The organism is Stenotrophomonas cyclobalanopsidis (genome assembly GCF_008710035.1).
Lineage (GTDB): Bacteria > Pseudomonadota > Gammaproteobacteria > Xanthomonadales > Xanthomonadaceae > Stenotrophomonas > Stenotrophomonas cyclobalanopsidis.
In genome coordinates, this window is sequence record NZ_VYKI01000011.1 from 34059 (window position 1) to 91573 (window position 57515).

General features: G+C 68.9%; 46 protein-coding genes (1 of these 46 only partly in view). 24 read left to right on the forward strand and 22 right to left on the reverse strand.

Going from position 1 to position 57515, the window contains the following annotated elements:
• Window positions 1-76: 76 nt before the first annotated feature.
• The 8 genes from FJU31_RS10330 to FJU31_RS10365 are packed head-to-tail and all read right to left on the reverse strand — an operon-like array spanning window position 77 to window position 7259.
• Window positions 77-919, reverse strand: a complete 843-nt coding sequence (locus tag FJU31_RS10330) for an MBL fold metallo-hydrolase (protein WP_150454671.1) — start codon at window positions 917-919, stop codon at window positions 77-79.
• On the reverse strand, window positions 906-1928 hold the full coding sequence (locus tag FJU31_RS10335; protein ID WP_150454672.1) for an NAD-dependent epimerase/dehydratase family protein: 1023 nt from the start codon (window positions 1926-1928) through the stop codon (window positions 906-908). The genes FJU31_RS10330 and FJU31_RS10335 overlap by 14 nt, the downstream gene beginning before the upstream one ends.
• Window positions 1928-2947 (reverse strand): 3-oxoacyl-[acyl-carrier-protein] synthase III C-terminal domain-containing protein, encoded by a 1020-nt coding sequence (locus tag FJU31_RS10340; RefSeq protein ID WP_150454673.1) that lies wholly within the window; start codon window positions 2945-2947, stop codon window positions 1928-1930. Before FJU31_RS10340 ends, FJU31_RS10335 begins: the two co-directional genes overlap by 1 nt.
• Before the next feature lie 5 nt (window positions 2948-2952).
• Entirely contained in the window at window positions 2953-3387 is a 435-nt protein-coding gene (locus FJU31_RS10345) for a hotdog fold thioesterase (protein ID WP_108767261.1), read from the reverse strand.
• A gap of 10 nt (window positions 3388-3397) precedes the next feature.
• Window positions 3398-5479, reverse strand: coding sequence for a phospholipase D family protein (locus tag FJU31_RS10350; RefSeq protein WP_150454674.1), 2082 nt, complete (start codon window positions 5477-5479; stop codon window positions 3398-3400).
• Window positions 5476-6099, reverse strand: coding sequence for a YceI family protein (locus FJU31_RS10355; protein WP_150454675.1), 624 nt, complete (start codon window positions 6097-6099; stop codon window positions 5476-5478). The genes FJU31_RS10350 and FJU31_RS10355 overlap by 4 nt, the downstream gene beginning before the upstream one ends.
• 4 nt (window positions 6100-6103) lie before the next feature.
• A complete protein-coding gene (locus tag FJU31_RS10360) occupies window positions 6104-6580 on the reverse strand; it encodes a SixA phosphatase family protein (protein ID WP_108767258.1) in 477 nt (158 codons plus the stop codon).
• A 49-nt stretch (window positions 6581-6629) separates the two neighbouring features.
• On the reverse strand, window positions 6630-7259 hold the full coding sequence (locus FJU31_RS10365; RefSeq protein ID WP_108767257.1) for a ParA family protein: 630 nt from the start codon (window positions 7257-7259) through the stop codon (window positions 6630-6632).
• A 123-nt stretch (window positions 7260-7382) separates the two neighbouring features.
• On the opposite strand from FJU31_RS10365, the gene FJU31_RS10370 reads away from it, so the two are divergent.
• A complete protein-coding gene (locus tag FJU31_RS10370) occupies window positions 7383-8867 on the forward strand; it encodes an AAA family ATPase (protein ID WP_150454676.1) in 1485 nt (494 codons plus the stop codon).
• Window positions 8868-9372: 505 nt separating this feature from the next.
• On the opposite strand, the gene FJU31_RS10375 is transcribed toward FJU31_RS10370, so the two are convergent.
• Both FJU31_RS10375 and FJU31_RS10380 read right to left on the reverse strand, forming a co-directional pair.
• Entirely contained in the window at window positions 9373-10278 is a 906-nt protein-coding gene (locus tag FJU31_RS10375) for an AEC family transporter (protein ID WP_150454677.1), read from the reverse strand.
• Window positions 10279-10363: 85 nt separating this feature from the next.
• Window positions 10364-10999, reverse strand: coding sequence for a tetratricopeptide repeat protein (locus tag FJU31_RS10380; RefSeq protein ID WP_150454678.1), 636 nt, complete (start codon window positions 10997-10999; stop codon window positions 10364-10366).
• A 168-nt stretch (window positions 11000-11167) separates the two neighbouring features.
• Here FJU31_RS10380 and FJU31_RS10385 point away from each other — a divergent pair, with 168 nt between their 5' ends.
• The 3 genes from FJU31_RS10385 (at window position 11168) to FJU31_RS10395 (ending at window position 16713) form a co-directional block, all read left to right on the forward strand.
• Entirely contained in the window at window positions 11168-14854 is a 3687-nt protein-coding gene (locus FJU31_RS10385; protein WP_150454679.1) for an indolepyruvate ferredoxin oxidoreductase family protein, read from the forward strand.
• Between the two features lie 213 nt (window positions 14855-15067).
• Window positions 15068-15358, forward strand: a complete 291-nt coding sequence (locus tag FJU31_RS10390; protein ID WP_246161285.1) for a helix-turn-helix domain-containing protein — start codon at window positions 15068-15070, stop codon at window positions 15356-15358.
• 68 nt (window positions 15359-15426) lie between these two features.
• The gene (locus FJU31_RS10395) at window positions 15427-16713 is read left to right on the forward strand and encodes a type II toxin-antitoxin system HipA family toxin (RefSeq protein ID WP_150454681.1); all 1287 of its coding nucleotides are present in this window, start codon (window positions 15427-15429) and stop codon (window positions 16711-16713) included.
• Here the strand turns inward: FJU31_RS10395 and FJU31_RS10400 are convergent, their stop codons facing one another.
• Window positions 16714-17328, reverse strand: a complete 615-nt coding sequence (locus FJU31_RS10400) for a DUF938 domain-containing protein (protein WP_150454682.1) — start codon at window positions 17326-17328, stop codon at window positions 16714-16716.
• Between the two features lie 643 nt (window positions 17329-17971).
• On the opposite strand from FJU31_RS10400, the gene FJU31_RS10405 reads away from it, so the two are divergent.
• From FJU31_RS10405 to FJU31_RS10445, 9 genes are read left to right on the forward strand one after another with little or no spacing between them, the layout of a single operon-like run.
• Complete coding sequence (locus FJU31_RS10405; RefSeq protein ID WP_188115483.1) at window positions 17972-19603, forward strand: TldD/PmbA family protein; 1632 nt, start codon at window positions 17972-17974, stop codon at window positions 19601-19603.
• 31 nt (window positions 19604-19634) lie between these two features.
• Window positions 19635-21269 carry a TldD/PmbA family protein gene (locus FJU31_RS10410; RefSeq protein ID WP_188115484.1) on the forward strand — a complete coding sequence of 545 codons (1635 nt, stop codon included), beginning with the start codon at window positions 19635-19637 and terminating at the stop codon, window positions 21267-21269.
• A 21-nt stretch (window positions 21270-21290) separates the two neighbouring features.
• A complete protein-coding gene (locus FJU31_RS10415; RefSeq protein WP_150454683.1) occupies window positions 21291-22625 on the forward strand; it encodes a TldD/PmbA family protein in 1335 nt (444 codons plus the stop codon).
• Window positions 22625-23332 (forward strand): DUF4159 domain-containing protein, encoded by a 708-nt coding sequence (locus FJU31_RS10420; RefSeq protein ID WP_150454684.1) that lies wholly within the window; start codon window positions 22625-22627, stop codon window positions 23330-23332. Before FJU31_RS10415 ends, FJU31_RS10420 begins: the two co-directional genes overlap by 1 nt.
• A 13-nt stretch (window positions 23333-23345) precedes the next feature.
• The gene (locus tag FJU31_RS10425) at window positions 23346-24329 is read left to right on the forward strand and encodes an AAA family ATPase (protein ID WP_150454685.1); all 984 of its coding nucleotides are present in this window, start codon (window positions 23346-23348) and stop codon (window positions 24327-24329) included.
• Window positions 24330-24336: 7 nt separating this feature from the next.
• Window positions 24337-25233: a DUF58 domain-containing protein gene (locus FJU31_RS10430; protein ID WP_150454686.1), complete on the forward strand. Its 897-nt coding sequence runs from the start codon at window positions 24337-24339 to the stop codon at window positions 25231-25233.
• Window positions 25230-26348: a BatA domain-containing protein gene (locus FJU31_RS10435; RefSeq protein ID WP_150454687.1), complete on the forward strand. Its 1119-nt coding sequence runs from the start codon at window positions 25230-25232 to the stop codon at window positions 26346-26348. The genes FJU31_RS10430 and FJU31_RS10435 overlap by 4 nt, the downstream gene beginning before the upstream one ends.
• Window positions 26345-28477: a hypothetical protein gene (locus FJU31_RS10440; RefSeq protein WP_150454688.1), complete on the forward strand. Its 2133-nt coding sequence runs from the start codon at window positions 26345-26347 to the stop codon at window positions 28475-28477. Before FJU31_RS10435 ends, FJU31_RS10440 begins: the two co-directional genes overlap by 4 nt.
• Window positions 28474-30282, forward strand: coding sequence for a hypothetical protein (locus FJU31_RS10445; protein ID WP_150454689.1), 1809 nt, complete (start codon window positions 28474-28476; stop codon window positions 30280-30282). Before FJU31_RS10440 ends, FJU31_RS10445 begins: the two co-directional genes overlap by 4 nt.
• Before the next feature lie 125 nt (window positions 30283-30407).
• Here the strand turns inward: FJU31_RS10445 and FJU31_RS10450 are convergent, their stop codons facing one another.
• The gene (locus tag FJU31_RS10450) at window positions 30408-31157 is read right to left on the reverse strand and encodes a hypothetical protein (RefSeq protein ID WP_246161286.1); all 750 of its coding nucleotides are present in this window, start codon (window positions 31155-31157) and stop codon (window positions 30408-30410) included.
• Window positions 31158-31224: 67 nt separating this feature from the next.
• Here FJU31_RS10450 and FJU31_RS10455 point away from each other — a divergent pair, with 67 nt between their 5' ends.
• Window positions 31225-33129, forward strand: a complete 1905-nt coding sequence (locus FJU31_RS10455; RefSeq protein ID WP_150454690.1) for a hypothetical protein — start codon at window positions 31225-31227, stop codon at window positions 33127-33129.
• Between the two features lie 15 nt (window positions 33130-33144).
• Here the strand turns inward: FJU31_RS10455 and FJU31_RS10460 are convergent, their stop codons facing one another.
• Window positions 33145-33639 carry a hypothetical protein gene (locus tag FJU31_RS10460; RefSeq protein WP_150454691.1) on the reverse strand — a complete coding sequence of 165 codons (495 nt, stop codon included), beginning with the start codon at window positions 33637-33639 and terminating at the stop codon, window positions 33145-33147.
• A 197-nt stretch (window positions 33640-33836) separates the two neighbouring features.
• Between FJU31_RS10460 and FJU31_RS10465 the strand changes: the two genes are divergently transcribed.
• From FJU31_RS10465 to FJU31_RS10475, 3 genes are all read left to right on the forward strand, one after another.
• Window positions 33837-36326: a DEAD/DEAH box helicase gene (locus FJU31_RS10465; protein ID WP_150454692.1), complete on the forward strand. Its 2490-nt coding sequence runs from the start codon at window positions 33837-33839 to the stop codon at window positions 36324-36326.
• Window positions 36323-37345, forward strand: a complete 1023-nt coding sequence (locus FJU31_RS10470) for a ribonuclease H-like domain-containing protein (RefSeq protein WP_150454693.1) — start codon at window positions 36323-36325, stop codon at window positions 37343-37345. The genes FJU31_RS10465 and FJU31_RS10470 overlap by 4 nt, the downstream gene beginning before the upstream one ends.
• Window positions 37346-37429: 84 nt before the next feature.
• Window positions 37430-37753 carry an I78 family peptidase inhibitor gene (locus FJU31_RS10475; protein WP_150454694.1) on the forward strand — a complete coding sequence of 108 codons (324 nt, stop codon included), beginning with the start codon at window positions 37430-37432 and terminating at the stop codon, window positions 37751-37753.
• A 71-nt stretch (window positions 37754-37824) separates the two neighbouring features.
• Here the strand turns inward: FJU31_RS10475 and FJU31_RS10480 are convergent, their stop codons facing one another.
• From FJU31_RS10480 to FJU31_RS10490, 3 genes are all read right to left on the reverse strand, one after another.
• Window positions 37825-39723 (reverse strand): M56 family metallopeptidase, encoded by a 1899-nt coding sequence (locus FJU31_RS10480; protein WP_150454695.1) that lies wholly within the window; start codon window positions 39721-39723, stop codon window positions 37825-37827.
• 3 nt (window positions 39724-39726) lie between these two features.
• On the reverse strand, window positions 39727-40113 hold the full coding sequence (locus tag FJU31_RS10485; protein WP_079224605.1) for a BlaI/MecI/CopY family transcriptional regulator: 387 nt from the start codon (window positions 40111-40113) through the stop codon (window positions 39727-39729).
• Window positions 40114-40283: 170 nt separating this feature from the next.
• Window positions 40284-41390 (reverse strand): SDR family oxidoreductase, encoded by a 1107-nt coding sequence (locus FJU31_RS10490; protein ID WP_150454696.1) that lies wholly within the window; start codon window positions 41388-41390, stop codon window positions 40284-40286.
• A 194-nt stretch (window positions 41391-41584) separates the two neighbouring features.
• On the opposite strand from FJU31_RS10490, the gene FJU31_RS10495 reads away from it, so the two are divergent.
• Window positions 41585-41929 (forward strand): hypothetical protein, encoded by a 345-nt coding sequence (locus FJU31_RS10495; protein ID WP_150454697.1) that lies wholly within the window; start codon window positions 41585-41587, stop codon window positions 41927-41929.
• 33 nt (window positions 41930-41962) lie between these two features.
• Here FJU31_RS10495 and FJU31_RS10500 read toward each other — a convergent pair whose 3' ends face one another.
• Window positions 41963-43015 carry a DNA topoisomerase IB gene (locus FJU31_RS10500; protein ID WP_150454698.1) on the reverse strand — a complete coding sequence of 351 codons (1053 nt, stop codon included), beginning with the start codon at window positions 43013-43015 and terminating at the stop codon, window positions 41963-41965.
• Between the two features lie 117 nt (window positions 43016-43132).
• On the opposite strand from FJU31_RS10500, the gene FJU31_RS10505 reads away from it, so the two are divergent.
• The 3 genes from FJU31_RS10505 (at window position 43133) to FJU31_RS10515 (ending at window position 49646) form a co-directional block, all read left to right on the forward strand.
• A complete protein-coding gene (locus FJU31_RS10505) occupies window positions 43133-43522 on the forward strand; it encodes an I78 family peptidase inhibitor (RefSeq protein ID WP_150454699.1) in 390 nt (129 codons plus the stop codon).
• A 173-nt stretch (window positions 43523-43695) separates the two neighbouring features.
• Complete coding sequence (gltB, locus tag FJU31_RS10510; protein ID WP_150454700.1) at window positions 43696-48150, forward strand: glutamate synthase large subunit; 4455 nt, start codon at window positions 43696-43698, stop codon at window positions 48148-48150.
• 50 nt (window positions 48151-48200) lie between these two features.
• The gene (locus tag FJU31_RS10515) at window positions 48201-49646 is read left to right on the forward strand and encodes an FAD-dependent oxidoreductase (protein WP_150454701.1); all 1446 of its coding nucleotides are present in this window, start codon (window positions 48201-48203) and stop codon (window positions 49644-49646) included.
• On the opposite strand, the gene FJU31_RS10520 is transcribed toward FJU31_RS10515, so the two are convergent.
• A complete protein-coding gene (locus FJU31_RS10520) occupies window positions 49632-51716 on the reverse strand; it encodes an ATP-binding protein (protein WP_246161288.1) in 2085 nt (694 codons plus the stop codon). The two genes, FJU31_RS10515 and FJU31_RS10520, sit on opposite strands and share 15 nt — an antisense overlap.
• A 161-nt stretch (window positions 51717-51877) precedes the next feature.
• Between FJU31_RS10520 and FJU31_RS10525 the strand changes: the two genes are divergently transcribed.
• Window positions 51878-52747, forward strand: coding sequence for a methylglyoxal synthase (locus FJU31_RS10525; RefSeq protein ID WP_150454702.1), 870 nt, complete (start codon window positions 51878-51880; stop codon window positions 52745-52747).
• A 538-nt stretch (window positions 52748-53285) separates the two neighbouring features.
• On the forward strand, window positions 53286-53687 hold the full coding sequence (locus tag FJU31_RS10530) for a hypothetical protein (RefSeq protein ID WP_150454703.1): 402 nt from the start codon (window positions 53286-53288) through the stop codon (window positions 53685-53687).
• A gap of 485 nt (window positions 53688-54172) precedes the next feature.
• Here FJU31_RS10530 and FJU31_RS10535 read toward each other — a convergent pair whose 3' ends face one another.
• From FJU31_RS10535 to ttcA, 3 genes are read right to left on the reverse strand one after another with little or no spacing between them, the layout of a single operon-like run.
• Entirely contained in the window at window positions 54173-54952 is a 780-nt protein-coding gene (locus tag FJU31_RS10535) for a M48 family metallopeptidase (protein WP_150454704.1), read from the reverse strand.
• Window positions 54953-55011: 59 nt separating this feature from the next.
• Window positions 55012-55917: a recombination-associated protein RdgC gene (locus FJU31_RS10540; RefSeq protein WP_005411825.1), complete on the reverse strand. Its 906-nt coding sequence runs from the start codon at window positions 55915-55917 to the stop codon at window positions 55012-55014.
• Between the two features lie 36 nt (window positions 55918-55953).
• Window positions 55954-56898, reverse strand: a complete 945-nt coding sequence (ttcA, locus tag FJU31_RS10545) for a tRNA 2-thiocytidine(32) synthetase TtcA (protein WP_150454705.1) — start codon at window positions 56896-56898, stop codon at window positions 55954-55956.
• An 83-nt stretch (window positions 56899-56981) separates the two neighbouring features.
• Between ttcA and FJU31_RS10550 the strand changes: the two genes are divergently transcribed.
• Window positions 56982-57185 (forward strand): YdcH family protein, encoded by a 204-nt coding sequence (locus FJU31_RS10550; RefSeq protein WP_079224582.1) that lies wholly within the window; start codon window positions 56982-56984, stop codon window positions 57183-57185.
• 113 nt (window positions 57186-57298) lie between these two features.
• On the opposite strand, the gene FJU31_RS10555 is transcribed toward FJU31_RS10550, so the two are convergent.
• Window positions 57299-57515, reverse strand: the 3' portion of a protein-coding gene (locus FJU31_RS10555; protein WP_150454706.1) for a hypothetical protein. Its footprint extends 149 nt past the window's final position; only the last 217 of its 366 coding nucleotides appear in the window; its start codon lies beyond the right edge, outside the window — the gene reads right to left on this strand; it ends in the stop codon at window positions 57299-57301.

Below are 57515 nucleotides of genomic sequence, written 5' to 3' on the forward strand. Positions count from 1 at the left end.
GGGGGGGGTCTGTCCGCCGGCGCGGGCCTCCCGGGCGGCCGGCCGCGCCCCCCCCCCCCCCCCCCCCCCCTCGACTCTACGGAGAGCAGGCGGGCGCGGCCGGCCGCCATTGCCCGCAATGGGCCGGCACCAGCTGCAGGTGGCTGACCTGGCGCTGGGTGTGCTGCAGCCGCTGCAGGGTCTGCCGGTAGGTGCCGGTGTGGCCGAGCAGCGCGGTGACCAGCCGCGGTGGCGGCACGCCATCGGTGATGGCGGCGCTGGACCAGGCGGCGTCGGCCACCAGGAACACCGGGCGGCCATCGGCCCCTTCGAACAGCAGCCCGTGCTGGCCCACCGCATGGCCGGGCAGCGGCACCGCCAGCAGGCTGCGGTCGCCCAGCACGTCGCGGCCACGGCCGAAGGCATCGAAGGGACGCGGCAGGTCCACCTCCGACAGGCTCTCCAGCCAGCCCATGCGCGGCGCCGCATCGCGGGTCAACGCGGGCAGCAGGCCCACGCTGAGCGCACGCAGGCGCCCGCGCGCGGCCTGGTCCTGCCACGCGGCGCGCGAACACAGCAGCGGCACGCCGGGGAAATCGAGCACGCCACCGACATGGTCACCGTGCAGGTGCGAGAGCACCAGCAGGCCGATGTCGGCCGCGCCGATGCCACGCTGCTGCAGCTGCGCGCGCACGCTCTGGCCCGGGCCCAGGTGCACCGGCGTGACCCAGCGGTACAGGCGCTCGGGGAAGCGCGCGGTGGCCTGCAGGAAGGCGTCCGAATAGCCGGTGTCGAACAGGATGAGGCCGCGCTGCGGATGCCGCAGCAACGCCACCAGCGCCGGGAATTCGCAGCGGTGCCAGCTGGCCCCCTGGCGCACGGCACGCTGCGGGTGCACGCAGTGGCCGGCCTCGATCAGTTCCCACTCAAGCCGTGCCATCGCTGCCCCCCTGCTGCGTCCAGTCGTGTTGTTTCCAGTGCGCGGCGAAGGCCTGCAATGCGGCCTGCACGCCGGTACGCGGGTCGTAGCCGAGGTCGCGCCGCGCCGCGCTGATATCCAAGGTCTGCGAGTAGCCCAGCACGCCCACGCCATAGCGGGTCAGGCGCGGCTCGGGGCGCCCGGGCCGCAGGCGGGCCACGGTCTCGGCCATCCCCGCCGCTGCCAGTGCCAGCGTGCGCGGCACCGTGCGCAGGCGCACCTGCAGGTCCATCGCCTCGAACAGGCCGTTGACCAGCGCATGCACGTGCAGCGGCGTGCCGGCACTGATGTTGTAGGCGCGCCCGCTGCAGCGCGCATCGGCCTGCAGCGCCAAGCCCACCGCCTGCGCTACATCGTCGATGGGGGTGACGTCGATCAGCGCGCGGCCGCCGTGGATCAGCGGGAAACGGCCGCTGGCGGCCACCGCCAGCAGGCGCGGCAGGATCGCGCGGTCGCCCGGCCCGAACACCGCGCGCGGGCGCAGCACCACGGTGTGCAGCCCCTGCCGTGCGGCAGCCGCCACGGCCAGTTCCGATTCCCATTTGCTGCGGGCGTAGTCGGTGATCCAGCGCCGTGGCGGCTGGAAGCGTTCATCCAGACCGTACTGGTCGGCGAAGCGGAAATAGATGCTGGGCGAGCCCAGGTGGACCAGGCGGGCAACACCGGCCGCCTGCGCGGCCTGCAACAGGCGCGTGGTGGCCAGCACGTTCGCCCGCTGGAATGCGGCTGCCGTTCCCCAGGGTTGCGACATCGCCGCACAGTGCACCACCGCATCGCAGTCCTGCAGCAGCGGCACCAGGGCATCCTCGGCAAGATCGGCAGCAGCCACGTCGATACCGCGCGCGGCCAGCGCCTGCAGCCGAAGCGCATCGCGCCCGCTGCCGCGCACCTGCCAGCCCTGTGCCGCCAGCGCCAGCGCGACATGCTGGCCAATGAAGCCGCTGGCGCCGGTGACCAGGACCCTGGCCATCAGTAGCGCAGCACCGCGCCACCCAGCGCCAGGCCGGCGCCGGTACCGATCAGCAGGGCCTGTCCGCCACGCGGCAGGCGGCCGTCGATCAGTGCGTGATGCAGGGCCATCGGCAGCGACGCCGCCAGCTGGTTGCCGTGCTCGCGCAGGATGCGCACCAGCCGCTGCGGCGGCAGGCCCAGCACGCGTTGCAGATGATCCAGCGCCTGGCCGCTTGCCTGGTGCGGCACGATCACATCGCACACGGCCAGGCTGGTGCCGGCGCTGTCCAGCAGATCCTGCAGGAAGCCGGGCAGGCGCCGCGCGGCTTCGCGGTACAAGGCCTTGCCCTGCATCTGGAAATGATGGGCTGCGCGGTAGGCATCCACATCGTCGAACAGGCGCATGCCGGTGCCGCAGGTCGGCACCTGGCACAGTTCGGCACCGTCGCCATAGGTGCGCAGGCGGGTGGCCAGCAGCGCCGAGGCCTGGCCGTCGCCGGCCCGTTCGACCAGCATCGCCACCGCACCATCGCCGAACAGCGGCGCGGTCAGCGGGTCATCCGGGTCGAGCCCGGCACTGGGAATGTCGCTGCAGACGATCAGCACGCGCCGGTAGCGGCCCAGCGCGAGCAGGCTGCCGGCCATTTCCAGCGCCACCACGAAGCCCAGGCAGGTGGCGTTGACGTCGAAGGACGGCACGCCACTGTCGCCCAGGCCGAGGGCGCGCTGCACCAGCACGGCCTGGCAGGGAATGGCCTGCTCCATCACCCCGCAGGCGGAGATGATGCAGTCGATGTCGGTGGTTGCCAGGCCGGCCTGCTGCAGGGCCTGGCGTGCGGCCTGCGCGCCCATCCACGAGGCCCGCTCATCGGCCGCTGCATGGCCGCGGCTGGCCACGCCGCTGTGCCGTTCGACCCAGCCGTCCGGCTTGTTCCAGCGCTGGTCGAAGTGCTGCGACGGCACCCGCAGGCGCGGCAGGCAGGCACCGCTGGCGATGATCCGCAGCGGCAGCGCGGCGGGAGCAGGCAGCTGGGACATCGGCCTCAGCCGTGGCCTGCAGCCACCACCGCCAGGGTCAGCCGCGAGATGCACACCAGCCGGCCCTGTTCGTCTTCGATGCGGATCTCCCACAGCTGCGTGCTGCGGCCCACGTGCACCGCACGCGCAGTGCCGGTGACGGTGCCGCTGCGCACCGCGCGCACGTGGTTGGCGTTGATCTCCAGGCCCACGCAGACCTGCTTGCCGGTATCCACGCAGAGGTTGCCGGCGCTGCTGCCCAGGGTTTCGGCCAGCACCACCGAGGCGCCGCCGTGCAGGATGCCGTACGGCTGGCGGGTGCGTTCGTCGACCGGCATGGTGGCCTGCAGCCAGTCATCACCGGCGGCAGTGAAGGCGATGCCCAGGGTATCGATGGCCGTACCACGGCTGAGCGCATTGAGCTGATCGATGGAAACAGCTTCGCGGAACACCTGGGTCATGCAAGCACCTTCAGAGAATGGGGACGAGGCCGGCGCCGAATGCAGTCAGCATGCGCACCAGCAGCCATTTCGGGCCGACGTTCACTTCGGGGAAGTCACCGACGGGCACGTAGCAGCGATGGAAATCCGGGCTCTGCCGCGGCAGCGGCTGCGGGCAGTCGACGCCGGGCTGGAACTCGTAGTCGGTGGCGTAGCGCCACGGCCAGAAATCGAGGATGGGCAGTGCTTCGGACGCCTTGCCCACGCTATAGTTCAGCCCCGACAGCACCGGCGGCTTGGCGCGCGGCGCCACCGTCCAGGAATTCTGCGGGTGGGTGTCGCGCAGGATGCTCTGCGCCAGCTGCTCGGCGAACACCGGGTCGTCGATGATGACCGCGCCTTCGGTGTTGTAGTTCTCGCTGCGCGGATCGAAGTTGTGGGTGCCGACCACGCCGATGCGGCGGTCGACCACCAGCGACTTCGCATGCAGGCCCATGCGCGCGCCCTTGCGGGTGACCGGCAGCGGCTTGTTGACCGCCTTGCTGCCCAGGAACGAGGGACGCGTTTCGGTACGGAGCAGGCGCGTTTCCACTTCACTGCCGGCGGCACGACGGCGCGCCCGGCTGTTCTCGTAGGCGCTGCCCAGGCGCGGATGCTCCACGGCCGGGCGGGTGCCCTGCCCCTCGCTGCCCGCAGTGGCCGGCGTTGACGGTGCATCGTCGTTGCCACCGCCGGCATTGCTGCCGGCTGCGCTGCCGCCGATCAGCGGATTGCGCCCGCCCGCGTCGCCCCTGGTGCTGCCGCCACTGCCCAGCGGGTCGGGCAGCAGGTTGCGGTAGTCGACCGGCGCATCCAGCGGGAACGGCTTGTACTCGAAGATGTTGAAGCCCAGTTCGCGCATGTTGCGCCGCTTGTACTTGTAGGACAGCGCATACACGATCGGGTTGTCGGTGGCCGCCAGGCTGTTGCTGGACACCACCACGCGCGGCGGCTCGGGACGCTTGCGCAGTTCACGGAACAGCTTCTGCGCCGGCCTGGACAGCACCAGGTAGGGCGTCTGCAGGATCACTTCCTTCTGCGCGCCGGAAATGAGGGCATCCAGCTGAGGCTCGGTGACGTGCTGGCCGGCCAGCGGCGCACTGGCGCGCTCGCGGCGGTGCTTGCGCGGCAGGTCGGCCACATAGCGCACCGAGTGCACCGGCAGCGCGGTGTCGACGAACGAGCGGGTGATGAAGTCGGTGTCGTTGGCTTCCTCGCTGACCCGTTCCACCCGCTCGGGGCGGCGGAACTGTGCCGGCGGCATGGCCGGCACGCCGGCGTTGAGCAGCGTGCGGCCGACATCATTCAGCCGTTCGGCGGGCACGCTGCGCGGCGCGCGCCAGAACGCATCGAAGTTGGCGGCCATCGCCCGCGCTTCCGGCCCGGCGATCAGCACGTCACGGTCGCGGAAGTTGTACTCGCGGTCCCAATCGTAATAGTCGTCCTGGTAGTTGCGGCCGCCGACCACGCCGATCGCATCGTCGATGACCAGCAGCTTGTTGTGCATGCGCTGGTTGAAGCGGCGGAAGCAGCACAGCACGCTGCCGGCATAGTCGAAGTAGTTCAGCCGGGCCTTGCCGAAGGTCGGGTTGTAGACCCGCAGCTGGAAGTTCTGGTGGGCGCCGGACAGGGCGCCGAGGATCTCCAGGTCGGAGATCGCCGACAGCTGGTCGATCAGCACCCGCACCTTCACCCCGCGGCGCGAGGCGGCCAGCAGTTCGTCGATGACCAGCCGGGCACTGTCGTCCTTGTCGAAGATGTAGGTCTGCAGGTCGATGCTGCGGGTGGCACTGCGCAGCAGGTTCAGGCGGGCGACCAGGGCGCCCTCGCCTTCATCGAGCAGGGTGGCGTAGTGCAGCGGCTGCGCCTCGGTCGATTCGCTGAATGCGCGACCGGCCAGGGACCGCAACGGTGAATCCAGCGCGCAGCGGTCAGCGCGCTGGCAGTCGACCTGGGTCGAACGGGCCTGCACGGCGATGGCCTGGGCACGGTCGCGCTCGGCGTTGGACAGCGACGCACAGCCACTGCCCAGCAACACGGTTGCCAGCGCCAGTACACGCAGCAGGAGATTCACGGTTTCGGCGCCTCGCTCAGGCGGGCTCGCAGTACGAAGGTCACTCGGTCACTCAAGGCAAGCTGCCAGCTGTCCATGCCGTACCGGCCTCGTTGCACGGTACCGCGGCTGACGACATCGCAATCATAGCCGGGTCGGGAACATTCCGCCTTCTCCACCCGCAGGGTTTCCGGGTGGCTGACCCCGCGCAGGGTCAGCCGGCCCTGGATGTCACCGCCGTTGCTGACGATTTCCGGCCAGTAAGGCAGTGAATCGAACTCCACCGACGGGTAGCGCACGGCATCAAAGAACTCCGGCCCGCGCATCCAGCCGGTGTAGCGGTCCTTGCCGGGGATCTCCACCGAGCGGGTGAACATCTTCAGGTGTACCTGGTGGCGGCCATCGGACAGCACTTCGACGCGCCCCTCGAAGTGCGGGAACAGGCCCTCGATGCGCTGGCCGAAGCGGGTACGCACCTCGAAGCCGATCCGTGAGCGCTGCAGGTCCATGTGCAGGACGCGCGGCGACTCGGCCGACGCCCGCGCCACCACCGGCGGCAGCGGCGTGGGAGCGGCAGCCCAGGCCGGGCTGCAGACCAGCAGCACCGGCAGCAGGCAGCGGCCGGGCCGTGCCAGGATCATCGACTCACGGCCACCAGAAGGCGTTCAGGCTGGCCACGCCCGGCTCGATCGCCGCCTCGCGCGGGAACCCGAGCACGGCCACGGCCGCCGGCGGCATGCCCCGGTAGTCGCTGCTGGTGCCTTCGGTCATCAGTGCCACCAGCCGTTCCAGGCCGGGGTTGTGGCCGACGATCAGCACCCGGTCGAGGTCGCGGCGCTCATCCACCAGCGCGGCCAGGGTGCCGGGGGTGGCTTCGTAGATGCGGTCTTCCAGCCGCTTCTCGACGTAGCCGATGGCTGCCAGCACCGCTTCCAGGGTCTCGCGGGTACGCCGCGACGGCGAGCACAGCACGCAGTCCGGCAGCAGGTTGTTTTCCTTCATCCACTTGCCGGCTGCCTCGGCTTCGGCAAGACCCACCGGGGACAACGGCCGATCGAGATCGGCCTGGCCGGGGGTGGCCGGTTCGGCATGGGCATGGCGCAGCAGGATCAGTTCACGCATCGCGAGGTTCCATGAAAGTGAGGGTGCAGCACACAGGGTGACGTACGCGTCACAGCTTCAACCAGGCCAGCAGCGGCTCCCAGTCGGCCTGGTGCTCGCGCACCTGGGCGGAGCGGTAATCGAACAGGCTGCGGCCAAGGCCGGTCATCACCACGTAGCTCTGGCTGTCGCGCAGCTGGGCGACCACCGGGTACGGCCATTCGCCCAGCATCTGCAGGGCCTGTTGCGAGGTCTGGGTCCACGGCTTGGTGCGGTTGAGGACCAGGCCCACCGGCAGCTTGCGGCTGTGCACGCGCGGGTTCTGCGCCAGGCTGTTGAGGAAGCCGACGATGGCTTCGATGTCCAGCGCCGAGGGCAGCACCGGCACCACCACGGCATCGGCGGCGTCGAGGAAATGGGGGATATCGTCGGCCAGCGCGCCGGCCGGTGCATCGATGATGACGGTATCGGTCCCGTCGGGCAGCTTCTGCGCCCACTGCTTCCTGCGGTACACGTCGATGGGCAGGACCGCGCTGTCCAGCCCGGCCCGGCGCTGTGCCCAGCGGGTGCTGGAGCCCTGCGGGTCGGCGTCGGCGATCACCGTGGCCTTGCCCTGCAATGCCGCGTATGCGGCCAGGTGGGTGGCGACGGTGGTCTTGCCCACCCCGCCCTTGGAACCGGCCACCAGGATCGTCTTCATGCCAGCCTCGCTTCCGGGTACGTGCCCCGAGCGTACACCGCCGATGGTGACGGAAGGTAGAGACGGCCTGAATCAATCTGCCACGGCTTTGCTATCGTGGCGCCCCCGAAGGATCGAACCGGCATGAGCGAACTGCAGGACCTGAGCGCGTTGATCCGCGCCAATACCCCCCTGATCGTGATCGAGACCCAGGACGAGGCTCGCATCGTCGAACTGTTCCGGCAGACGCTCATGCACGTCTGGCGCGCCCTGCACCGCTGGTCGATCACCGAGGGCCTGCGCCGCATCGACCTGGAACGCGAGGACGATGCGATCGGCCCGCCCGATGCCAGCGCCGCCCTGCAGATGATCCGCCAGGCCGAACAGCGCGGCATCTACCTGCTGCTCGATTTCCACCCCTACCTCGGCTACGCCAGCCACCAGCGTGCGCTGCGCGACCTGATCCAGCGCCGCCACAGCCAGCCGCACGTGCTGGTGCTGATCGGCGCCAAGGTCGAGCTGCCGGCCGAACTGGAAGCGCTGGCGGTGCGGTTCAACCCGCGCCTGCCCGATGCCAACGCCCTGCTGAAGATGCTGCGCGAGGAGGCCGACGCCTATGCCCGAGAGCATGGCGGCCGGCGCGTGGAAGTGGACAGCGAAGCGGTCAAGAAGATCCTGAAGAACCTGCAGGGCCTGAGCCTGGTCGATGCCCGCCGGATCGCCCGCCAGCTGATCTACGCCGATGGCGCGCTGCGCGACGACGACCTGCCGCAGCTGGCGCGGCTGAAGTTCGAGCTGCTCAACCGCAGTGGCCACCTGTTCTTCGAACATGACAGCGCGCGCTTCGGCGACGTGGCCGGCGCCAACCGGCTCAAGCGCTGGATCAACCAGCGCCGGGTGGCCTTCATCGCCGGCTCGGCCCCGGCCGGGCTGGACCCGCCGCGCGGCATGCTGCTGCTGGGCGTGCAGGGCTGTGGCAAGTCGATGCTGGCCAAGGCCACCGCAGCCGGCTTCGGCGTGCCGCTGCTGCGCCTGGACGTGGGCGCGCTGTACAACAAGTACCACGGCGAGACCGAAGCCAACCTGCGCCAGGCCCTGGCCTCGGCCGAGCAGCTGGCCCCGTGCGTGCTGTGGATGGACGAGATCGAGAAGGGCCTGGCCAGTGGTGGCGACGATGGCGGCGTGTCGCGCCGCGTGCTGGGCCACCTGCTGACCTGGATGGCCGAGCGCAAGGCGCCGGTGTTCATCGTGGCCACCGCCAACCAGGTGCACGAGCTGCCGGCCGAGCTGCTGCGCAAGGGCCGTTTCGACGAGATTTTCTTCGTCGACCTGCCGCCGCCGGACGTGCGGGTCGAACTGCTGCGGCTGCACCTGGGCCGGCGCCAGCTCAACGCGGATGATTTCGCCCTGCCGGCGCTGGCAGCGGCGGCGAACGGGTTCTCTGGCGCGGAGATCGAGCAGGCGATCGTGGCGGGGCTGTATTCGGCACATGCCGAGGGGCGGCCGCTGTATACCGAGCTGCTGATGACCGAGATCCGCGCGACGCGGCCGTTGTCGGTGCTGATGGCCGAGCAGGTGGCGGCATTGCGCGAGTGGGCGTCGGGGCGGACGGTTTCCGCGGACGACTGAGGGGGTTGTTTCCAGCCAACGGCGGAGCCCCTCGTGGCTGGCGGTTGGTCGCCAACGGCGGGTCATGCGCGTGGCCGGGCGGGTAGGCCGCGCGGGGGACGCCGTGAATCCGTCCCTGGAGGCTTGTGAGCGCCATCCATGGCGCTCGCACCCCCGCGCAACCTACCCGCCCGACCCCTGACAGTTTCCGTGTGCGGTCAGCCACGGAGAAGAAAAGAAGAGCAAGAGCAGAAGCCGGTCGCTTCGCTCATGTGCCGACCAACGGTCGGCACCCACCAGAGCAGAACCTGGATCGGCACCCACCCACAGCCGCGGGAAACTGTCGAAGGCGGGGTGGGTCCGGTTGAGGGGGTGTGAGCCGCATGGATGCGGCGACCAAGCTTACATGGACGTACTTGCAGCGTCCCCCGCAACCGGACCCACCCCGCCATCCCACGGAAAGCCAGCTTTTGAAGTTGACGTTGATCTGCAGCGGGTGCAGGGCTGCAAGCCCTGCCAATAACCATCACCCCAGTACCCACATCCACGCCGGCAGCGTCACCAGCGACAGCACGATCCCGTACCCCACCAGCGCCGCCGCCAACCGCGGTGCCAGCCGGTGCGAGATCGCCAGCGCGGCCGCGGTGATCATCGTCGGCATCGCAGACTCAAGAATGTTGGCCTTCAACATCAACCCCTGCATGCCCAGCGCCCACGACAGCGGCAACGCCAGCGCCGGCAGCACCAGCAGCTTCAGCAGCAGGCCCACCGCCAGCGGACGCAGCTCTTCGCGGCGCAGGCGCAGCTGGATCGACAGCCCGACCGCCAGCATCACCAGCGGCAGCATCGCGTCGGCCAGCTGCTTCAATGCGGTGCCAATCCACGACGGCGGCTGCGCCGGCATCAGCAGCAGCGCGAACAGCAGCGCCCACAGCGGCGGGAAGCGGCTGATGCGGCCCAGCACCTGCAGTGCCGTCGGCGGGCGGTCGCCGCTGTAACGCGCCAGCACGAGCAGGCCAAAGGTGGACAGCAGCAGGAAGGTGCCGAACTGGTCGTAGACCACCGCATAGGGCAAGGCGGCGTCGCCCAGCAACGCGCGCACCATCGGGTAGCCGATGAAGCTGGAATTGGCCAGCGCCACGCAGATCAGCAGCACCGCGTGCACGTCGCGGGCGAAGCCGAACACGCGGGTGGCCAGGCTGACCAGTGCCCAGGTGGCCAGCATCAGCAGCCACGGCGTGGCCATCAGACCCAGCAGGCTGGCATCCAGCTGCAGGCGCGGCACGTAGGTCAGCACCGCCGCGGGCAGGCAGACGTACAGCACCACTTTGTTGAGCGTCTCGGCGGCGTTGTCCGGCAGCGCGCGCAGGCGGGCAAACAGCATGCCCAGCCCGAGCATGGCAAGGATCAGGGCGAACGCATCGAAGGCCATGGGCGGCTCCCCCTCAGGCACACGCCAGCGACGCGCTTGATTGTGCGATGCAGCACCGCAGGCGGCAAGCGCCTGCGGTCATGCCTCACGGCCAGGCCGGCGGCGCCGAGGCCCAGGCCTGCTGCACTTCCGCCAGGCTGGCGCGCTCGTCATCGCGCCAGGCCGGCAGCAGCTGCGGGTAACGACTGCTGTCGTTCCACTGGGTCGGCTCGGTGCGCACGGCGGCGGCATACCACTTCACCGCTTCCTGCTGCTGGCCGGCCCGCCACAACGCCAGCGCATAGGTGGGCGGAATCCACGCGGCATTGCTGCGCAGGTTGTTGGCCACCGACTGCCATTGTTCCAGCGCGGCCAGCGGCTGGCCCTGGCGCAGCAGATCCCAGCCGTAGTTCCAGCGCACGCTGCGGCCCAGAACACTCTGGATGGGCGCTTCGGCCATGGCTTCGTGATAGAGCTGGCTTCCCACTTCCGCCCGCCCCTGCGCGATGGCCACCGACGCCAGCTGTGCGGTGGCCTCCAGGCTCTTCCGGCCCCGCTCGCGCTGCTTCAACAGCTGCGCGATCAGGTCCTCGCCGGCGCCACTCACCACGATGATCGGTGCGGCGGCAGCATCATTGTCGAAATAGAATTCCTGCGGTGCCGGCAATGCCGGTGCCGCCCATGCGGCGGCCGCGCTCGAGACCAGCAGCACGCCGGCCAGGAACTGTCCTGCAACTGACATCAAATTTCCCCCGGGTTGAAACACCAACCTCCCCTCTCCCCCCGATCCTAACCCCAGCAAGGCCGCCGATGCGAGTGCCGGGCCTTCCGGGCCCCACTGTTACAATTCGCGCCTTCCCCGCCGCGTGCCCGCACGCGGCCGGTGCCAGCCGATCCTACCGGGCCAGCCATGACCAGTACCGCGCAACTCACTTCGCCCTCTTCCGCCGACCTGATCGACCGTGATTACACGCTCGACCACAAGTACACCCGCAACGAGGGGCGGATCTACCTGAGTGGCGTGCAGGCACTGGTCCGGCTGCCGTTGATGCAGCGCCTGCGCGATGCGCACGAAGGCATCGACAGCGCCGGCTTCGTCAGTGGCTACCGCGGCAGCCCGCTGGGTGGCTTCGACCTGGAACTGTGGCGCGCGCGCAAGCACCTGGAAGCGGCGAAGGTGAAGTTCACCCCCGGCCTCAACGAGGACCTGGGCGCCACCATGGTCTGGGGCACGCAGCAGACCAACCTGTTCCCCGGCGCCAACGTGCAGGGCGTGTTCGGCATGTGGTACGGCAAGGGCCCGGGCGTGGACCGCTGCGGCGACGTGTTCAAGCACGCCAATGCCGCCGGTACCTCGCGCCATGGCGGCGTGCTGGCCCTGGCCGCCGATGACCATGCCTGCCGCAGCTCGACCCTCCCGCATGGCAGCGAAGACGAATTCGTCAGCGCGATGATGCCGGTGCTGAACCCGGCCGGCGTGCAGGACATCCTCGACATGGGCCTGCTCGGCTGGGCGATGAGCCGCTATACCGGGCGCTGGGTCGGCTTCAAGACCATTGCCGAGACGGTGGAATCGTCGGCATCCGTCGAGGTCGACCCGCTGGCCAGGCGCATCGTGCTGCCGGAAGACTTCGACATGCCCAGCGGCGGCCTCAATATCCGCTGGCCGGACCCGCCGCTGGACCAGGAGATGCGCCTGCACCGCTATGCGGTGAAGGCCGCGCAGGCCTTTGCCCGCGCCAACGGCATCGACAAGGTGGTGATGGACGCGCCGCGCGCACGGCTGGGCATCGTCACCACCGGCAAGAGCTACCTGGACGTGCTGCAGGCGCTGGAATACCTGGGCCTGGATGAAGCCGCGTGCGCCGACATCGGCATCCGCGTGTACAAGGTCGGCATGACCTGGCCGCTGGAGCCGGAGGGCATCGCCCGCTTCGCGCAGGGCCTGGAAGACATCATCGTGGTGGAGGAGAAGCGTGCCTTCATCGAGCGCCAGATGAAGGAACGGTTCTTCAACTGGCCGGCCAGCTGGGGCCAGCGCCCATCCATCGTCGGCAAGTACGACGAAAGCGGCGAGTGGATCCTGCCGTCCACCGGCGAGCTGACCCCGGCTACCATCGCCGGCGTGATCGGCCGCCGCATCCAGAAGTTCTTCAACAACGAATCGATCGAACAGCGCCTGCAGTGGATGCAGGAAAAGGAAGCCGAGCTTGCGTTGCCGCGCGCCAGCTTCCCGCGCGTGCCGCACTACTGCTCCGGCTGCCCGCACAACACCTCCACCCAGGTGCCGGAAGGCTCGCGGGCACTGGCCGGCATCGGTTGCCATTACATGGTGACCTGGATGGACCGCAGCACCGACACCTTCACCCACATGGGCGGCGAAGGCGTGACGTGGGCCGGGCAGGCGCCGTTCACCGATACCCCGCACGTGTTCCAGAACCTGGGTGACGGCACCTATTTCCACAGCGGCTCGCTGGCGATCCGCCAGGCGGTGGCTGCCGGGGTGAACATCACCTACAAGATCCTCTACAACGATGCGGTGGCAATGACCGGCGGTCAGCCGGTGGACGGCCCGCTGAGCGTACCCGACATCGCCAGGCAGATGCGCGCCGAAGGCATCCACACCATCGTGGTGCTGTCGGACAACATCGGCAAGTGGACCGGCCAGCGCGAGCATTTCCCCAGCGACGTCGAGTTCCACGACCGCAGCGAACTGGACGCCGTGCAGAAGCGCCTGCGCGAAGTGAAGGGTGTTTCGATCCTGATCTACGAACAGACCTGCGCCACCGAAAAGCGTCGCCGCCGCAAGCGCGGCAAGCTGGAAGACCCCCAGAAGCGCGTGCTGATCAATTCGCTGGTCTGCGAAGGCTGCGGCGACTGCGGCAAGAAGAGCTTCTGCGTCTCGGTGCTGCCGAAGGAAACCGAATTCGGGCGCAAGCGCGAGATCGACCAGTCCAACTGCAACAAGGACTATTCCTGCGTGAATGGTTTCTGCCCGAGCTTCGTCACCGTGCATGGTGGCCAGCCGCGCAAGGGCAGCAAGCGCGATGCTTCCACGCTGCTGGACAACCTGCCGGCGCCGACCATCCGCGGCACGCTGGAACAGCCCTGGAACATCCTGATCACCGGCGTCGGCGGTACCGGCGTGGTGACCATCGGCGCCCTGCTGGGCATGGCCGGCCACCTGGAAGGCAAGGGCGCGAGCGTGCTCGACCAGACCGGCCTGGCGCAGAAGGGCGGCGCGGTGACCACGCATATCCGCATCGCCCGTCGCCCGGACGACATCCACGCCGTGCGCATCGCCGCCGGCGAGGCCGACCTGGTGCTGGGCTGCGACATGGTGGTGGTGAACGATTACTGGGCGCTGTCGAAGGTCCGCGCCGGCCGTTCGCAGGTCGTGCTCAACACCTATGAAGCGATGCCGGGTACCTTCACCACGCGCCCGGACATGCAGTTCCCGGCCGCCGACATCGTGGCCGGCGTGCGCGTGGCGCTGGGCGGCCAGGAGCCGCTGCAGCTCGACGCCACCCAGCTGGCCACCGCGCTGCTCGGCGATGCCATTGCCGCCAACCTGTTCATCCTCGGCTACGCGTGGCAGCACGGCCTGGTTCCGCTGTCGTTCGACTCGCTGATGCGTGCCATCGAACTGAACGGTGCCGCCGTGGCGATGAACCAGCAGGCCTTCGCCTGGGGCCGCCTGGCCGTGGTCGACCCGCAGGCCGTGCAGCAGGCCGCCGGCCTGGTGCGCAACCGCCACACCGATACCGAATCCACCCCGGGCCCGCTGCACCCGCTGCCGCCGGGCGAGTGGGAAGGCAACGAATGGGGCGCCACCGCCGCACCGCGCAACACCGCCGACGAACGCGAACTGCGCGGCCTGCCCTCGCATGGTGGCGAGGTGGCCTTCCTGCCGCTGGACGACGCGCGCCTGTCGCGTTCGCTGGATGAAATGATCGAGCGCCGCGCCACATTCCTGGTCGAGTACCAGGACGCCGCCTACGCCAACCGCTACCGCAGCCTGGTCGAACGCGTACGTGCGGCCGAAGCCGAACGCATCGGCGGCTCCACCGCGCTGACCGAAACCGTGGCCCGCTACCTGTTCAAGCTGATGGCCTACAAGGACGAGTACGAAGTGGCCCGCCTGTACACCAGCGGCGATTTCCAGCGCCGCCTGCAGCAGCAGTTCGAGGGCGATTACCAGCTGCGCTTCCACCTCGCGCCGCCGCTGTTCGCGAAGAAGGACGAGCAGGGCCGCCTGCTGAAGAAGGAATACGGCCCGTGGATGTTCAAGGCCTTCGGCCTGCTGGCCAAGCTGAAGTTCCTGCGCGGCGGCCGCCTGGATGTGTTCGGTCGCACTGAAGAGCGGCGCATGGAGCGCCAGCTGATCGCCGATTACGAAGCCACCGTGCAGCAGCTGCTGGAAGGCCTGGAAGACGGCCGCCTGGCTCTGGCCGTGGAAATCGCCAGCGTGCCCGAGCACATCCGCGGCTTCGGCCACGTCAAGGAAGCGCACTACGAACAGGCCAAGGCACGCGAGGCCGCGCTGCTGGCGCAGTGGCGCAACCCGAAGGCGCTGCACATCGTGCAGGTGGCTTGACCGTCAGCAGAGCCCGATCGGCCATTGGCCGACTGCCCGGGGGGGTTCGCGCCAGAAACGCTGGCGATCAATGCCAGCCAACGTCGACACTTCAGAATTTGTTGTCGTTCAATGACATTTTTAGAATGTTATCGAACGGCGACTTTTGATTAAATGTTGCCGAGCGCATACATTGGACGTATGGACGTCCTGCGAACTTCCCGAGACTTGGGCGTGGTCATCCGCCAGCGTCGCAAAGCACTGCGTTGGGATCAGGCCCAACTGGCCGAACGCGTAGGCGTCAGTCGGCAATGGGTCATCGAAATGGAGAAGGGCAAGCCACGGGTGGAGCTGCAACTGGTGCTGCGTACGCTCAACGTCCTCGGCCTGATACTGGCTACGGGCACCGTCGAGGGAATGGCCTCCCCTGCTGCATCGTCGGAAATGCCTCTGGAACTGCCTGATATCGACACTATCGTGGATGGCAACGGCTGCGCCCGGATGAGCACCGCGCGACTGCCATGACGTTGGGGCGTAGAAAGCCCCACAAGGCCGTCTGACATCCCCTTCCTCCCGGACATCGTGCCTCCTGCATGGATCTCAACGTACTCCTTTCCAACAGACTGGCTGGATACCTGGGACAGGATGCAAATGGCCATCCCACATTCCGGTACGCAGACAGTTGGCGCCAGACGCCGGGCGCCTATCCCTTGTCACTTGCACTTCCATTGACAGAGAACAGCGCGCCCGCTGCCACGCTCTCTGCGGTCCTGTGGGGTCTGCTTCCCGATAACGAGGCCCTCCTGCAGCGATGGGCTTCCCGGTTCCACGTTTCGTCCCGGAACCCGGTCGCGTTGCTGTCACATGTCGGTGAAGACTGTGCCGGTGCGGTCCAGTTCGTAAGAAGCGAACGGCTCGCCGCAGTACTTGCCGGTGAGGACGATCGGCAGGAGCCGCTGTCCTTCCATGAGGTCGCCCAGCGCCTTCAGCGGATCCGGGTGGACCAGATTGCAGCGCGGCAACCTGATGATGTCGGCCAGTTCAGCCTGGCCGGCGCGCAGCCCAAGATCGCCCTGATGCAACGCGACGATGGGGGTTGGGCAATTCCGGCCGGTCGCATCCCCACCACGCATATCCTCAAACCCCCCAGTGGCGACTACGACGGATTCGTGGAGAACGAGGTCTTCTGTCTGCGCCTGGCCAGTCAACTCGGCATGTCGGCTGCGTCCACTGAAATGATCTGCATGGAGGATGCACAGGCCATTGCGGTGACGCGCTTCGACCGCGTACGAACAGCGCACGGTTGGCAACGCGTTCACCAGGAAGACTTCTTCCAAGCGCTGGGTGTCATGCCACACATCAAGTACCAGAATCAGGGCGGACCGGGGCCGGCCGATCTGGCGCGCGTGCTTTGGGAACATTCCAGCAAGCCGCGAGCGGATGTCGAAAGACTGCTGCAGGCACTGCAGTTCAACTATCTGATAGGCGGCACTGACGCGCATGCCAAGAACTATTCGCTGCTGATCGGCGCACAAGGAAACGTTCGCCTTGCCCCGCTGTATGACATCTCAAGTGCACTGCCCTATGCACATCTGCAGCAACGCAAGATCAAGATGGCCATGAAGATCGGCAGTCATTACCGCTGGTGGGATGTCCGCTTGGCGGATTGGGAGGCCACCGCTGATGGAATGAAACTGGACCCGCAGAAAGCGCTGTCGGGCCTGTTCGAAATGGCAACAGAGCTTCCCGGCATCGCCCGGGCGTTGCTTGCGGGACTGCAGGCAGAGGGCATGCGCCATCCGGTTCTGGAACGTCTAGCGGACGGCATCAGCGCAAGCTGCCAGCGCTGCCTGCGGCAATTCGAACAATCCGCTACCTGATTAGCCCAAACGCCACAGCAGCAGGCGGTTGTTGGCCGGCATCGCCACGTCGCGCACGCGGGTGAAGCCGTTGTACTCGGCCAGCGTCTGCACGGCTTCCGCGTCGCGGATGCCGCTGTGCGGGTCACGTGCCTGCAGCCAGCCATCAAACTGCGCGTTGCTGTCGCTGGTGTAGCGGCCGCCGTAGTTGAACGGGCCGTAGACCGCCAGCAGCGCACCGTGGCGCAACAGCCGCGGCAGTGCAGCGAACAGCGCCTGCACGTGCTCCCAGCTCATGATGTGCAGGGTATTGGCAGTGAATGCCGCATCGAACGTGCTGCCCTCGGGCAGCGTCAGGCCCGGGGCCGGTGGCAGTTCCACCTGCAGCGCCACGGGCGGCAGCAGATTGAGCAGCGCCGCCTCGGCGCGCCAGGCCTCGATGCCGGGCAGGTGGTCCGGGTGGTCGCTGGGCTGCCAGCGCAGCCACGGCCAGCGCTCGGCGAAGAAGGCCGCGTGCTGGCCGGTGCCGCTGCCGATTTCCAGCACCCGATGCCGGTCGCCCATCCATGGGTCGAGCGCGGCCGCGATCGGTTCGCGGTTGCGTTCGCAGGCTTCTGAATACGGCTTGCTCGACATCGGGGAACGTCCGGGCGGGGTCGCCCCATTGTGCACGAGGGGGGTGTTCTGGGCAGGGCTTGCAGCCCTGCACCTGCTTCAAGCCACAGCAACGGCAACAGCCACGTCAAGTTCAAAAGCGGCTTTCCGTAGGATGGCGGGGTGGGTCCGGTTGAGGGGGACGGCGTGAATCCGTCCATGGAGGCTCGGTCGCGCCATCCATGGCGCTCACGCCCCCTCAACCGGACCCACCCCGCCTTTGACAGTTTCCTGCGGTCTGTTGGAACGGCTCTTGGGGTCATTTCGATATCTGACAGATGTGTCGACCAAGGTCGACACCTACCAACAGCCGCAGAGATCTGTCAGCGGCGGGGGGGGGGGGGGGGGGGGGGGGGGGGGGGGGGGGGGGGGGGGGGGGTTGGGGGGGGGGGGGGGGGGGCGCGCCCCCCCCCCCCCCCGCCCCGCCATCCCACGGATAGCCTGCTTTTGAATTTGACGTTGCCGTGGTTTGAAGCAGGTGCAGGGCTGCAAGCCCTGCCGAAACCCTCCCCTACCATGACTGCAGTCACTTGCCCGATCGCCCCGCGCTGGCGAAAGTCGGATAGTTGATGTGATCGGAGTGGTCCTTTGCCCTCCGCACAGGTGTGAAAGAGAGAGAGACGCTGTGCAACGACGTGAGTTCCTGGCGTATTCCGGTCTGGGCCTTGCCGGCCTGGTGCTGCCGCATTCGCGGCTGATCGCGGCCGAGCAGCTGCTCGCACCGGTGGATACCGCCCAGCGCCGGCGCCTGGCCGAGGTCGCCCTCGCCGCCGCACGCACGGCCAAGGCCAGCTACTGCGACGTGCGCATCGGCCGCTACCTCAACCAGTCGGTCATCACCCGCGAACACCAGGTCGGCAACGTGACCAACCGCGAGTCGTCCGGCGTGGGCGTGCGGGTCCTGGTCAACGGCGCCTGGGGCTTTGCCGCGACCCACCAGCAGACCGAGGCGGCCGTGCGCGGCGCGGTGGAGCAGGCTACGGCCATCGCCCGCGCCAACGCCAGCATCCAGACCCGGCCGGTGCAGCTGGCGCCGACGCCAGCGGTCGGTGAGGTGCGCTGGCAGACGCCGGTGCGCAAGAACGCCATGGAAGTGCCGGTCCAGGACAAGATCGAACTGCTGCTGGCGCTCAACGGCGCCGCGCTCGATGCCGGCGCCGACTTCATCAATTCCACCCTGTTCCTGGTCAACGAGCAGAAGTACTTCGCCTCCAGCGATGGCTCCTTCATTGACCAGGACATCCACCGCATCTGGCTGCCGTTCACCGCTACCGCCATCGACAAGGCCAGCGGCAAGTTCCGCACCCGTGCCGGGCTGTCCTCGCCGATGGGCATGGGCTATGAGTTCCTCGATGGCGATGCGCGCGGCAAGGTACAGCTGCCCGGCGGCATCACCGCCTACCGCGATTCCTACGATCCGGTCGAGGACGCCATCGCCGCCGCCCGCCATGCGCGCGAGAAGCTGAAGGCGCCCTCGGTGAAGCCCGGCAAGTACGACCTGGTGCTGGACCCGTCCAACCTGTTCCTGACCATCCACGAGAACGTCGGCCACCCGCTGGAACTGGACCGCGTGCTTGGCTACGAGGCCAACTACGCCGGCACCAGCTTCGCCACCCTGGACAAGCGCGATGCCGGGTTCCGCTGGGGCAGCGACCTCGTCACCTTCTTCGCCGACAAGACCCAGCCGGGCAGCCTCGGCGCGGTCGGCTACGACGATGAAGGGGTGAAGACCCAGCGCTGGGACCTGGTGCGCGATGGCGTGCTGGTCGATTACCAGGCGACCCGCGATGAGGCCCACATCCTCGGTCGCGACGCCTCGCATGGCTGCAGCTATGCCGATTCCTGGTCCAGCGTGCAGTTCCAGCGCATGGCCAATGTCTCGCTGGCACCGGGCAAGGCGCCGCTGAGCGTGGATGACATGATCAAGGACGTGGAGAACGGCATCTGGATCCACGGCCGCGGCTCCTATTCCATCGACCAGCAGCGCTACAACGCGCAGTTCGGCGGCCAGCTCTACTACCAGATCAAGGACGGCAGGATCGCCGGCATGGTCGAGGACGCGGCCTACCAGATCCGCACGCCGGAGTTCTGGAACGCCTGCATCGCGATCTGCGACCAGCGCGACTTCCGCCTCGGCGGTTCCTTCTTCGACGGCAAGGGCCAGCCCGCGCAGGTATCGGCGGTCTCGCACGGGTCGTCCACCACCCGCTTCAACGGCATCAACATCATCAACACCGCGCGCAGTCTCGGCGCCTGAGTCGTCCCATCCTTCGACGTGGAGAGCTGCCTTGCAGAGACGTGACTTCCTCGCCCTGACCGGGCTTACCGCGGGCGGCCTGATGGTGCCGTCGTTCTTCGGCAAGGCGATCGCCGCCGAGCAGCTGCAGTCCAGCCTCGACCTGGGGCTGAAGAAGCGCCTGGCCGATGCCGCGCTGCAGGCCGCCCGCAGCGCCGGCGCCACCTACTGCGATGTGCGCATCGGCCGCTACCTGCGGCAGTTCGTCATCACCCGCGAGGACAAGGTGCAGAACGTGGTGAACACCGAGTCCACCGGCGTCGGCATCCGCGTGATCGTCAACGGCGCCTGGGGCTTCGCCGCCACCAATGCGCTGGGCACCGCCGACGTGGCCCGTGCCGCGCAGCAGGCCGCCGCGATTGCCAGGGCCAACGCTGGCGTACAGACCGCACCGGTGCAGCTGGCCAAGACACCGGGCGTGGGTGAAGTGAGCTGGCGCACGCCGATCCGCAAGAACGCCATGGACGTGCCGATCAAGGAAAAGGTCGACCTGCTGCTGGACGTCAACGCCGCCGCGATGGGCGCCGGTGCCAGCTTCGTCAATTCGATGCTGTTCCTGGTCAACGAGCAGAAGTACTTCGCCTCCACCGATGGCTCCTACATCGACCAGGACGTGCACCGCATCTGGGCGCCGATGACGGTCACCGCCATCGACAAGGCCAGCGGCAAGTTCCGCACCCGCGAAGGCCTGTCCGCGCCGATGGGCCTGGGCTACGAGTACCTGGACGGCGCCGCAGCCGGCAAGGTGCTCACCCCCAATGGGGTGGTGAACTACGGCTCCTCCTACGACATGAAGGAAGACGCCATCGCTGCGGCAGAGCAGGCGCAGGAGAAGCTGAAGGCACCCTCGGTGAAGCCCGGCAAGTACGACCTGATCCTCGATCCGTCGCACACCTGGCTGACCATCCACGAGTCGATCGGCCACCCGCTCGAACTCGACCGCGTGCTCGGCTACGAAGCCAACTACGCCGGTACCAGCTTCGCCACCCTGGACAAGCGCGAGCAGCATTTCCAGTACGGCAGCGAGCACGTCAACATCTTCGCCGACAAGACCCAGCCGGGCAGCCTCGGCGCGGTGGCGTACGACGATGAAGGCGTCAAGTGCAAGCGCTGGGACCTGATCAGCAACGGCAAGCTGGTCGACTACCAGACCATCCGCGACCAGGCCCACATCCTTGGCAAGACTGAGTCGGACGGCTGCTGCTACGCCGATTCCTGGTCCAGCGTGCAGTTCCAGCGTATGGCCAACGTGTCGATGGCGCCGGGCAAGACCCCGCTCAGCGTCCCGGACATGATCAAGGACGTCGAGAACGGTATCTACATCATCGGCGACGGCTCGTTCTCCATTGACCAGCAGCGCTACAACGCGCAGTTCGGCGGCCAGCTGTTCTACGAGATCAAGAACGGCAGGATCACCCGCATGCTGGAAGACGTGGCCTACCAGATCCGCACGCCGGAGTTCTGGAACGCCTGCACCGCCGTAGCCGACGAGCGCGACTACCGCCTGGGCGGTTCGTTCTTCGACGGCAAGGGCCAGCCGGGCCAGGTCTCGGCGGTCTCGCATGGCTCGTCCACCGCGCGCTTCAACGGCATCAACGTCATCAACACCGCACGCAGCCTCGGCTGACCGGTCAGGAGCCCTTACACCATGAGTATCTTCACCGAAGCCCAGGCCAAGGCCATCCTCGACAAGGTCATCGCCCTGTCCAAGGCCGATGAGTGCACCGCCGTGCTGGCCGGTTCCATCAGCGGCAACATCCGTTTCGCGCTGAACAACGTCTCCACCAGCGGCATCGTCGACAACACCGAGCTGGCCGTCACCGTGGCCTTCGGCAAGCGCGTGGGCACCGCCTCGATCAACGAGTTCGACGATGCCGCGCTGGAACGCGTGGTCCGCCGCGCCGAGGACCTGGCCCGCCTGGCTCCGGAGAACCCGGAGTTCATGCCGGCCATCGGCAAGCAGAGCTACCGTCCCAGCCCGACCTTCAGCGAATCCACCGCCGCGATTGATCCGGCATTCCGCGCCAAGGTCGCCGCCGATTCCATCGCGCCGTGCCGGGGCAACGGCCTGATCGCCGCCGGTTTCCTCGAAGATGGCCAGGGATTCCAGGCCACCGCCAACAGCAACGGCAACTTCGCCTACCAGCGCACCACCAGCTTCGACTACACCTGCACCGTGCGCACCGAAGATGGCCGCGGTTCGGGCTGGGTCGGCCGCAACCTGAAGGATGCGGCGGACTTCAAGGCCGACCAGGACGTCCGCATCGCCATGCGCAAGGCTACCGAATCGGCCGAAGCCAAGGCGCTGGAACCGGGCAAATACACGGTGATCCTGGAGCCGGCGGCCGCCGCGGGCCTGATCAGCTTCATGATGAACTTCTTCAGCGCGCGCTCGGCCGATGAAGGCCGCAGCTTCCTGTCGAAGAAGGGCGGCGGCAACAAGCTGGGCGAGCAGGTCTACGACCCGCGCGTGAGCATGTACGCCGATCCGTGGCATCCCGACGCACCGGTGCTGCCGTGGGATGGCGAGGGCATGCCGCGCGAGCGCATGGCCATCATCGAGAACGGCAAGGTCGCCAACCTGGACTACTCGCGCTTCTGGGCACAGAAGCAGGGCAAGACCGCCAAGGCGACGCCGGGCAACCTGCTGATGAGCGGCGGCGACAAGAGCACCGCCGATCTGGTGCGCGGCACCCAGAAGGGCATCCTGGTCACCCGCACCTGGTACATCCGCATGGTCGACCCGCAGACCGTGCTGCTGACCGGCCTGACCCGCGATGGCACCTTCTACATCGAGAACGGCCAGATCAAGCACCCGGTGAAGAATTTCCGCTTCAACGAATCGCCGGTGATCATGCTCAACAACATCGAAGAACTGGGCCGGCCGGTGCGCGTGGCCGGTGATGAATCCAGCTTCGTGATGATGATCCCGCCGATGAAGCTGCGCGATTTCACCTTCACCTCGTTGTCCGACGCGGTCTGATGGATCGGCGGGCCTGCCTGCGCTGGTTGGCCGCTGCCGCTTCGGCGGCGGCGCTGCCGGCCTTCGCGCAGGCAGGCCCGCGCAGTTCGCGTTACGACTTCTGGTTCACCCGCCTGCAGTACGACTCCGGCGACTGGGACGTGGACGCACGCATGCCGTCCAACCTGATCACCTCGCTGATCGACTACACCTCGCTGCGCGTCGACCCGCAGGAACACGTGGTGGCCCTGGCCGACCCGCGCATGCTGGAAGCGCCGTTCTGCTACCTGGCCGGGCACACGCTGGTGGAGTTCAACGCCGCCGAGCGGCAGAACTTCGTGCGCTACGTGCGCAACGGCGGCTTCGTCTTCGTCGACGACTGCAACCATGACATCGACGGCCTGTTCGCCACCTCGTTCGAGGCGCAGATGGGTCGACTGTTCGGGGCCAGGGCTCTGCAGAAGCTGCCCAACAGCCATCCGCTGTACCGCAGCTTCTTCCGCTTCCCCGACGGCCCGCCCGCCACCGGCTTCGAGCTCAACGGCTGGGGCGATGACCTCGTGCACGACTACCTGAAGGGCATCGAGGTCGATGGCCGCCTGGGCCTGCTCTACAGCAACAAGGATTACGGCTGCGAGTGGGACTACGACTGGCGCAACAAGCGCTTCCTGGCCGAAGACAACACCCGCTTCGGCGTCAACATCGTGATGTACGCGTTGAACAATTGAACGGACCACCGCCATGACCTCCCTCGATCTCGATTCCCTGCTGCCGCGCCTGGATGGGCTGCGCAGCGCCCTGGCCCGCGCCGTGGTCGGCCAGCACACGGTGGTCGAGCAGCTGCTGATCGGCCTGCTGGCCGGCGGCCACTGCCTGCTGGAAGGTGCGCCCGGCCTGGGCAAAACCCTGCTGGTGCGCTCGCTCGGGCAGGCGCTGGAGCTGCAGTTCCGGCGCGTGCAGTTCACTCCTGACCTGATGCCCAGCGACATCCTCGGCACCGAGCTGCTGGAAGAAGACCACGGCACCGGCCATCGCCATTTCCGCTTCCAGCAGGGCCCGATCTTCACGAACCTGCTGCTGGCCGACGAACTGAACCGCACCCCGCCCAAGACCCAGGCCGCACTGCTGGAAGCGATGCAGGAGCGCACGGTCAGCCATGCGGGCACCACGCGCGAGCTGCCCGCGCCGTTCTTCGTGCTGGCCACGCAGAACCCGATCGAGCAGGCCGGCACCTACCCACTGCCGGAAGCGCAGCTGGACCGTTTCCTGCTGCACGTGCTGGTGGACTACCCCAGCGAAGACGAAGAGCGCCGCATCATCGAACAGACCACCGGCGGTGCCACCGAAGCGGTGCCGAAGGTGATGGACGCCGAAGCGGTGATCGCGCTGCAGGATGCGGTGCGCCAGGTACATGTCAGCCCCGATGTGCTGGCCTGGATTACCCGACTGGTGCGCGCCAGCCGACCCGGCGAGGGCGCACCGGCCGCGATCAACCAATGGGTGAAGTGGGGTGCCGGCCCGCGTGCCGGGCAGTCGCTGGTGCTGGCCGCCAAGGCGCGTGCACTGCTGCAGGGCCGCTTCGCCGCTACCCGCGAGGATGTGCAGGCGCTGGCTGCACCGGTGATGCGCCATCGCCTGCTGCTGTCCTTTGCTGCCGAGGCCGAACAGAAGCGCGCCGACGACGTGGTCGCGGCGCTGCTGCAGGCCGTGCCCTTCCCGGGTTGAAGCACGCGTGAGCACCGGTACACCGCTGACCCTGCCACCGGAACTGCGTGCGCGCCTGCGCACGCTGCGCCTGCGGCCGCGCCTGGCCAGTGGTGCCAACGGCATCGGCCAGCACGCCAGCCGCAGCCGCGGTGCCGGCCTGGAATTCGCCCAGTACCGCGCCTACGAGCCCGGCGACGAACTGCGCCAGATCGACTGGAAGTTGTATGCGCGCTCGGATCGCTTCTTCGTGCGCGAATCCGAACGCGAAAGCCCGATCACCGTCTGGCTGCTGCTCGACGCCACCGCCTCGGCCAGCCAGGCCGACCGCGCCGCGCCGCAGCGCCCGCGCCTGGACCACATGCGCGGGCTGGCCGCCTGCCTGGTCGAGCTGGCCCTGCAGCAGGGCGATCGTTTCGGCCTGCTGGCGATCAACGGCGATGGCCTGCAGCTGCTACCGGCCGGCAACGGCGCGCGCCAGCGCGACCGCGTGCACCTGCAGCTGCATGCGCTGCAGGCGAGTGGCGGCTGGCCAACCGCCGAGCGCCTGCGACCGCTGTGGGAGCGGGTGCGCCCCGGTGACCTGCTGCTGGCCATCGGCGACGGCTTTGATGAAGCCGGCATCGTGCTGCTGGAACACCTGGCCAGCGCGCGCCGCGAGGTGATGCTGCTGCAGGTGCTGACCGCCGACGAGCGTGACTTCCCCTTTGATGCCGGCCATCGCTTCCGCGATCCGGAAACCGGCGAGGAACTGCTGGGCGATGGCGCCGCGATCCGCGCCGACTACCTGCAGCGCTTCGCTGCCGCACACAGCGCCCTGCACGCACGCCTGCAGGCCAGCGGCATCGCCAGCGCCACTGGTTGGCTCGACCAGCCGCTGGACCAGCCGCTGCAGGCGCTGTTCGGCCGCGGGGGCGGCGCATGAACCTGCTGTTCCCGCTGGGCCTGGCCGCACTCGCCGCGTGGCTGCTGCCGCTGCTGATCCACCTGGCCCGGCGCCATCCGTACACGCCGTTGGATTTCGCCGCATTGCGCTGGCTGCGCGCACAGATCCGCCCACGCCAGCGCATCCGCTTCGATGATTGGCCGCTGCTGCTGGTGCGCCTGCTGCTGCTGGCCGCACTGGCGCTGCTGCTGGCGCGCCCGGCGCTGACCGGCAGCGCAGCACGGCCCAGCGCGTGGACCGTGGTCGCGCCCGGGCTGGATGCCCGCGCACTGCGCGGCACCGGCAAAGAGGGCCGCTGGCATTGGCTGGCGCCTGGCTTCCCGACCGTCGAACAACCAGCACCCACGACACCTGCGCCGCTTGCGAGCCTGCTGCGCGAACTCGACGCGCAACTGCCCGCCGGCACCGCGCTGACCGTGCATGTGCCCGATCCGCTGCCCGGCCTCGATGGCGCACGCCTGCAGCTGTCGCGTCCCGTGCAGTGGCAGGCGCATCCGATGACCCTCGCCAGCGCACAGGCCACAGTGGCCTCGCCACGTCTGCGCGTGCATGCCGAGGCACCGGCCAGCGCGCGGCACTGGATCGGCGCCCTGCAGCGAGCGTGGAGCCCCCAGCCCGCCGCCGCCGAGCTGCCTGCCGACACGCTCCCCGCACGCGGCGAGATTGCGGTGTGGGGCCGTACCGATGCACTGCCGGCCGCATGGCAGGCGTGGCTGCACGACGGTGGCAGCGTGATGACTGCGGCCACGCCTGTTGCTGCCGCCACGGTGGTGCTGCGAAGTGCCGAGGGCGCACCGCTGCTGTGGCAGCAGCGCGTCGGCCAGGGCCGCCTGCTGTCGCTGCCCGGCGAATGGGACGCTGCCCACAACGGCGCCCTGCGTGACGCCCGCTTGCCGCAGGCCCTGCTGCTGGCCCTGCAACCGCCAGCACCACCGCGCGTGGGCGATGCGCGCGATCACGCGCCGAGGCAGGCAGTACTGCCTGCAACCGCCGCCGCACCACGCGAGCTGACCCCGTGGCTGCTGCTGGCCATCGTGCTGCTGTTCGCGCTGGAGCGCGGGATGGCCAGTCGCGCAGCGCGGAGGCCGGCATGAACGTAGTGCAGCGCAGCTGGCAGCGCGCACGTCGCCGCCGCGCCGGCATCACCGTGCTGCTTGGCCTGCCGTGGGCGCTGGCCGCCACCGCATTGACCCTGCGCCTGGCCGGCTTCGATGCCGCCTGCGTGGTCGGCACGCTGGCCCTGCTGGCCTGCGCCGGCGTGACCGTCGCGCGTGCTCGCCAGATGGACCGGCGCTGGCTGCAGCGCCAGCTCGATGGCAGCGGCCGCAGCGAAGACAGCGCCGATCTGCTGTTTGCCGATGTCGCCCGCATCAACCCGTTGCAGCAGCGCCAGCGCGCGCATGTGCTGGCCACGCTGGAACGCAGGATGCCGGACCTGCGCCCGCGCTGGCCGCGCGCCGCACTGGCGCTGTGCTGGATCGCCGGCCTGGCCATCGCCCTGCTCGCGCTGGGCTGGCCTCGCAGCGCAGGTGTCTCCGCAGGCGTCGGCGCTGCGGCACCGGCGCCTATGGCAGCGGCCGGTCCGCTGCAGCTGCAGTCGACCCGCCTGCAGATCGATGCACCGGCGTACACCGGCCAGGCCACGCTCACCCAGAACGCACTGGATGCCAAGGTGGCCGCGGACAGCCGGCTGTCCTGGTCGCTGCGCTTCGACCGCGCGCCCAGCAAGGCATGGCTGCAGTTCCACGACGGGCGACGGCTGCCGCTGCACGAGTACGACGGCCGATGGCAGGCACAGGACATAGCCCGCGCGCCGGTGCTGTACCGCGTGGTCAGCGAGCCCGCCCCGGCCAGCACCCGCCTGTACCGGCTGGATGTGGTGGCCGACCGCGCGCCCAGCGTGCGCGTGCTGGAACCCGCCGCCAGCCTGGTGCTGGGTACGCCCGGGCAGCGGCAGTGGGCGCTGCGCTTCGAAGCCAGCGATGACTACGGCGTGGCCGCGCAGGCAAAGCTGTCGATCACCACCACCCAGGGCAGCGGCGAGAACATCACCTTCGTCCAGCGCAGCGTCACCCTCACCGGCAGCGGCGCGCCCACCGCGCGGCGCTTCGCCCACACCCTCGATCTGGCGGCACTCGGCGCGCAGGCCGGCAACGATGTGATCGCCCAGCTGGAAGTACGCGACAACCATGCGCCTAACGCCCAGACCGGGCGCAGCAGCAGCGTGATCCTGCGCCTGCCGACCACCGAAGTCGCGCTCGGCGCCGAACTGGAAGGCCGCATCAAGAAGACCCTGCCGGCGTATTTCCGCAGCCAGCGGCAGATCATCATCGACGCCGAAGCACTCATCCGCCAACGCCGCAGCCTGGCCGCCGATGACTTCATCAAGCGCAGCGATGCCATCGGCGTCGACCAGCGCCTCCTGCGCCTGCGCTACGGCCAGTTCCTCGGTGAGGAAAGCGAAGGCGGAGCGAAACCGCCGCCGACCAGCGACCTGCCCACCAGCGATGCACCCACGGCGGACGCGCACGATCACGACGACGACCACGATCATGACCACGGCGAGGCCGCCGGCAACGCCAGCACGCCACCGGTGTTTGGCAGCGCCACCGACGTGCTGTCCGAGTACGGCCACACCCACGACCACGCCGAGGCCGCTACCCTGCTCGACCCGCAGACCCGCGCCACGCTGAAAGCCGCGCTGGACCAGATGTGGTCGTCCGAGGGTGAACTGCGCCAGGGCCGCCCGGAGCAGGCGCTGCCGTTTGCCTACAATGCGCTGGCCTTCATCAAGCAGGTGCAGCAGGCCGAGCGCATCTATCTGGCCCGCGTCGGCCCGGAGCTGCCGCCGATCGACGAGGGCCGACGGCTGGGCGGCGACCGCGCCGGGCTGGCCAGCCGCGAGCTGCCGCTGGCCGCACGCACGCCGCCGGACCCGGCCATCGTCGAAGCGTGGCAGCGGCTGGGCGACGGTGACGGCAGGCCTGACCTGGACGCTTTGGCCACCTGGCAGCAGCGCAACGCCGCCTTCCTGCCCGACCCCCTCGATCTGGCCGCCGCCATTGAACAGCTGCGCATCGAACCGGATTGCAGCGACTGCCGCCAGCGCCTGCGCGCACAGCTGTGGCGCGCCCTGCAGCGTCCATTGCCGCAGGTGATGCGGCGCACCGCCACCGATGCAATGGGCCAGCGTTATCTCGATGCGCTGGAGGTACAGCCATGAATGCCACTGCCTTGAACCTGTGGCTGGCCGTGGCCCTGGCAGTCATCGTGATCCTCGCCAGCGTCCTGCAGCTGCGCACACCCACCGCCCATCGCGGCCGGCGCGCGGCACGGCTGGCGCTGCAGGCCATCGCCGCCGTGCTGCTGTATTTCTGCCTGCTGCCGCCCAGCCAGCAGCTGCCTGCGGGCGGCCTGGTGGTGCTCACTGCCGATGCGGCTGCTGCCGGCGCGTTGCCGGCCAGCGATGGCCCGCTGCTGCTGTTGCCGGAGGCGGCGGATGTGCCGGGCGGCCAGCGCGCACCTGATCTGGCCACGGCGCTACGCCAGCACCCGGCCTCCACGTTGACCCTGGTCGGCGCCGGCCTGGCCGCGCGTGACCGCGACACCGTGCTGCCAGCGAACCTGCGCTGGCAGGCCTCGCCTGCGCCGCGCGGCTGGATCGCACTGCAAGCACCGGCCGATGCCGCACCCGGTGCGCGCTTCGAGGTGCACGCGCAGGCACACGGTGTAGTCGCTGGCCGCGCCGAACTGCTGGACCCGGCCGACACCGTGGTGGATCGCGTGGACGTGGCCGCCGATGGGCGCGTGCAGCTCAGCGGCATCGCCCGCGCACCGGGCCGAAGCGTGTTCCATCTGCGGCTGCTGGATGCACAGGCCCATGTGCTGGACAGCGTGCCGGTGCCGCAGCAGACGCTGGCGGCGGCACCGCTGCGCCTGCTGGTGCGGGCCAGCGCGCCCGGGCCGGAACTGAAGTACCTGCGGCGCTGGGCCACCGATGCCGGCCTGCGCGTGCAGGTGCAGGCCGACACCGGCGCCGGGCTCAGCGTGGGCGATGGCGCGGTGGCACTGGATGCGGCCGCACTGGCGCGCAGCGACCTGCTGCTGCTGGACGAGCGCAGCCTGGCGGCGCTGAGCGCAGGGCAACTGGCAGCGGTGCGACAGGCTCTGCGCGATGGCCTCGGCGTGCTGGTGCGCAGTGCGGGCGTACCTTCGGCCAGCGCGCGGCAACGCCTGCGTGATCTCGGCCTGCCGGTGCAGGGCGATGGCGGCAGCCATGCCGTCGAGCTGCCTGGCGATGGCGAAAGCGCGATGCTCGCCGCACGGCGCGGCCCGCTGGATTCGGCCACCCTGCCCACCGCCGATGGCGAAGCGGCGGACCGCAGCTCGCACAGCGCTTCCCTGCCTGCGCTGGAGGCGCTGACCCTGCACGTGAACGACGGCAGCGCCCTGCTGCACGACACTACAGGCAAGGCTCTCGGTGGCTGGCGCAGCGTCGGCAAGGGCCGCATCGGCCTGCTGCCGGTCACCGACAGCTGGCGTTGGGTGCTGGCCGGTCGCGATGATCGCCACGGCGAACTGTGGAGCGGTGTGGTCGCTACGCTGGCACGCGCACAGCCCGGCACGGACGCGCTGTGGTCACCGCAGGCGCAGGCGTGGCTGGGCGAGCGTGTCGCGCTGTGTGGCGTGCAGGCGCCGCTGCAGGCATTCGATGCGAAGGGCGCGGGCGTGCTGCTGGTGGTCGATGCCGCTTCCTCGTCGATGCGCTGCGCCGGCTGGTGGCCGCAGGCCGCAGGCTGGCAGCGGCTGCAGCATGGCGACACGGCCGTCTGGCGCTATGTGTTCGACGTGAAGGAGGCAGCGTCGCTGCATCACCAGGCGATGAGCGATGCGACGACGCAGGCGTTGGCGATGGCAGCGCCTGCAAGTGCCGCAGCAATGCAGCCGGTGCCCGGCTCACGCTGGCCGTGGTGGCTGGCATTCGTGCTGTGCGCATCGCTGCTGTGGTGGCTGGAACGGCGGCGCTGAGCCCGGGGGCGGCGCCCTTTCGTGCGGATCGGAACCAGCATCCACGCATGGCATGGATCTACTGCCCCGCGCGGATCAACGGGGTCGGATCCCTTTCGCATGCGAAAGGGCTCTGACCCCATCCCTCAGCGCGCCCTGGTGCGCCGGTATACCCCGTCGAAGCGCACGTTCATGCCACCGCACTCGCTGTTGTCCGACACCACCAGCACGTCGCCCAGCAGCTGCGCGTGCACCGTGCAGCTGTCCTCGACGAAATCCACCTGGCTGCCGCGCGGCGTGGCCTGCGCTTCCACCTGGCCCATGTTCGGCCCATACGGCCGCTGTTCCGGGGTAGGGTTGGCCGAGGGCCAGTAGGCATCGCCTTCGACATGAAGCTGGCTGCCACGCACCGAGATGCGCAGGCCGTTGTCGCCATCCTTCCAGTCTCCGGCCCAGCCCTGCAGCGTCGGGGTCACCCGCGCCACCGGCTGCAGCTTGCTGCGGTCGACCCAGCCGGCACTGCCACCCACCTTGTTGGGGAAAAATGCGCAGCGGTACGGGCCCAGGTCGCGGCCGGTCACCACCGTGTCACCGCTCACCACGTAGCTGCGCTGGCGGCAGGCGGGTTCGCCCTTGGCCGGGCAGCCGTCCATGTCACCGAGCAGGTGCAGGCGCTGCGTATCCACCACCTTGGCCACGGCGAAATCCGATTGCGCGGAAGGGAACGCGCCGTTGCGACAGGAGCCGTCATCGGCCAGATCGCTGGCCAGCACGGACACGGGCAGGAGCAGGGCAAGCAGGAAGATTTTCGACACCGCAGCAGCAACCAGAAGGGAGGACGACAGGATCGTACGCTCCTGCCTGTCATCGGCACCACTCTCTGCAACAAATTGCATTTCCCGGCCTGTTGCTGCCGCGCAGACTGTCCAGTCGCCTTCCAGCACCCGATCACCACCTGCGAACATGAAACTTGTTGGTGTACTTCTCGCGCTGCTTGCCACACTTCCCGTACTGCTTGATTGCCTGGCCCGCTGGGAAGCACGCCGCGCGTTCATGTCGCTCGCGGAACAAGCGCCGGTGCGTCTGCTCAGCGAGGACGAGGACGCCGCGCTGGAACCGTTCCGCAGCGTACTGGAGCTGGGCCGCGATTGCGGCGTTCGCATTCTTGAGGGACCCTGCATCGAGCACCGCCGATGGATGCGGGGAGGCGCCAGCTCAGCCTGGCACAGCCTCGCCGGGGTCAAGGTGCTGCTGCCCTTCAACGCGCTGGAGCAGCTCGGAGCCCACAACCGTGCCGAAGTGGTGCTCGGTCGCCGCTTTGTGGTCATCGTCCGCATGGGCGGGTTCGATATCGCGACGGCCGGCACGCGTACGCTGCGCACGGCCGCGACACAGATCAGCGAACGCCGCGAGACCGCGGATGAGCGGACACAGCGCCGGCGGCCGGCCATTCCATGGTGGCCCACCGCGCTGGCGCTGGCGGCCGGCATGTGCGGAGCACTGCCACGGCTGGGCCTGGGCCAATGCAGCTGGATGACCGTGGCAATGGGACTGGTGCTGGCGTCTATTGCGTTGGTGCTGTACCGGCGCAGGCAAGTGGGAACGAAGGCGCTGCAGCCCGTGGTGCGCGTGCGGGGTCGGCTCAGCGCGCTGCAGTTCGCAGATCCGCATGAGAGTACCTTCAGCCACACGGTGATGCTGCTGGGCAATGACCAGCGGCTGGCCATCGACCCGGCCTGGATGGCGTCCGGGGCCATCAAACGGGGGCGCTGGCTGGAGGCCGAGGTCCGCCCGCACGACCGGCGCCTGTTGTCGTTGGGCCCGGGCTGGTCGCTGAGTGCCGACGAAAGGCGGTTTCCACCTGTGCCGGTCGCCCGGCACCTGCTGATGTTCCTGGTGGCGGTGCTGTCACTGCTGCTGATGCTCTGGTCGGGTGACGGTCCGCGAATCGAGGCAGCGCGGGCGGCAGAGCTGCTCGGCCCTGCCAAGCTGCGGACGGACACGCAGCCGGGGACGCTGCTGGGGCATCCTCCCGCACCCGGCGATGGGCTGCACATCACGTTCGATGCCACCTGCGACCTGGTCACCCGGCGGCATGCTGGACACGTGCTGGCGGTGCCCGACTGCAGCCGGCTTCGCTGGGGTGGCGCTCCGCTGCAGCTTCCCCCTCTGGCAGTTGCCGACTCCATCCTGCGCCTGGGTGCCGGGAATGCCCTGCGCGTGCATTGGAAGCCGGCCGACGGCATCTTCCCTGTTTACCAGCGGGTGTCGGGGCTGGATGCGCTGCGCCGCGAACTGGACGCTGCCTGCACCGACGGTCTACGCGGCTGCGACGATCTCCGCGCACAGCTTGCGGCGCTCTCCGCGGACGACAGCGCAGTACTTCCCCGTTGGACGATCATGAACCTCAAGGACGCCCTGGAAGAGGCCGCGCATGCACCTGTCCTCGCTGCGTGGGCTGCAGCCACGCCCGCGCTTGTGGCCGCACGGAACGGTGGCGTCGTCCTGGTCGATGCCGAGGCGAATCGGCAATCGCGCACCGCAACGTTCGCGTTTGGCGATGCCGGCGCAGCGTGGAATAAAATGCGCACCGCCGCCACGCACGCGCAGCGGAGCGCCTGGTCCGGCACCGTGCAGTCCCGCAGCACGGATGGTCGGACGCTGTGGCTGCAGGTGGACCGCACACGCCCTGCCCATGGCGCCATCGCGGGGATGGCCTACTGCCTCTGGCTGATCGGCGCGTCATCGCTGGCCCTGGTCCAAGGCATCCTGCTGGTCCGCGCCGCGCCCCGGGCACTCTCGCGGTCCGCCGCCTTCGCCGAGGAACTCAAGCAGCGCCCGGCACCGCCTGCGTCCTGGCCGGCATGATGCGCGGTGCCACGCCTACTTCCCGGCCGAAGGATCACAGCCTTCCTGCTGCTCGCAGAACTGCAGCGCACGCCGCTGCTGTTCGGGAGTCAGCTCCGGCGGCGGCCGTGCGATCGCGGCCTGGATCTGGTCGGGGCCACCGGTGAGCTTGTTGATGCCCTTGGCAGCGGCCACCACGCCCTTCACCACACCCATCATGATGTAGCCACCGCCCATGCTCACCTGTTCCGGCGACGGCGGTTCGCTCCAGTCGCGGCTGAAACGGTTGTCACCGAACTTCACCGGGTTCTTGAAGCGGTACAGGTCCAGCGCCTCATCCTCGGGCTTGAGCGCACGTACTTCACCCAGGGTGGTGACATCGCCCTGCGGCGGCACGGCGGCATCGGCGGGCGGTACCTCGCTCGCCGCAGGCGGATCGATCATGGGGTCAACCTGCTGCGCGTGCGCAGTAGCGGCCAGCATCATGCCGGCCAGAAGTGCTCCCTGCAGTTCCCGTCGTGCCACAGCCATCGCCTGTCTGTTGCGTCCAATCCCCGAGGATACGCATCACGGCTTCAGATTTCGTTGGCTGCAGTACCGGCGTTCAGCCGGCGATGGCGGTGCCGCTGCTCTGAATGATTCACTGCATCCCGGCACGCGGTCTCACACCCTGAGACCCATCTGTGGTGCCATGTGAGCCCTCGCAAACCGTCCCGGCTCCCTCTTTCATGGCCTACGAACTCGCCAAGCGCACGGCGGACGCCGAGCAGAAGCTCGCCACCCGCGACGGCCTGCCCGCGCGCGATGGCGCCCTGCTCAGTGCGCGCCTGCAGCGCCGCTACCACGACCGCATCACCGGCAGCTTCGCCATTCCCGGCCGCGAGGGCCGCTACGCGCCCCTTCCCGATTCGGTGCCGCCGGCCCTGGCCGCCGCCCTGAAGTCGCGCGGCATCGAGCAGCTCTACAGCCACCAGGCCGAAGCCTGGGAGGCGAGCCAGCGCAGCGAGCACGTAGCCATCGTCACCCCCACCGCCAGCGGCAAGTCGCTGTGCTACACCCTGCCGGTGGTCAGCGCGGCCATGCAGGACAAGGCCAAGGCGCTTTATCTGTTCCCGACCAAGGCGCTGGCCCAGGACCAGGTGGCCGAGCTGCTCGAACTCAACCGCGCCGGCGACCTCGGCGTGAAGGCCTTCACCTTCGATGGCGACACCCCCGGCGATGCGCGCCAGGCCATCCGCCTGCACGGCGACATCGTGGTGTCCAACCCGGACATGCTGCACCAGGCCATCCTGCCCCACCACACCAAGTGGGCGCAGTTCTTCGAGAACCTGCGCTACATCGTCATCGACGAGGTGCACACCTACCGTGGCGTGTTCGGCAGCCATGTCACCAACGTGCTGCGCCGGCTCAAGCGCATCTGCGCGTTCTATGGCGTGCAGCCGCAGTTCATCCTGTGCTCGGCTACCATCGGCAACCCGCAGGCGCATGCCGAAGCGCTGATCGAGGCACCGGTCACCGCCATCACCGAATCCGGCGCGCCCAGCGGGCCCAAGCAGGTGCTGCTGTGGAACCCGCCGGTGATCAACCCGGACCTGGGCCTGCGTGCATCAGCACGCTCGCAGAGCAACCGCATCGCCCGCATCGCGATCAAGTCCGGACTGAAGACCCTGGTGTTCGCGCAGACGCGGCTGATGGTGGAAGTACTGACCAAGTACCTGAAGGACATCTTCGACCACGACCCGCGCAAGCCGCCCCGCATCCGTGCCTACCGCGGTGGCTACCTGCCCACCGAACGCGGCGAGACCGAGCGTGCGATGCGCGCTGGCAACATCGACGGCATCGTCAGCACCTCGGCGCTGGAGCTGGGCGTGGATATCGGCAGCCTCGACGTGGTCATCCTCAACGGCTACCCCGGCAGCGTGGCCGCCACCTGGCAGCGCTTCGGCCGCGCCGGCCGCCGCCAGCAGCCCGCGCTGGGCGTGATGGTGGCCAGCTCGCAACCGCTTGACCAGTACGTGGTGCGCCATCCGGACTTCTTCGCAGAAGCCTCGCCCGAGCACGCGCGCATCGCGCCGGACCAGCCGCTGATCCTGTTCGACCACATCCGCTGCGCCGCCTTCGAGCTGCCGTTCCGGGTCGGCGATGGCTTCGGCCCGATCGATCCGGAAGTGTTCCTGGAAGCGCTGGCCGAAACCGAGGTCATCCACCGCGAAGGCGAGCGCTGGGAATGGATCGCCGACAGCTACCCCGCCAACGCGGTCAGCCTGCGTGCGGTGGCCGATGGCAACTTCGTGGTGGTCGACCGCAGCGATGGCCGCCAGCAGATCATCGCCGAAGTCGACTATTCCGCGGCCGCGCTCACCTTGTACGAAGGCGCGATCCACATGGTGCAGTCGACCCCGTACCAGGTGGAAACGCTGGACTGGGAGGGCCGCAAGGCCTACGTCACGCGCACCCACGTGGACTACTACACCGACAGCATCGATTTCACCAAGCTCAAGGTGCTGGACCGCTTCGATGGCGGCGTGGCCGGCCGTGGCGATTCGCACCATGGCGAAGTGCACGTGGTGCGCCGCGTGGCGGGCTACAAGAAGATCCGCTACTACACGCACGAGAACATCGGCTACGGCCCGGTCAACCTGCCCGATCAGGAACTGCATACCACTGCGGTGTGGTGGCAGCTGCCGCAGGCGTTGCTGCTGCGTGCGTTCGCCAGCAAGCAGGATGCGCTGGATGGCTTCCTCGGCGCCGCCTACGCGCTGCACATCGTCGCCACCGTGGCGGTGATGGCCGATGCGCGCGACCTGCAGAAGTCGGTCGGCAACGGCGATGGCTCGTGGTTCGCGATCGCCGACCAGACCGGCCGTGGCCAGCTGCGCGGTGGCGAGGGTGATCCCGGCATCGTCGAGCTGCTGCAGGAGTTCGTGCCCACCGTCTATCTGTACGACAACTTCCCCGGCGGCGTCGGCCTCAGCGAGCCGCTGTGGCAGCGCCAGGCCGAACTGGTGCAGCGCGCACGCGAGCTGGTGCAGCGCTGCGACTGCAAGGCAGGCTGCCCGGCCTGCGTGGGCCCGGTGCTGGCCGCGCAGGAAGAAGATGAAACCTCGCCTCGTGCGCTGGCGCTGCGCGTGCTCGACCTGTTCGATGCGCAGGCCTGCCAGCACGTGCGCGACGTGGTGGTGACCACGCGCGAGCCGATGGAGCTGCTGGCACCGTGAGCCTGAGCCTGGACAAGCTGCGCCTGCTGCGGAAGCAGGCCGGCGACCCGAAGGCGAGCGCGCCGGCCGCGCCCGAGCCGCCGACAGCAGCACCGGCGCCGTTGGCTGCCAACGATGCACAGCAGCCTGCGGCCGAGCGCTCGGTGTTTGCGTGGGTCGAGCAGGAGATCCGCCACACGCCGACCGGCACGGCGGCACCTGCGACGGCGCGGGCAACGCTGCGGCGGCCGGAAGTGGGCGGCCTGCATCGCCTGCTCGGTCTGCGCACGCGCGGTAGCACCGCCCCGGTGCGGGCCAGCGCGCAGGACCGGCAGCTGCCCGGCGAGGAAATCGCACCGGGCCTGTTCCTGATCGAATCACTACAGCCGCAGGCGATTCCCGCGCAGCCGCTGTCGCTGGATTTCGCCCGCCGCGATGGCGAGCACGTGGCCGCCCGCGACCTGCTGTTCTTCGATACCGAAACCACCGGCCTGGCCGGTGGCACCGGCACCCGCGCCTTCATGATCGGCGCCGCCGACTGGCATGCCTGCCCGCAGCGCGGCGAAGGCCTGCGCATCCGCCAGCTGCTGATGTCCACGATGGCCGCCGAGGACGCGATGCTGGCCACCTTCGCCAGCTGGCTGCAGCCCTCCACCGTGTTCTGCAGCTACAACGGCCGCAGCTACGATGCACCGCTGCTGAAGTCCCGCTACCGGCTGGCCCGGCAGCGCTGCCCGATCACCGCGCTGGACCATGTGGATCTGCTCTACCCCACGCGCCGGCGTTATCGCGGCAGCTGGGAGAACTGCAAGCTGTCCACCATCGAACGCCAGCTGCTGCGCGTGGTGCGCGAGGATGACCTGCCCGGTTCGGAAGCACCGGCGGCGTGGCTGCGCTACCTGCGCGGCGGCGATGCCGTGAACCTGCGCCGCGTGGCCGACCACAACCACCAGGACGTGGTGACCTTGGCCTTGCTGCTGCAGCGGCTGATCCGCGAGGAACAGCGCGAGCGCGAAACGCTGGCACTGGTGCAGCCCTAGCCCGGCGCGGGTTCAGGCGGCGTTGACACCACTGACACGCGCAGCGGCGACACTGCCCGCTGTCCCTTTACCGGAGCCGTGCCCATGCGCCCTACGACTTTGTTGCTGCTGGCCAGCATCCTGCCGCTCGCGGCCTGCAGCCATGCCGGTACCAACAGCACCGCCGACACAGCCCCCCTGCCGCCCAAGGGCGCCGAGGGCGCGCATGCGTGCCGCCCCGAGGCGCTGGAAGCCTTCACCGGCAAGACTGCCGACGAAGCGACGATCAAGAAGCTGGTGGCCGACAGCGGCGCACGCAACGCACGCGTGGTGAAGCCGGGCATGGCGGTGACAATGGATTTCCGCCAGGACCGCGTGACCGTGCACGTGGACGAGCAGAACCGGATCGAACGCGCCAGCTGCGGTTGATGTAACCGCGCCATATCCGCGGGCGCGATCGATCCGGTAGCGCCGGGCCATGCCCGGCGAGCGAAGCGGTCCTACAGCTGCTGGGCCTTGCCGCTGGCCATGGCGCGGCCGATCACCTGCTTGGCCTGGGCCGAGGCCTGTGCCTGCAGCTGCGCCTGGCGTTCACCCAGTTCCGCCTGCTGGCTGCCCAGCGCGGCCTGGCGCAGGCCCAGCTGGGCCTGCTGGTTGGCCAGTTCGCTGATGTCGTGGCTGTGTGCGTCCTGCAGGTCCTGCATGGCACGACGCACTTCGGCGTCGGCCGCGCGGGCAATCGCGGCATCGTCGACCACACCACGCGTAGCCCGTGCCGCCTCGGCCGCAGCCTCACGGTTGATGTCGGTGGCGCGCACAGCCTTGCTTGCCGCCTGCGTCGCCACGCGGGCGATTTCACGCGCATGTACCGCCTGCCTACGGCCCAGCTCGCCCTGCTGGCGCCCCAGTGCACCCTGCTCGCGCCCCAGTTCACCCTGCTGCCGGCCCACTTCCGCCGACTGCGCGTAGACGCGCTGCAGCGGCTGGATCAGCGCCGGGTCACGCACGGCGTAGCGCTTGTTGCCCTCGCGGAACCACAGCACCGGACCTTCGCGGCCGACATCGCGGCGGGCCTGCTTGATGTCGTCGATGGTGGCGCTGGCGTAGCTGCGGCCGTGGTCGATCAACACGTGGCCGCGCTCCATGGCGTTGCCCAGGTGCAGCTGGCCTACGGTGGTGAAGCTGTCGTCATCGTCTTCATCGACCGGCGGTGCAGGCGGTGCAGGCGGCGCGGCGGGAGCGGCCGGCGGTGCCGGCACGGCAGGCAGCGCACGCGCCGGGGCGGCAGGCGCCTTCGGTGCAGCGGGCGACACTACCGCAGCCGGCGGCGACGGCGGGGCGGGCGGTGCCGGCGGCACCGGGGCGGCCACCAGCTGCATGGGCGCCACGCTCAGCGCCAGTACCAGGGTGGTCAGCGCGGCCGCCAGCACGCGCGGGCAGGACCGGCGCGGCTGCAGCGATAGCAGGCGGCGCTTCAGGCTGGTGGTGCTGGGTGCGGCACTGGCCACGCCCAGATGCGGCGCGGGGGCCACGCCCAGCTGAAGCAGCAGGCGGCCGTAGGCGTGGCGGCTGGCACCGTGCTGGCCGACCACTGCGGCATCCACCGCTTCCTCGCGGGCCTGGGCATATTCGCGCACGGCCAGGCGCAGCAGCGGATGGAAGAAGAACAGGTGCTGCGCCAGCGCAGGCATCAAGCCCCACAGCAGGTCACGGCGCTGCATGTGCTGCAGCTCGTGGGTCAGCGCCAGATCCAGCGCATCGCCCTGCAGGGCATTGGCACCGGCCGGCAGCAGCAGCACCGGGCGCAGCGGGCCGACCAGCTGCGGCGCATCCACCTGTTCGCTCATCCACAGGCGCGGTGCGCGGCGCAGGCCGTGGGCATCGGCAGCCAGCTGCAACGCCTGCACCAGGGCAGCGTCTTCGCAGGGGTGCGAGGCGGCCAGCAGCGCGCGGCACTGGCGCCACTCACCGAAGGTGCGCCACGCCATCACCAGCACGCCGGACAGCCACAGCGCAGTTAGAGCCAGCGCCCACCAGGCCATCGGCGATACGCCGCTGCCGATCGTCGCAGCGATGTCGGGGGCCTGGTCGATCGGCGCGGTGGCCAGCAGGTTCGCCGAGAGTTCCGGCGCCATGGGATGGATCGCATCGGCGGCCAGGTCGGTGGCACTCATTGCCATGGCCTGCGGCGCCGGCAGCCAGGCCAGCTGCAGCGGCTGGCTCCAGAACAGGCCCAGCACCGCCTGCAGCGACACCAGCCACCACAAGCGGCAGCGGGTGCTGGCCGACAGCGAAGGCAGTGCGCGGCACAGCCCGTACACCAGGGCCACCAGCAGCACGGTCTGCAGGCTGGTCCAGCCCAGGCGTTCCAGCAGGGAAATCAGCATCGTGGTGTCCATGGCTCAGCCCTCGTGGCGACGCGATTGGAGTTGGGCGACCAGTGCTTCCAGCTCGGCCAGCTCGTTGTCACTGACTTCCTGGCGCTGCGACAGGTAGGCCACGAACGGCGACACCGAACCCTGCAGGGTGTTGTCGACGAACTGGGCCACGGCGCCCTGCAGCACGCTGTCCGGGCCACGGGTGGCCTGGTAGCGGTAGACGCCCTCCTGCTGCTCGCGCTGAAGATATCCCTTGGCGCGCAGCCGCTCCATCATCGTCAGCACGGTGGAACGGGCCAGCCCGCGGGCCTCGCCGTAGCCACTGGCGACCTCGCCGACACTGGCCGGCGCATGTTCATCGATGTACTGCAGCAGGGCCAGCTCCTGGTCCCCGATGGTCTTGCCACGCATGACACCACTCCATTGACTACACGTGTCGTTACTGTCTGCGTGACGACAGTTGTAGTCAACCCCCCGGAAGTCATGGGCCGACGAACGGTAGGGGGTGTCGGGGTCAGAGCCCTTTCGCCTGCGAAAGGGATCTGACCCCATACCGGCCAGCGGCCGCCACTACCGTCGGCTCAGCCGTGCGGCCCGCCCATCACCGGCAGGATGACCCCGCTGATGTAGCTGGCGCATGCGGGCGAAGCCAGGAACACATAGGCCGGTGACAGCTCTTCCGGCTGCGCAGCTCGTCCCATGTCGCTGTTCTTGCCGAACTCGGCCACGTCCTCGGCCGGCTTGTCGGCCGGGTTCAGCGGCGTCCACACCGGGCCCGGCGCCACGCAGTTGACACGGATGCCACGCGGCAGCAGCTGGCTGGCCAGCGCCTTGGTGAAGGCATGGATGGCACCCTTGGTGGCCGAATAGTCGATCAGCGCCTTGCTGCCGAACAGACCGGTTTCCGAGCCGGTGTTGATGATGCTGGCTCCCTCGCCCAGATGCGGCAGCACCGCCCGTGCCATCTGGATGTAGCCGCCGATGTTGGTCTGCAGCGTCTCCTGCAGGTGCGCGTCTTCCAGGTCTTCCAGGCGCTCGCAATGCAGCTGGAACGCCGCGTTGTTGACCAGGATGTCGATGCCGCCGAAGGCCTTGGCCACCTGCTTCACCGCCTTGTTGCAGAAGCGCGGATCGCGTACGTCACCGGCGATCACCACGCAGCGCCCGCCTTCGCGTTCCACGTGCTGGCGGGTGATGTCCGCATCCTCCGCTTCATCCAGATGCAGCACGGCGACATCGGCGCCTTCGCGGGCGAACAGCACGGCCACGGCGCGGCCGATGCCTGAATCACCGCCGGTGATGATGGCGCGCATGCCCTGCAGCTTGCCACTTCCCACGTAATCCGGTGCAAGGAAGCGCGGTGCGAGTTCGAGTGCGTGCTCGTGGCCGGGCTTGGCCAGGTGCTGGGCCGGCATCGTTTCCGGCTGCCGGCGTGCGCCGGCCTGAGTGGCGGTCTTCTTCGTCGCCTTCCTGGTGGCGCGTGCGTCCTTGGCTTTCTCCTGGTCCTGCAGGCGCCGCTGTCGCGATGCCACGCGGGCCGCGCGCGGGTCGCTGGACGCGGCCTTGCGGGTGGCGGTCTTCACGACGCGCGGGCGGTCGGTTTCGGCAACGGTCTTCGTCGCGGTGCTGCCTTTGCGCACCTTGGGCGATGCCTTGCGGCGGGCGGGGGTCTTCTTGGCGGTGGCCATGCAGGTCTCCTCGGGAGGGAATGGGGTTGCCGGCCAGCGGCCGGCACTACCGGGGGCGGCGTGCGCCGCTCGTGCAGTCTCTCCATCTCGCCTGTCAGCGGCAGTGAGCGCACCGTGTCCATCGCGTGCACGGCTTCATTCCGCCACTACGCGTGTCGTCGCACTCTTCAGGCCACGACACGAGGAACGTCCCCATGAAGCATGCCCTTGCCACCGCCGCCGCCTGTTTCGCCCTTGCTGCCTGCAGCAGCACTCCGGTTGCCCAGATCCAGCCGATCGATGGCGTGATTTCCGGCCAGTGCCACACCAACATGGTGCGCGGCGCGGTCGGCCTGGCTGCCTCGGCAGTCACCATCGAACGCGCGCGCGTGGACAGCGACAGCCTGCACGTGCAGGTCCTGCGCGGCAGCCGCGAGCGCAGCGGCAACACCGCCAGCGGCAATGCCGATCCGGCGGCAGGGGCGGCACAGGAAGGCGGTGATCGCCTGACGATTGAAACCGGTCGCACCAACAACATCACCGCCATCTATTGCGGGTAACCGCCGTCGAGCAAGCTCGACGCTACGAGGATCTCAGGCGCGGCGCTTTGCCAGCCGCCGCGCCCGGCGCAGCACTTTCAGCGTGGCCTGCTCCCACTGCCGTGGGCCGCGCAGACCGGCCAGCGCAGTCAGTTCGCCACGCTCCCAGCCGGCAAACACGCACGGGTCGATATACGCCTTGCGGCAGACCGCAGGCGTATTGCCCAGCCGTGCGGCCACCTGGCACACCACCTCGCGCTGCGCCTTGGCCAGCGCACGCTGGCTGGAAGGCTCCGGCAGCTCGGTGGCGGCGAAAGTCTGCACCGCCGCCAGGGTCCCGCCCCAGGTACGGAAATCCTTGGCGGTGAAGTCCTCGCCCATCACCTCGCGCAGGTAGTCGTTGACCGCACCGGAATCGACCGGCTGCACGACACCGTCGTCGTCGCGGTACTGGAACAGCGCCTGCCCTGGCAGCTGCTGCACGCCGCGCACCAGCGTGCCTAAGCGGCGGTCGCCCACGGTCACCTCATGCAGCTGCCCGGACTTGCCACGGAAGCGCATGCGCACGCGGCCCCCGCGCAGCAGGTCCAGGTGACGGTTGCGCAGCGTGGTCAGGCCATAGGACTTGTTTTCCTTGGCATAGGTTTCATTGCCCACCCGCACCAGGGTGTCGGCCAGCAGCGCGACCACCACCGCCAGCACCTTCTCACGCGGGTAACCACGCTGCTTGAGGTCGCGGCTGAGCCTGCGGCGCAGGGCAGGCAGCGCTTCGCCGAAGGCGATGGTGCGGTCGAACTTGCCCGAATCACGCATTGCCGCCCAGTCGGCGTGATAGCGGTACTGCTTGCGCCCGCGCGCATCGCGGCCAGTAGCCTGCAGGTGGCCGTTGGCGTGCGCGCATATCCACACGGCGTTATAGGCCGGCGGGATGGCCAGCGCGCGGATGCGCTGGAGGGTGGCGGCATCGCGCACCGCATGGCCATCGGCGTCGCGGTAGGCAAAGCCCTTTCCTGCGCGGCGCCGGCTGATGCCGGGCTGGGTGTCATCGACATAGCGCAGGCCCGCCGCGCGTGCGGCCTGTCGTTCGGGGGTGGGGGTCGTGGGCATGGCTGGCAGCATGGACAGCGCCGTGCAGCCGACGCGTCAATAACGCAAGACAAACACGTGAGGATGGGTTCGCGGCTATGCTCGGGTCTTCACGGTCCCTTCTCTTCCGGAGTCATGATGTCGTTCCAGATCCGCGCCCGTTCGCTCTCCGCCCTGCTGCTGCCGGCCGTACTGGCGTTGTCCGCCTGCCAGGCGCCAGCGCTGGATGAGCAGGATGCGGCCACCGCCCACGCCCAGCAGGCCGCCGAAGCCGCCAAGGCTCCGGCCGATGAAGCCGGCAAGGCCACCGAAGCTCCGCCGGCCGGCAACTGTGATGCCAGCCAGGTGCAGAGCCTGGTCGGCCAGGCCTACACCGATGCGCTGGGCAAGCAGGCCCAGGAAGACGCCGCCGCCAGCCAGGTGCGCGTGCTCAAGCCCAACGACGTGGCCACGATGGAGTTCCTGGGCGATCGCCTGAACATCGAAGTGGACGCAAAGGGCTTGGTCAGCGGCGCCCGCTGCGGCTGAGTGAAAGCCAACGCCGGCAAGGGTTTGCCGGCGTTTTGGTTGCACGCGCAACCGTGTATTGCGGCGTTGCAGCAACTATGCTCTAGTCGAAGCATCCGGTGGCCTCACGATGCGCTCCAGGGAATGAGCGGGCACGAGTGTCCCCGCTCATTTCATTTCGCATCGAGGTAGAGATGGCCCCCCGCAACCGCCAAGGGCTTTACGACCCGCGCTCCGAGCGCGATGCCTGTGGATTCGGCATGGTCGCGCAGCTCGACGACCAGCCTTCGCGTCTGCTGGTCGACACCGCCATTGCCGCGCTTTCGCGCATGACCCACCGTGGTGGCGTCGCCGCCGACGGGCTGACCGGCGATGGCTGCGGCCTGCTGCTGCGCCGCCCCGATGCTTTCCTGAAACTGCTGGCCAGCGAAGCGGGCATCACCGTGGGCGCGCGCTTCGCCGCCGGCCTGGTGTTCCTGCCGCACGATGCCGAGGCCGCGCAGGCCTGCCGCACGCAGCTGCAGGCGCAGGTGGAAGCGGTCGGCTGCAAGGTTGCCGGCTGGCGCGAAGTGCCCACCGATGACAGCGTCTGCGGCCAGCTGGCCCGCGATACGCTGCCGCGCATCGAACAGGTGTTCGTCGACGCCGGTGTCGGCCAGGACGACGGTGGCTTCGCGCTCGCCCTGTTCCTGGCCCGCCGCCGCAGCGAACAGCAGCTGCGCGGGCATGCCGATTACTACGTCACCACCCTCAGCCCCAACGCGATCAGCTACAAGGGCATGGTGCTGCCGGACAAGCTGAGCCGCTTCTTCCCGGACCTGCAGCGGCGCGAACTGGCCTCCAGTGCCATCGTGTTCCACCAGCGCTTCTCCACCAACACGCTGCCGCGCTGGCCGCTGGCGCACCCGTTCCGCATGCTCGCCCACAACGGCGAGATCAACACCATCGAGGGCAACCGCCGCTGGGCGCAGGCGCGCAGCAAGGTGTGGAAGACCCCGCGCTTCGACATCGCCGAGTTCGATCCGGTCATCTCCATGCACGGCTCCGATTCGCAGAGCCTGGACAACATGTTGGAGCTGATGGTGTCCGGTGGCATGGAACTGATCCAGGCGCTGCGCATCCTGGTGCCGCCGGCGACCCAGTCGCTGGAGTTCAAGGATCCCGACCTGGCCGCGTTCTACGAGTTCCATGGCCTGAACAGCGAGCCGTGGGACGGGCCGGCCGGCATCGTCGCCTGCGACAGCCGCTATGCGGTGTGTACGCTGGACCGCAACGGCCTGCGCCCGGCGCGCTGGATGCTGACCGCAGACCGCCACTTCCTGGTCGCCTCCGAAGCGGGCGTGTGGGAAGTGCCGACCGAGCGCGTGGTGCGCAAGGGCAAGCTCGGCCCGGGCGAGATGATCGCCATCGACCTCAAGCGCGGCGACCTGCTCGATTCGGACGCCATCGACCGCATCAACCGCGGCCGCGCGCCGTACAAGCAGTGGCTGCAGCAGGGCGTCACCTACCTGCAGACCGAGCTGATCGATCCGTCGCTGGTGGAAGAGCCCTTTGACGAAGGCACCCTGCGCAGCTACCACAAGCTGTACCAGCTCAGCAGCGAGGAAGTGGAACAGGTGCTGCGGCCACTGGCCGAGACCGAGCAGGAGGCCACCGGCTCGATGGGTGATGACACGCCGATGGCCGTGCTCAGCCAGCGCAGCCGCCCGCTGTACGACTATTTCCGCCAGGCGTTCGCGCAGGTCACCAACCCGCCGATCGATCCGCTGCGCGAAGACTGCGCGATGTCCCTGTCCACCCAGCTTGGCAAGGAGACCAACATCTTCCATGCCGGCCCGGAGACGGTGAACCACGTCATCCTCAACTCGCCGGTGCTGAGCCAGCGCAAGCTGCGCCAGTTGCTGAAGATGGACCAGTACACGCAGGCCAACCGCCTGCTCGACCTGTCCTACAGCGAGGACGAAGGCCTGCGCGCCGGCATCGAGCGCATCTGTGCCGAGGCCGAACAAGCCGCCCGCGAGGGCATGGTGATGCTGCTGCTGTCCGACCGCTACCCGGTGGCCGGGCGGCCGATGGTGCACGCCCTGCTGGCCACCAGTGCCATCCACCACCACCTCTCGCGCCTGGGCCTGCGCTGCGACGTCAACCTGATCGTCGAGACCGGCACCGCGCGCGACCCGCACCACATGGCCTGCCTGCTCGGCTTCGGCGCCACCGCGGTGTACCCGTACCTGGCCTACCAGACCCTGTTCGACCTCGGCCGCCGCGGCATCCTCAAGCTCAGCAAGGGTGGCGAGCAGTCGCAGATCGGCCGCCGCTACCGCAAGGGCGTCTACAAGGGCCTGTCGAAGATCATCTCGAAGATGGGCATCTGTACCGTGGCCAGCTACCGCGGTGCGCAGCTGTTCGAGATCATCGGCCTGGAACCGGAAGTGGTCGATCTGTGCTTCCCCGATACCGCCTCGCGCATCGGTGGTGCCGGCTTCGCCCGTCTGGATGCCGATGCACGCGAACTCTGTGCGCAGGCCTGGGACGCGCAGCAGGGCGTGGATGTCGGCGGCCTGCTGAAGTACGTACACGGCGGCGAATACCACATGTACAACCCGGACGTGGTGACCACCCTGCAGCGCGCGGCGCGCAGCGGTGACCCGCGTGCGTGGCAGCAGTACTGCGATGCCGTGCATGCACGGCCGCCGTCGGCACTGCGCGACCTGCTGGAACTGGTGCCGGCCGCCGCGCCGACGCCGCTGGACGAGGTCGCCCCGGCCAGCGAACTGTTCCCGCGCTTCGACACCGCGGCCATCAGCCTCGGCGCGCTGTCGCCGGAAGCGCATGAAGCACTGGCCATCGCCATGAACCGCCTCGGCGGCCGCAGCAACTCCGGCGAAGGTGGCGAAGACCCGGCGCGCTACGGCACGCAGCGCCGCAGCAAGATCAAGCAGGTGGCCTCGGGCCGCTTCGGTGTCACCGCCGAGTACCTGGTCAATGCCGAGGTGCTGCAGATCAAGGTCGCGCAGGGCGCCAAGCCCGGCGAAGGCGGCCAGCTGCCCGGCCACAAGGTCAACGAACTGATCGCCCGCCTGCGCTATGCCAAGCCGGGCATCGGCCTGATCTCGCCGCCGCCGCACCACGACATCTATTCCATCGAAGACCTGGCCCAGCTGATATACGACCTCAAGCAGGTCAACCCGACCGCACTGGTGTCGGTGAAGCTGGTCAGCCATGCCGGCGTTGGCACGATTGCCGCCGGCGTGGTCAAGGCCGGTGCGGACCTGATCACCATCTCCGGCCATGACGGCGGCACTGGTGCCTCGCCAGTCAGCTCGATCCGCTATGCCGGCGTGCCGTGGGAACTGGGCGTGGCCGAAGCGCACCAGGCGCTGCTGGCCAACGACCTGCGCGGGCGTACCCTGCTGCAGACCGACGGCGGCCTGAAGACCGGCCTGGACGTGGTCAAGGCCGCGTTGCTGGGTGCCGACAGCTTCGGCTTCGGCACCGCGCCGATGATCGTGCTGGGCTGCAAGTACCTGCGCATCTGCCACCTCAACAACTGCGCCACCGGCGTGGCCACCCAGGACGAGCGCCTGCGCGAGAACCACTTCACCGGCCAGCCCGAGCGCGTGGAGAACTTCTTCCGCCTGCTGGCCGAGGAAGTGCGTGGCTGGCTGTCCCACCTCGGCGCGCGTTCGCTGGAAGAGATCGTCGGCCGTACCGACCTGCTGCGGCAGATCGAGGCGGCGCCGCGCGATGGCGTGCGCGTGGACCTGTCGCGCCTGCTGGCCGACGCGCGTTACGAAGGCAGCCACTGCGCCGCGCAGCGCCTGTACGAATCGCCGGACAGCCTGGCCACGCAGATGGATGGCCTGCTGGCCGCGGCCATCGAACACAAGCAGGGCGGCGAACACCGCTTCCTGATCCACAACACCGACCGCAGCATCGGCACCCGCCTTGCCGGTGCCGTGGCCCGCGCGCATGGCAACCAGGGCATGGCCGAGGCACCGCTGGAACTGCGCTTCCGAGGCAGTGCCGGGCAGAGCTTCGGTGCCTTCAACGTAGGCGGCCTGCACCTGGAAGTGGAAGGCGAAGCCAACGACTACGTCGGCAAGGGCATGGCCGGCGGCCGCCTGGTAGTGCGTCCGCCGCGTGGCGCGCGCTTCGAGGCCCGCAGCACCGCCATCATCGGCAACACCTGCCTATACGGCGCCACCGGGGGCGAGCTGTTTGCCGCCGGCCGCGCGGGCGAGCGCTTCGCGGTGCGCAATTCCGGCGCGCTGGCGGTGGTGGAAGGTGCCGGTGACCACTGCTGCGAGTACATGACCGACGGCGTGGTGTTGGTGCTGGGCAAGGTCGGCCTGAACTTCGGCGCCGGCTTCACCGGCGGCCTGGCCTACGTGCTGGACGTCGACCGCGATTTCGTCGACCGCTACAACCACGAACTGATCGACATCCACCGCGTATCGGCCGAGGGCTTCGAGAACTACCGCCAGCACCTGCACCGCCTGATCGGCCGCCACCGCGAGCTGACCGGCAGCATCTGGGCGCAGCAGATCATGGACGAGTTCCGCGATTACATCGGCAAGTTCTGGCTGGTCAAACCCAAGGCCGCCAGCATCGAGTCGCTGACTGAAACCCTGCGACGCGCCGCGTAACTGTCGTGCCGGCCGCTGGCCGGCTACCGCAAAAAACCACAGAGCCAGCCATGAGCCGCAAGCAAGCATTCCAGTTCCTCGATCTGCCCCGGACCATGCCGCAGCGCATCCCGGTCGAACTGCGCACCTCCGGCGACTGGGGTGAGCTGTACGGCAAGTTCGGCAAGGAAGACGCGCAGTACCAGGCCGGCCGCTGCCTGGACTGCGGCAACCCGTACTGCAGCTGGAAGTGCCCGGTGCACAACGCCATTCCGCAGTGGCTGCAGCTGGTGCAGGAAAACCGCATTCACGAAGCGGCCACCCTGTGCCACAGCACCAACCCGCTGCCGGAAGTGTGCGGCCGCGTCTGCCCGCAGGACCGTCTGTGCGAAGGCAGCTGCACGCTGGAGGAATTCGGCGCGGTGACCATCGGCGCGGTGGAGAAGTACATCGTCGATACCGCGCTGGCCAGCGGCTGGCGCCCCGACCTGGCCGCGGTGCAGCCCACCGGCCAGAGCGTGGCGGTGATCGGTGCCGGTCCGGCCGGCCTGGCCTGCGCCGACCGCCTGGCGCGCGCCGGCATCTCCGCCGTGGTCTACGACCGCTACGAACAGATCGGTGGCCTGCTGCAGTTCGGCATCCCCAGCTTCAAGCTGGACAAGGACGTGATCCACCGCCGCCGCGAGGTGCTGGAGGGCATGGGCGTGCAGTTCCGCCTGGGCGTGGAGATCGGCCGCGATGTCAGCGTGCAGCAGCTGCTGGACAGCCACGATGCGGTGTTCGTCGGCACCGGCGCCTACCGCTACACCGATGGCGGGCTGGACGGGCAGGACCTGAAGGGTGTGCTGCCGGCGCTGCCGTTCCTGGTGCAGAACAGCCGCATCGTCAGCGGCGATGATCCAAAGGGCCGTCCGATTGCCGGCTGGGAAGACACCATCGCCCTGCCCGACCTCAACGGCAAGCGCGTGGTCGTGCTCGGCGGCGGCGACACCGGCATGGACTGCGTGCGCAGCGCGGTGCGCCTGGGCGCGGCCAAGGTGACCTGCGCCTACCGCCGCGACGAGGCCAACATGCCCGGCAGCGCGCGTGAAGTGGCCAATGCGCGCGAGGAGGGCGTGCGTTTCCTGTTCAACCGCCAGCCGCTGTCGATCGAAGCCGGTGCCGATGACGAAGTGATCGGCGTGACCGTGGTCGAGACCCGCCTCGGCGAACCCGATGCCAATGGTCGCCAGAACGCGGTGCCGATCGAGGGCAGCGAATCGCTGCTGGAAGCGGACGTGGTGATCATCGCGTTCGGTTTCTCGCCGACGCTGCCGACGTGGCTGTCCGAGCACGGCGTGGAAGGCCAGTCCAATGGCCGCATCGTCGCCGGTGGCAAGGACCGGCTGCCGTACCAGACCTCGCACCCGCGCCTGTTCGCCGGTGGTGATGCGGTGCGCGGTGCCGACCTGGTGGTGACGGCCGTGGCCGAAGGCCGCGACGCCGCCGCCAGCATCGTGCGCCTACTGGCGCACTGAGCCGGCCGCCGCCAGCGCCTGTACGGCCTGTGGTGCCGACGCTGGTGGGGCCTCGCACGCAGGCAGGTACAGGTCCAGTCTGACCGTGGTGCCCTCATCGGGGACGCTGTGCAGCTGCAGTTCGCCGCCCAGCGCAGCGGCCAGCTCGCGGCAGATGGCCAGACCCAGGCCACTGCCACCGAAGCGGCGGGTGGTCGAGGCCTCGGCCTGGGTGTAAGGCGCGAACACCGCCCGCTGCCGCGCCGGGCTGATGCCCACGCCGGTGTCGGCCACCTGCAGCCGCAGATGCTGGCCTGCAGGCGTCTGGCGCAGCACCTGCAGGCGCAGCTCGACCCCGCCGTGCGCGGTGAACTTGAGCGCGTTGCCCGCCAGGTTGAACAGGATCTGCCGCAGGCGCAGGCCATCGACCAGCGTACTGGCCTGCAGTGCCGGGTCCAGCACGCAGTACAGATGCAGGCCCTTGCTCGCGGCCAGCGGCGCCAGCAGCCGCTGCACGCTCCGCAGCAGTGCGGCCAGATCGGTCGGCACCGCTTGGGAGGGGCGGCCTCCCTCGCGCTGCCGCTCGCTGTCCAGCACCTCGGCGAGGATCTGCCGCAGCATCGCGGCCGCCTCGTCGAGGGTGGCCAGCAGCTGCCGCTGGCGCGGGTCCAGCGACGTCTCTGCAAGGTCGTCGAGCATGCTCATCAGCGTGTTCATCGGCGCACCGATCTCCTGGCTCATGCTGGCCAGGAAGTGGGCCTTGGCCACCACCGCCTGCTCGGCTTCGCGCCGTGCGTCGTTCAAGGTGGCCGCACGCATCTGCGCCTCGGTCACGTCCATCCAGTAGCCTGTCCATTCGACGCTGCTGCCATCGCCGTCGCTGCAGGCCACCGGGCGCCCGTGGGAACGCACCCAGCGCCAGCCCATCCGCCCACGGGCGCGGAAGGTGACGTCGATCGGCCCGCGCACCAGCGCCGCCGCATCGACATGGGCCATCACCGGTCCGCGATCCTCCGGGTGCACGGCCGCCAGCAGCCGCCAGTGCTCGACCCGCGCGGTGTCCACGCTCATGCCGAACAGCGCCTGCACGTCGCCGGTCAGGTAGAGCACGCTGTATTCGCCCGTGGCGCTGCGCCGGGTCCGATAGACCACCGCCGGCAGACCCGCGCTGACCTCCTGCAGGCGCTGCTGCAGGGCACGGCGGCGCTGCGCTTCGCGATGCAGCCGCCAGTAGCCGAAGGCATGCACCAGGCCCAGCCCGAGCAGGGCCAGCAAGGCGGCGGCGAGGCCGCGCAGCCACGGCGGCATCGGTCCGTCCGCCTGCTTCGATGCCGGATTGCCCGGTGTGGCCAAGGCGATGCCGCGCACGCTGGACAGCGGTGCCCGCTGAGGGTTGAACACCGCCAGCCAGTGCCGGCAGGCCGGCGTCGTGGCCAGCACCAGGGCATCGTCGAAGCCGGCTGGCGCAGCGACCTGCAGCGCGTTGTCGTTGCCCTCCCGCAGCAGGCGCTCGACATCGACCAGGTTGGCTACCACCGCATCCACCTGCGAGGCCGCCAGCAGGCGCAGGGCGGTGTCCACCGCCATCGGTGGCAGCAGCAGCGCGCCGGGCGCCTGCCGCTGCAGCAGGGGCGACAGCGATGCCGGATCAGGCGTGGCCACGGTCTGCCCGCGCAGCCCGCCCAGGTCGAGGATGGGCGGGGCATCGCGGCGGCGTACGATTACCTGCGGTATCTCGAGGTAGGTGGCGCTGGCCGGCCACGCAGGAGGCAGCTGTCCACGCGACCAGCCCAGCACCGCCTGCGTGCCGGCCGGCAGCTGGCCTTCGCCCAGCAGGTCGGCGGCCACCGGCTTCACTTGCAGGGTCGGCTCGGCGGTGCGCAGTGCGGCCAGCATCGCGGCGATGCCCCCGTGCATCGGCCCGGCTTGGCCGGCAGGTACAGACGACGGCGCCGAGGCATGCACCAGCCGCAGCGGCCCCCTGCAGTCGTCGGCGCGCACCGGCAGCGCCGCCAGCAGGGACAGCAGCACGCCGCCACATCGCCAGCGGCGGCGCGCAGCGGCGACATCAGGACAACCAGCGACACTCACGATTACTCCTCAGGCCGCAGGCCGGACACGCGGCTGCACGAAGCAGCGGCCACCTGTCACGCTAGCGACGCGCCCCGCAGCGACAATGAGGAAAATTGCAAATCGCTCAAGTGATACTGATAGCGACATACACTGCCGCTTCCACCACTGAGGAGCCCGCGATGCGCATCGGCCTGGCCGCCAACCGCCTGCACCACCATGACGCGCGTGCCGCGCTGTTCCGCTGGCTGCGTGCCAGCGAGCCGGGCCTGCGCGAGCTGGGCGTATCCCTGCATGCGGTCGGGCGTACCCACGACGCGATCGAGCGCAATGGCTTCCTGTCCGGCTATGCGGGCCTGCATCGCTATCCCTACGGCCGCCAGGGCGGCCTGATGAAGCTGGTGGCCGAAGTGGTCGGCATGGGACCGGAGCGCAGCCTCGATGGTGCGATCTACCTGATCGATCCGGTCGACCCGTCGTCGGTGTTTCCCGAGGCGACCGCGCTCAAGCGGCAGTGCGTGATCCACGGCAAGCCGTTCATTTCGACCGTGGCCACCGCGCGCGACTGGATCGAGATCGAACGCGTCCACGCCGGATTGGCCGCCGATGCCGGTGCTGATGACCTGCATGCGTTCGAAGGACAGACCCTGGCGCTGATCGCCCACGATGCGATGAAGCCGGCGATGCTGGCCTTCGCCGACGAGCATTTCGACGTGCTGGCCCGCTTCGGCGAGCGCGTGGCCACCGGCACCACCGGCCAGCGCCTCAACGAATTGGCGTGGAGCCGCGGCTGGCCCACCGATGCGCCGTGGGTGACGCGCTACCAGAGCGGCCCGATGGGCGGCGATGCGCAGATTGCTGACCGCGTGCTGGAGGGTCGCTGCCAGCGCGCGATCTTCTTCGAGGATCCGCACGTGGCGCGCCAGCATGAGGCCGATATCCAGCTGCTGGAGCGGGCGGTGACGACGGTGACCGACCAGGCGGTGTGCATTACCGCACCGCGGGTGGCGGCACGCTGGGCGGCGGGGGCGGCGCTGCGCGGGGCCCGGTAGAGCCGAGCCCATGCTCGGCTGCTTCTCGTCGGGGGGACTGGAAACCCCGCGCTGCGCGCGCTCCTGTAGAGCCGAGCCCATGCTCGGCTGCTTCTCGTCGGGCTGACCGAGAACCCCGCGCTTCGCGCGTAAGCCGAGCGTGGGCTCGGCTCTACACAATGTCGCGATTTGCACGTTCACGGGCGGGATCATTCATGGGCGGGAGCCCGCGATGATCTGCAAACTTTTCGAACTTTCCAACAATTCTCATTGGCTGCACGGGCGCTGCGTGCAAATCATGTCGAGCCACCGACAACGGATGGCACGGGCTTGCAATCCCGTTGTGTAGATGCGTTGTTTACGCTTGTCAGTCGGCGCCGCTCTTTCCTTGTTGAGCGGCGTCGACTGGCAATCCGTCTGTGCCTCTATGGCGGACGGTGCGTGGGGGCCCTGTGCCCGCCGGCGTTCATGCATCTACCACCGGTATTGCAACCACGTATCGTCCGCCACCTCCGCATCTGCGGGGTGGCTCTCTCTGTAACATGCACAGGAGACCGCCATGAGCGCGCATCGCTATCCCTGCTTGTTCGCCACATTGGGCGACGCTGCCAATCAGCTGCCCGATGAAATCGCCCAGCCGCTGGAAACCACCCTTTCGGCCAGTACGGCCACCGACGGCATCACGCTGCTGGACAGCCTGCAGCGCATCGGCCACAGCGAAGGCATGGACGGCCAGCCATTGCAGCGCACAGGGCGGACACCGGGGCAATGCGTGGCGTTGTCCCGCATCCAGCGTGCCAATGCAGGGCTGACCTTCCTGCTGGAGCTGCTACATGCCATCGAGCGTGTCCGTGTGGACGGCGATATCAGCCAGCACCTGGGTGACGACGCGAGGGACAGGCTGCTGCTGGCCTGCCGGGGATTGTCGGAATACGTGGATCTTCAGGTGGAGGCCGCCTGACGGTGAACCGTTATTGGCCGCGCTGCGCGCGTCAACCGAGCGTGGGCTCGGCTCTACAGGATCCGAGGCGCCCGCTTTTTGTAGAGCCGAGCCCGTGCTCGGCTGCCTCTCGTCGGGCGGAATGAAAACCCCGCGCTGCGCGCGTAAGCCGAGCGTGGGCTCGGCTCTACAGGATCCGAGGCGCGCGCTCTTTGTAGAGCCGAGCCCGTGCTCGGCTGCCTCTCGTCGGGCGGAATGAAAACCCCGCGCTGCGCGCGTCAGCCGAGCGTGGGCTCGGCTCTACAGGATCCGAGGCGCCCGCTTTTTGTAGAGCCGAGCCCGTGCTCGGCTGCCTCTCGTCGGGCGGAATGAAAACCCCGCGCTGCGCGCGTCAACCGAGCGTGGGCTCGGCTCTACAGGATCCGAGGCGCCCGCTTTTTGTAGAGCCGAGCCCGTGCTCGGCTGCTTCTCGTCGGGTTGAGCGCCTCAGTCGAGCAAGCTCGACTCTACAAAAGCTGGCGGAGCATGGCCTTCAGTCTGCGACCTTCCAGCTGGAAGTAATCGCGCTGTTCGCGCCACGCCGGGAAGCGCTGCTCCACTTCGTGCCAGAACGCGGGCGAGTGGTTGGCCTGGATCAGGTGGCAGAGCTCGTGCACCAGCACGTATTCGAAGGCGGCGGGGCGACCCAGCACCAGGGCCAGGTCCAGCGCCATGCTGCCGTCCGGGGCGAGCGAGCCCCATTGCGAGGACATCACCTTCAACCGCACGCGGCTGGGTGCGCGCGGCAAGCCGGGCAGGTACTTCGGCAACCAGCGGCCGACGTCGGCGCGGGTCTGTGCTTCGTAGAACTCACGCAGCAGGCGGCGCAGGGTGGCGTCGCCGGCACGGGTCGGCCACTGCACGCAGGCGCCGTGCTCGTCGATCTCCAGGCGCGCGAAGCGGCCTTCCTGCCAGCGCACCGGCAGCAGCTCGCCACGCAGCGGCAGCATGCCCGCCTCGCCCGGCTGCAGCGGTGCCGGCAGGCCATTGTCCTGGTAGACGCGCAGCTGCAGCGCCAGCCAGTCGCGGTGCTGTTCAAGGAAACGCTCGCCCATCACCAGGCTCGCCCGCGGCGGCAACGTCAGGCGCGCACCGCGTTCGTCCACGCTCAGCTTGATGCGCCGCGCGCGCGGATCGCGCACGCGCAGCACCTCGATCTCGGCATCGTCCAGGCGCAGGCGGACGGTGTCGCGCTGCACGGTGGCGGGCGGGGTCGGACTGATCAGGCGACGCAGCAGACGGCTCATGTGACCAGCATAGCGCTGCGCGGGGCCACTGGATGACCGGCGGCCCGCGCAGTGCCTGTTCAGTCAGCCTTGCTGAGCTTGAAGGCTTCTTCCAGCAGCAGGAACAGCCGACGGATCTCGGCGCTCTGCAGGGCGAAGCGGGCGTCGAACTCGGCGCGGCGGCCGTCTTCGTCGGCATGCTCCAGCTGGTCCAGGGCGCCGTCGAGGAACTTCAGCTTGCGCACGATCAGGTCGTCGCCGATGACGAAGGACAGGTTGTCCTCGAAGATCAGCGCCAGCTTGGTCACCTGCTTGCCGGCGTCCAGGTGCTTGTCGATCTCGTCGCAGCGCAGTTCCTGGTGCTGGCACTTGACCACCGCGCCACCCTCCACCGGGTCCTTCATCTCGCACTCTTCGCCCAGGCTCAGGCCGGTCGGCAGCGGCTCGCCGGCGATCCAGCCGGTCAGGATCGAGCGCGGCGCGACTTCTGCATTCAGCGGCATCGCCGGAAAGCTGCCGAGCAGGCCGCGGATGTCGGACATGAAGTACTCGCCGGTCTTGCGGCTGGAGGTGTCCACCGCGACATAGCCGTGCTGCAGATCGATGAAGGCATCGTTGCGCGAGGACTTCACGAAGGCGCGCGGCAGCAGTTCATGCAGCAGGTCGTCCTTCATGCGCTTGCGCTCGCGGCCACCGGGGCGGCGGCCTTCCTTCTCCTCGATCTCCTCCAGCTTGCGCTCGAGCAGGTCGTTGACCACCGCCGCCGGCAGGATCTTGTCCTCGCCGCCCACGGTCAGCCACAGGTGTTCGGCGATGCGGTGCGACAGCAGTTCCTTCTCCTCGCGGCCGAAAGGCGAGATGAAGCCACGCGAATTCATTTCCAGCGCACCGACCGGCTTGAGCAGGGCGTGCGGCAGCAGGGTGTCCACTTCGGAGAAATCGGTGGTGGTCGGGAAACGGAAGAACGTCAGGTTGCGAAAGAACATGGAATTCCGGATGGCGAAGAGGAAGGGCGTCCCACCTTAAAGGGCGGGCATCTCGGGTGCTGCGTCGGCATCGGCCGGCGAACCGGCCAGCCAGGCATGGGCATCGGACAAGGGTGCCTCGTCGCGACGGCCCAGCGCCATGAAATCGAACAGACTGGCATCGGCCAGCTGCGAGGGGTGGATCTGGCCCATGGCCCGGGCGATCTGGTCGATGCGGCCGGGATGGTCCTTTTCCCACTGCTGGAGCATCAGCCCGACCTGGCGGCGTTGCAGGTTTTCCTGGCTGCCACACAGGTTGCACGGGATGATCGGGAAATCACGTGCCTGGGCGTACTCGATGATGTCGCGTTCGCGTACGTAGGCCAGTGGACGGATGACCACGTGGCGGCCGTCGTCGCTGCGCAGTTTCGGCGGCATGCCCGACAGCTTGGCGTGGTGGAACAGGTTCATGAAGAAGGTGGCCACCATGTCGTCGCGGTGGTGGCCCAGCGCGATTCGGGTGAAGCCGTGCTTCTCGGCGTGGTTGTACAGCGCGCCGCGGCGCAGGCGCGAGCACAGCGAACACATCGTGCGGCCTTCCGGGATGACCCGGCTGACCACCGAATAGGTGTCCTGCTCGATGATCTGGTACGCCACGCCCAGGCTGGCCAGGTATTCCGGCAGCACGTGTTCGGGGAAGCCGGGCTGCTTCTGGTCCAGGTTCACCGCGACCAGCTCGAACGGCACCGGGGCCTTCTTCTGCAGCTGCAGCAGGATGTCCAGCAGGGTGTAGCTGTCCTTGCCGCCGGACAGGCAGACCATCACCTTGTCGCCGGCCTCGATCATGCCGTAGTCGGCAATGGCCTGGCCTACCTGGCGGCGCAGGCGCCTGGCCAGCGGCTGCTCCCCATGCAGGTGTTCCGCGCGCGGGCCCACGCGCTGTGCGGCAGGCGCACGCGGCAAGGGATCGGGCAGGGAAATCACGGCGCTCATGGCTGCCATTCTACCGGCTTGGGGCCGGCGCCGGCCGCGGCGCGGGGTTGCCCTCTCCCGATGGTCATCGGCGCTGTGTATGCTCGGAGGCTGTGGATACCTACAGCCCCGCCGAGATCGTCGAACGCCTCGTCGCCCTGCGCGCCGAACACCGCGTGCTGGATGAACAGATCACCCGGATGGCCGCCAATGGCGAGGACGAGCTGGAGTCGAAACGGCTGAAGCGGCGCAAGCTGCAGTTGAAGGACTGCATCGCGAAGCTGGAGAGCCTGCAGATTCCGGACGAGCCGGCGTAAGCGGGGGCCCATCCACGCATGGCGTGGATCTACTGCCGGGCATGGCGTGGATCCATCGCCGGGCATGGCCCGGCGCTACCGTGGTCGGCCATCCATTTCGCCTGGCATGGGTGTTACCCGTTCGGGATGACCACGTCGGCGTTCCACGCCGGTTCGCCGTCGACACTCAGGTCGCAATGGCGCACGGCGCCGTCCGCGCGGCAGTGCAGGCGCAGCGGATGGCCGTACCAGTCCCCCTGCAGGCCTGCGCCGACCACTGCCTCTTCCTCGCCGACGATGCGCTCGGCATCGGCCAGCCACAGGGTGTAGCGCGGCGCTTCGCCTTCGCCG

Excerpts from the sequence above, each read along its gene's own strand:
- FJU31_RS10330 (WP_150454671.1), bottom strand. The coding sequence starts at position 919 with ATGGCACGGCTTGAGTGGGAACTGATCGAGGCCGGCCACTGCGTGCAC.
- FJU31_RS10335 (WP_150454672.1), bottom strand. The coding sequence starts at position 1,928 with ATGGCCAGGGTCCTGGTCACCGGCGCCAGCGGCTTCATTGGCCAGCAT.
- FJU31_RS10340 (WP_150454673.1), bottom strand. The coding sequence starts at position 2,947 with ATGTCCCAGCTGCCTGCTCCCGCCGCGCTGCCGCTGCGGATCATCGCC.
- FJU31_RS10345 (WP_108767261.1), bottom strand. The coding sequence starts at position 3,387 with ATGACCCAGGTGTTCCGCGAAGCTGTTTCCATCGATCAGCTCAATGCG.
- FJU31_RS10355 (WP_150454675.1), bottom strand. The coding sequence starts at position 6,099 with ATGATCCTGGCACGGCCCGGCCGCTGCCTGCTGCCGGTGCTGCTGGTC.
- FJU31_RS10360 (WP_108767258.1), bottom strand. The coding sequence starts at position 6,580 with ATGCGTGAACTGATCCTGCTGCGCCATGCCCATGCCGAACCGGCCACC.
- FJU31_RS10365 (WP_108767257.1), bottom strand. The coding sequence starts at position 7,259 with ATGAAGACGATCCTGGTGGCCGGTTCCAAGGGCGGGGTGGGCAAGACC.
- FJU31_RS10370 (WP_150454676.1), top strand. The coding sequence starts at position 7,383 with ATGAGCGAACTGCAGGACCTGAGCGCGTTGATCCGCGCCAATACCCCC.
- FJU31_RS10375 (WP_150454677.1), bottom strand. The coding sequence starts at position 10,278 with ATGGCCTTCGATGCGTTCGCCCTGATCCTTGCCATGCTCGGGCTGGGC.
- FJU31_RS10380 (WP_150454678.1), bottom strand. The coding sequence starts at position 10,999 with ATGTCAGTTGCAGGACAGTTCCTGGCCGGCGTGCTGCTGGTCTCGAGC.
- FJU31_RS10385 (WP_150454679.1), top strand. The coding sequence starts at position 11,168 with ATGACCAGTACCGCGCAACTCACTTCGCCCTCTTCCGCCGACCTGATC.
- FJU31_RS10395 (WP_150454681.1), top strand. The coding sequence starts at position 15,427 with ATGGATCTCAACGTACTCCTTTCCAACAGACTGGCTGGATACCTGGGA.
- FJU31_RS10400 (WP_150454682.1), bottom strand. The coding sequence starts at position 17,328 with ATGTCGAGCAAGCCGTATTCAGAAGCCTGCGAACGCAACCGCGAACCG.
- FJU31_RS10415 (WP_150454683.1), top strand. The coding sequence starts at position 21,291 with ATGAGTATCTTCACCGAAGCCCAGGCCAAGGCCATCCTCGACAAGGTC.
- FJU31_RS10420 (WP_150454684.1), top strand. The coding sequence starts at position 22,625 with ATGGATCGGCGGGCCTGCCTGCGCTGGTTGGCCGCTGCCGCTTCGGCG.
- FJU31_RS10425 (WP_150454685.1), top strand. The coding sequence starts at position 23,346 with ATGACCTCCCTCGATCTCGATTCCCTGCTGCCGCGCCTGGATGGGCTG.
- FJU31_RS10435 (WP_150454687.1), top strand. The coding sequence starts at position 25,230 with ATGAACCTGCTGTTCCCGCTGGGCCTGGCCGCACTCGCCGCGTGGCTG.
- FJU31_RS10440 (WP_150454688.1), top strand. The coding sequence starts at position 26,345 with ATGAACGTAGTGCAGCGCAGCTGGCAGCGCGCACGTCGCCGCCGCGCC.
- FJU31_RS10445 (WP_150454689.1), top strand. The coding sequence starts at position 28,474 with ATGAATGCCACTGCCTTGAACCTGTGGCTGGCCGTGGCCCTGGCAGTC.
- FJU31_RS10450 (WP_246161286.1), bottom strand. The coding sequence starts at position 31,157 with ATGCAATTTGTTGCAGAGAGTGGTGCCGATGACAGGCAGGAGCGTACG.
- FJU31_RS10455 (WP_150454690.1), top strand. The coding sequence starts at position 31,225 with ATGAAACTTGTTGGTGTACTTCTCGCGCTGCTTGCCACACTTCCCGTA.
- FJU31_RS10460 (WP_150454691.1), bottom strand. The coding sequence starts at position 33,639 with ATGGCTGTGGCACGACGGGAACTGCAGGGAGCACTTCTGGCCGGCATG.
- FJU31_RS10465 (WP_150454692.1), top strand. The coding sequence starts at position 33,837 with ATGGCCTACGAACTCGCCAAGCGCACGGCGGACGCCGAGCAGAAGCTC.
- FJU31_RS10475 (WP_150454694.1), top strand. The coding sequence starts at position 37,430 with ATGCGCCCTACGACTTTGTTGCTGCTGGCCAGCATCCTGCCGCTCGCG.
- FJU31_RS10480 (WP_150454695.1), bottom strand. The coding sequence starts at position 39,723 with ATGGACACCACGATGCTGATTTCCCTGCTGGAACGCCTGGGCTGGACC.
- FJU31_RS10485 (WP_079224605.1), bottom strand. The coding sequence starts at position 40,113 with ATGCGTGGCAAGACCATCGGGGACCAGGAGCTGGCCCTGCTGCAGTAC.
- FJU31_RS10490 (WP_150454696.1), bottom strand. The coding sequence starts at position 41,390 with ATGGCCACCGCCAAGAAGACCCCCGCCCGCCGCAAGGCATCGCCCAAG.
- FJU31_RS10495 (WP_150454697.1), top strand. The coding sequence starts at position 41,585 with ATGAAGCATGCCCTTGCCACCGCCGCCGCCTGTTTCGCCCTTGCTGCC.
- FJU31_RS10500 (WP_150454698.1), bottom strand. The coding sequence starts at position 43,015 with ATGCCCACGACCCCCACCCCCGAACGACAGGCCGCACGCGCGGCGGGC.
- FJU31_RS10505 (WP_150454699.1), top strand. The coding sequence starts at position 43,133 with ATGTCGTTCCAGATCCGCGCCCGTTCGCTCTCCGCCCTGCTGCTGCCG.
- gltB (WP_150454700.1), top strand. The coding sequence starts at position 43,696 with ATGGCCCCCCGCAACCGCCAAGGGCTTTACGACCCGCGCTCCGAGCGC.
- FJU31_RS10515 (WP_150454701.1), top strand. The coding sequence starts at position 48,201 with ATGAGCCGCAAGCAAGCATTCCAGTTCCTCGATCTGCCCCGGACCATG.
- FJU31_RS10525 (WP_150454702.1), top strand. The coding sequence starts at position 51,878 with ATGCGCATCGGCCTGGCCGCCAACCGCCTGCACCACCATGACGCGCGT.
- FJU31_RS10530 (WP_150454703.1), top strand. The coding sequence starts at position 53,286 with ATGAGCGCGCATCGCTATCCCTGCTTGTTCGCCACATTGGGCGACGCT.
- FJU31_RS10535 (WP_150454704.1), bottom strand. The coding sequence starts at position 54,952 with ATGAGCCGTCTGCTGCGTCGCCTGATCAGTCCGACCCCGCCCGCCACC.
- FJU31_RS10540 (WP_005411825.1), bottom strand. The coding sequence starts at position 55,917 with ATGTTCTTTCGCAACCTGACGTTCTTCCGTTTCCCGACCACCACCGAT.
- ttcA (WP_150454705.1), bottom strand. The coding sequence starts at position 56,898 with ATGGCAGCCATGAGCGCCGTGATTTCCCTGCCCGATCCCTTGCCGCGT.